At 68.7% G+C, this 43,967-nt stretch carries 39 protein-coding genes and 1 pseudogene; 35 read left to right on the top strand and 5 right to left on the bottom strand.

The window, feature by feature from the left end; all coding sequences use genetic code 11:
- From AVS7_RS17915 to AVS7_RS17810, 22 genes are all read left to right on the top strand, one after another.
- Window positions 1-786: flagellin (locus AVS7_RS17915; RefSeq protein WP_020229454.1), on the top strand; the 786-nt coding region annotated here is incomplete at its 5' end.
- A 107-nt stretch (window positions 787-893) separates the two neighbouring features.
- Window positions 894-4,523: a glycosyltransferase gene (locus AVS7_RS17910; protein WP_144425142.1), complete on the top strand. Its 3,630-nt coding sequence runs from the start codon at window positions 894-896 to the stop codon at window positions 4,521-4,523.
- A 24-nt stretch (window positions 4,524-4,547) separates the two neighbouring features.
- Window positions 4,548-5,321 carry a glucose-1-phosphate cytidylyltransferase gene (gene rfbF / locus AVS7_RS17905; protein WP_020229452.1) on the top strand — a complete coding sequence of 258 codons (774 nt, stop codon included), beginning with the start codon at window positions 4,548-4,550 and terminating at the stop codon, window positions 5,319-5,321.
- Complete coding sequence (rfbG, locus tag AVS7_RS17900; protein WP_020229451.1) at window positions 5,306-6,394, top strand: CDP-glucose 4,6-dehydratase; 1,089 nt, start codon at window positions 5,306-5,308, stop codon at window positions 6,392-6,394. Before rfbF ends, rfbG begins: the two co-directional genes overlap by 16 nt.
- A 61-nt stretch (window positions 6,395-6,455) precedes the next feature.
- The gene (gene rfbH, locus AVS7_RS17895; protein ID WP_020229450.1) at window positions 6,456-7,775 is read left to right on the top strand and encodes a lipopolysaccharide biosynthesis protein RfbH; all 1,320 of its coding nucleotides are present in this window, start codon (window positions 6,456-6,458) and stop codon (window positions 7,773-7,775) included.
- A 10-nt stretch (window positions 7,776-7,785) separates the two neighbouring features.
- Entirely contained in the window at window positions 7,786-8,895 is a 1,110-nt protein-coding gene (locus AVS7_RS17890; protein ID WP_020229449.1) for an N-acetylneuraminate synthase family protein, read from the top strand.
- Between the two features lies 1 nt (window position 8,896).
- Window positions 8,897-10,732, top strand: a complete 1,836-nt coding sequence (locus tag AVS7_RS17885; protein WP_020229448.1) for a thiamine pyrophosphate-binding protein — start codon at window positions 8,897-8,899, stop codon at window positions 10,730-10,732.
- Window positions 10,719-11,483 carry a phytanoyl-CoA dioxygenase family protein gene (locus tag AVS7_RS17880; RefSeq protein ID WP_159402791.1) on the top strand — a complete coding sequence of 255 codons (765 nt, stop codon included), beginning with the start codon at window positions 10,719-10,721 and terminating at the stop codon, window positions 11,481-11,483. The genes AVS7_RS17885 and AVS7_RS17880 overlap by 14 nt, the downstream gene beginning before the upstream one ends.
- Entirely contained in the window at window positions 11,480-12,283 is an 804-nt protein-coding gene (locus AVS7_RS17875) for a TylF/MycF/NovP-related O-methyltransferase (protein ID WP_020229446.1), read from the top strand. Before AVS7_RS17880 ends, AVS7_RS17875 begins: the two co-directional genes overlap by 4 nt.
- Window positions 12,280-13,233, top strand: a complete 954-nt coding sequence (locus tag AVS7_RS17870; protein ID WP_020229445.1) for an NAD(P)-dependent oxidoreductase — start codon at window positions 12,280-12,282, stop codon at window positions 13,231-13,233. Before AVS7_RS17875 ends, AVS7_RS17870 begins: the two co-directional genes overlap by 4 nt.
- Window positions 13,230-14,099 carry a bifunctional 2-polyprenyl-6-hydroxyphenol methylase/3-demethylubiquinol 3-O-methyltransferase UbiG gene (locus tag AVS7_RS17865; protein WP_020229444.1) on the top strand — a complete coding sequence of 290 codons (870 nt, stop codon included), beginning with the start codon at window positions 13,230-13,232 and terminating at the stop codon, window positions 14,097-14,099. The genes AVS7_RS17870 and AVS7_RS17865 overlap by 4 nt, the downstream gene beginning before the upstream one ends.
- Window positions 14,096-14,743 (top strand): HAD family hydrolase, encoded by a 648-nt coding sequence (locus tag AVS7_RS17860; RefSeq protein ID WP_020229443.1) that lies wholly within the window; start codon window positions 14,096-14,098, stop codon window positions 14,741-14,743. Before AVS7_RS17865 ends, AVS7_RS17860 begins: the two co-directional genes overlap by 4 nt.
- Window positions 14,740-18,111 carry a hypothetical protein gene (locus AVS7_RS17855; protein ID WP_020229442.1) on the top strand — a complete coding sequence of 1,124 codons (3,372 nt, stop codon included), beginning with the start codon at window positions 14,740-14,742 and terminating at the stop codon, window positions 18,109-18,111. Before AVS7_RS17860 ends, AVS7_RS17855 begins: the two co-directional genes overlap by 4 nt.
- Window positions 18,112-18,245: 134 nt before the next feature.
- The gene (gene motA, locus AVS7_RS17850) at window positions 18,246-19,106 is read left to right on the top strand and encodes a flagellar motor stator protein MotA (RefSeq protein WP_020229441.1); all 861 of its coding nucleotides are present in this window, start codon (window positions 18,246-18,248) and stop codon (window positions 19,104-19,106) included.
- Complete coding sequence (gene motB / locus AVS7_RS17845) at window positions 19,107-20,045, top strand: flagellar motor protein MotB (protein ID WP_020229440.1); 939 nt, start codon at window positions 19,107-19,109, stop codon at window positions 20,043-20,045.
- Between the two features lie 64 nt (window positions 20,046-20,109).
- Window positions 20,110-20,496 (top strand): chemotaxis response regulator CheY, encoded by a 387-nt coding sequence (gene cheY / locus AVS7_RS17840; RefSeq protein WP_024001779.1) that lies wholly within the window; start codon window positions 20,110-20,112, stop codon window positions 20,494-20,496.
- Between the two features lie 2 nt (window positions 20,497-20,498).
- Window positions 20,499-21,128, top strand: a complete 630-nt coding sequence (locus AVS7_RS17835; RefSeq protein WP_024001778.1) for a protein phosphatase CheZ — start codon at window positions 20,499-20,501, stop codon at window positions 21,126-21,128.
- A 155-nt stretch (window positions 21,129-21,283) separates the two neighbouring features.
- Window positions 21,284-22,444: a flagellar biosynthesis protein FlhB gene (locus AVS7_RS17830; protein ID WP_020229437.1), complete on the top strand. Its 1,161-nt coding sequence runs from the start codon at window positions 21,284-21,286 to the stop codon at window positions 22,442-22,444.
- Entirely contained in the window at window positions 22,441-24,522 is a 2,082-nt protein-coding gene (gene flhA / locus AVS7_RS17825; protein ID WP_024001777.1) for a flagellar biosynthesis protein FlhA, read from the top strand. The genes AVS7_RS17830 and flhA overlap by 4 nt, the downstream gene beginning before the upstream one ends.
- Window positions 24,519-26,057: a flagellar biosynthesis protein FlhF gene (gene flhF / locus AVS7_RS17820; protein WP_020229435.1), complete on the top strand. Its 1,539-nt coding sequence runs from the start codon at window positions 24,519-24,521 to the stop codon at window positions 26,055-26,057. Before flhA ends, flhF begins: the two co-directional genes overlap by 4 nt.
- A complete protein-coding gene (locus AVS7_RS17815; RefSeq protein WP_020229434.1) occupies window positions 26,047-26,844 on the top strand; it encodes a hypothetical protein in 798 nt (265 codons plus the stop codon). The genes flhF and AVS7_RS17815 overlap by 11 nt, the downstream gene beginning before the upstream one ends.
- A gap of 4 nt (window positions 26,845-26,848) precedes the next feature.
- Window positions 26,849-27,565 (top strand): RNA polymerase sigma factor FliA, encoded by a 717-nt coding sequence (locus AVS7_RS17810; protein WP_020229433.1) that lies wholly within the window; start codon window positions 26,849-26,851, stop codon window positions 27,563-27,565.
- A gap of 224 nt (window positions 27,566-27,789) precedes the next feature.
- On the opposite strand, the gene AVS7_RS17805 is transcribed toward AVS7_RS17810, so the two are convergent.
- The 3 genes from AVS7_RS17805 to flgA form a co-directional block, all read right to left on the bottom strand.
- Window positions 27,790-28,152 (bottom strand): hypothetical protein, encoded by a 363-nt coding sequence (locus AVS7_RS17805; protein ID WP_020229432.1) that lies wholly within the window; start codon window positions 28,150-28,152, stop codon window positions 27,790-27,792.
- Window positions 28,153-28,193: 41 nt separating this feature from the next.
- Window positions 28,194-28,514, bottom strand: coding sequence for a flagellar biosynthesis anti-sigma factor FlgM (gene flgM, locus AVS7_RS17800; RefSeq protein WP_020229431.1), 321 nt, complete (start codon window positions 28,512-28,514; stop codon window positions 28,194-28,196).
- An 82-nt stretch (window positions 28,515-28,596) separates the two neighbouring features.
- Complete coding sequence (flgA, locus tag AVS7_RS17795; protein WP_020229430.1) at window positions 28,597-29,301, bottom strand: flagellar basal body P-ring formation chaperone FlgA; 705 nt, start codon at window positions 29,299-29,301, stop codon at window positions 28,597-28,599.
- Window positions 29,302-29,477: 176 nt separating this feature from the next.
- Here flgA and flgB point away from each other — a divergent pair, with 176 nt between their 5' ends.
- The 12 genes from flgB (at window position 29,478) to AVS7_RS17735 (ending at window position 41,270) form a co-directional block, all read left to right on the top strand.
- A complete protein-coding gene (flgB, locus tag AVS7_RS17790) occupies window positions 29,478-29,894 on the top strand; it encodes a flagellar basal body rod protein FlgB (protein ID WP_020229429.1) in 417 nt (138 codons plus the stop codon).
- A 20-nt stretch (window positions 29,895-29,914) separates the two neighbouring features.
- On the top strand, window positions 29,915-30,319 hold the full coding sequence (gene flgC / locus AVS7_RS17785; RefSeq protein WP_020229428.1) for a flagellar basal body rod protein FlgC: 405 nt from the start codon (window positions 29,915-29,917) through the stop codon (window positions 30,317-30,319).
- An 18-nt stretch (window positions 30,320-30,337) separates the two neighbouring features.
- Complete coding sequence (locus AVS7_RS17780) at window positions 30,338-31,000, top strand: flagellar hook assembly protein FlgD (RefSeq protein ID WP_020229427.1); 663 nt, start codon at window positions 30,338-30,340, stop codon at window positions 30,998-31,000.
- A 34-nt stretch (window positions 31,001-31,034) separates the two neighbouring features.
- On the top strand, window positions 31,035-32,315 hold the full coding sequence (flgE, locus tag AVS7_RS17775; RefSeq protein ID WP_020229426.1) for a flagellar hook protein FlgE: 1,281 nt from the start codon (window positions 31,035-31,037) through the stop codon (window positions 32,313-32,315).
- Window positions 32,316-32,340: 25 nt separating this feature from the next.
- A complete protein-coding gene (locus AVS7_RS17770) occupies window positions 32,341-33,081 on the top strand; it encodes a flagellar basal body rod protein FlgF (protein ID WP_020229425.1) in 741 nt (246 codons plus the stop codon).
- Window positions 33,082-33,093: 12 nt separating this feature from the next.
- On the top strand, window positions 33,094-33,876 hold the full coding sequence (gene flgG, locus AVS7_RS17765; protein WP_020229424.1) for a flagellar basal-body rod protein FlgG: 783 nt from the start codon (window positions 33,094-33,096) through the stop codon (window positions 33,874-33,876).
- Window positions 33,877-33,893: 17 nt separating this feature from the next.
- Window positions 33,894-34,580, top strand: a complete 687-nt coding sequence (locus AVS7_RS17760; protein WP_020229423.1) for a flagellar basal body L-ring protein FlgH — start codon at window positions 33,894-33,896, stop codon at window positions 34,578-34,580.
- Window positions 34,581-34,721: 141 nt separating this feature from the next.
- Window positions 34,722-35,867: a flagellar basal body P-ring protein FlgI gene (locus AVS7_RS17755; RefSeq protein WP_020229422.1), complete on the top strand. Its 1,146-nt coding sequence runs from the start codon at window positions 34,722-34,724 to the stop codon at window positions 35,865-35,867.
- Window positions 35,867-36,814, top strand: coding sequence for a flagellar assembly peptidoglycan hydrolase FlgJ (flgJ, locus tag AVS7_RS17750; RefSeq protein ID WP_020229421.1), 948 nt, complete (start codon window positions 35,867-35,869; stop codon window positions 36,812-36,814). The genes AVS7_RS17755 and flgJ overlap by 1 nt, the downstream gene beginning before the upstream one ends.
- Window positions 36,815-36,825: 11 nt before the next feature.
- On the top strand, window positions 36,826-38,754 hold the full coding sequence (gene flgK, locus AVS7_RS17745) for a flagellar hook-associated protein FlgK (protein WP_020229420.1): 1,929 nt from the start codon (window positions 36,826-36,828) through the stop codon (window positions 38,752-38,754).
- A gap of 2 nt (window positions 38,755-38,756) precedes the next feature.
- Window positions 38,757-40,025 (top strand): flagellar hook-associated protein FlgL, encoded by a 1,269-nt coding sequence (gene flgL / locus AVS7_RS17740; RefSeq protein ID WP_020229419.1) that lies wholly within the window; start codon window positions 38,757-38,759, stop codon window positions 40,023-40,025.
- Between the two features lie 39 nt (window positions 40,026-40,064).
- Window positions 40,065-41,270, top strand: a complete 1,206-nt coding sequence (locus tag AVS7_RS17735; protein ID WP_020229418.1) for an HDOD domain-containing protein — start codon at window positions 40,065-40,067, stop codon at window positions 41,268-41,270.
- 49 nt (window positions 41,271-41,319) lie between these two features.
- On the opposite strand, the gene AVS7_RS17730 is transcribed toward AVS7_RS17735, so the two are convergent.
- Window positions 41,320-42,177 carry a LysR family transcriptional regulator gene (locus AVS7_RS17730; RefSeq protein ID WP_020229417.1) on the bottom strand — a complete coding sequence of 286 codons (858 nt, stop codon included), beginning with the start codon at window positions 42,175-42,177 and terminating at the stop codon, window positions 41,320-41,322.
- An 80-nt stretch (window positions 42,178-42,257) separates the two neighbouring features.
- On the opposite strand from AVS7_RS17730, the gene AVS7_RS17725 reads away from it, so the two are divergent.
- Window positions 42,258-43,715: a DUF6306 domain-containing protein gene (locus tag AVS7_RS17725; protein WP_020229416.1), complete on the top strand. Its 1,458-nt coding sequence runs from the start codon at window positions 42,258-42,260 to the stop codon at window positions 43,713-43,715.
- Window positions 43,716-43,741: 26 nt separating this feature from the next.
- On the opposite strand, the pseudogene AVS7_RS24545 reads toward AVS7_RS17725, so the two are convergent.
- Window positions 43,742-43,897 (bottom strand): annotated as a pseudogene (locus AVS7_RS24545) (PLP-dependent aminotransferase family protein); the annotation flags it as partial.
- Between the last annotated feature and the right edge of the window lie 70 nt (window positions 43,898-43,967).

Here is a 43,967-nt window from a genome sequence, read left to right as displayed (position 1 = left end):
CGCCTGTCCTCGGGCCTGCGCATCAACAGCGCCAAGGACGACGCCGCCGGCCTGGCCATCGCCGACCGCATGAATACCCAGATCCGCGGCATGAACGTCGCCATCCGCAACGCGGGCGACGCCATTTCCATGGCACAGGTGGCCGAAGGCGGCCTCTCGGCCATGAACGACATGCTGCAGCGCATGCGCGAGCTGGCGATCCAGGCGTCGAACGCGCCGAACTCCACCGGCTCCGGCGCCGTCTCCGGCGGCGACATCCAGAAGCTGAGCAACGAATACGAGCAGCTGGGCAAGGAACTCAACCGCATGCTGAGCGCCACCCAGTTCAACGGCGAGTCCATCCTGCGCACCACGACCGACTACACCTTCCAGGTAGGCGCCAACGCCGGCGCCGAGAACCAGATCACCATCGGCAGCGCGGACATCAGCCTGGACGGCGACGCCGCCTTCAGCGGCGTGGCGGCGGGCGGCGCCAGCTCCGGCCTGGTGACCAGCGCGGCCAGCGGCAACATCGCCCTCATCTCGGCGCTGGACGGCGCCCTGTCCGCCGTGAACGGCCGCCGCGCCACGCTGGGCGCGCTGCAAAGCCGTTTCGAGAACACCATCTCGTACCTGCGCACGGCAGTGGAGAACCAGTCGCAGGCCCGCAGCCGCATCATGGATGCCGACTTCGCCCAGGAGACGGCCAACCTCAGCCGCACGCAGATCCTGCAGCAGGCCGGCACCGCCATGATCGCCCAGGCCAACCAGTTGCCCCAGAATGTGCTGAGGCTGCTCCAGAGTTGATACAAGCCAAAATGGCATCCAGCGCCTGATGGATAAGCGCAAGGAGCTATCAAACCAGGAGCAATACCACCCACCGAACCGTGTTCCGCCAGGGCACGCCCCATGCCATGCATCCACCCGCATCCGCCCTGCCCTCGCCCTATTACATCCACGCGCCGCACCTGCTCACCGACGGCGCCCCGCATGCGGCGCAGTTGCACATGCTGTGCCACCAGCTCAACCGGGCGGGCTATCCGGCGTATCTGGTGGATACGGTGGCGATGCATGGCGGGTGGTGGACGCCGCTGCTCACGCCCCCGGCGATGGCCTCGCACTACCTCGCGGGGCTGACGCCGATCAGCATCCAGATGCAGGCGGGCGAACGCTCGCTGCCCGGTCTGCAGGTGCGCTTCACGCCCACCATCCAGCAGCCGGATGCGCCGGACCTGCTCACCCGGCTGGACTTCACCCTGCCCACGGGCGAGGCGCAGACCCTGGGCGCCGCGCTGCCGTGGTTCGACCCGGCGCTGCTGGCGCTGCCCTGGCAGGGCCCGCGCCCCATCGCCGCGCTGGTGTATTCGGGCCACTTCCCGAGCCGCCATTACCGGCTGCGGCCGGAACACGCGGCGCTGCAGGACATCTCCCCCTTCGCCGAGCAGCCCGTGGGCACGCACGAGCGCTGGCACCTGCTGAGCCAGGCGCAGGTGGTCTACGCCTACGCGGGCGGCAGCGTCGCCACCGAAGCGCGGCTGCTGGGCTGCCAGGTGGTCTACGTGGCCAACGACCACCAGTTGCAAACCCCGCCCCGGCACCCGATGGACACCTGGGGCACGCACCTGAACACCCTGGGCGCGCCGCTGGATGCGCGCCCCTACGGCACGCAGGCGTTCCGCGATGCGCTGGACGCGCTGGCACCGCAGGCCCCCCCGCTGCTGGCCCGCCTGATCGAGGCCACGCAGGCCGCCGCCGCCGCGCTGCCCCAGCGGCAGGCGTGGAACGCGCAGCAACTGCATTCCGTGGAGCCCTGGCTGCCCACCTCGCCGCAAAGCCGCGCCGCCCGCGCCGACGAGCTGGCCATCGACCGGATGTGCCGCGACTACGAAGCCTGGAAAGCCAAGGCCACGCCGACCGAGATCTACAGCGACATCTGCGCCGAGCTGGTGGCCAAGGGCCAGGTGCGCCCGCCCACCGTGCACATCTTCGGCCACGGGCGTCCCACCGATGCACTGGCCGACGCCATGGACGATCTGGGCAAGAGCTGGCTGCCGCCCGGCCGCGTGGTGATCCACGCCGACCTGCCCGCCCCCGGCGAACTGGGCGAGGGCATGCAGTGGGTCGGCCCCGGCGATGCCTGGCCTGCCGCGCCGCGCAAGGAGGAATGGGTGGTGCTGCTCGAAGCCGGCACCCGGCTGGAGCCCTATTCGCTGATCGAGCTGCTGGCGGCCGCCCGCCGCCACCCCGGGGCCCAGATGGTGTATGCCGCGCACGACGTGGCGCTGGCCCCCGGCCGGACGCTGCCGCAATTCACCGGCGGCGCCAACGTGGAATGGCTGCGCGGCACCAACTACCTGGGCGGAGTGGCGGCCGTGCGCGCCGCCGCCTGGCAGGACGTGCCCGGCCACGGCCGCTATGCCAGCGCCTACCGCCTGGCGCTGCGCCTGGGCGCGGCCAGCGTGCATTACGTGGACAAGGTGCTCTCCCACGCGGCCCCGCAACTGGCTGAAGGACAGGAAGAAGAAGAATTCACCGCCGCCCAGGCCGAGTTGCAACTGCTGCACCCCGGCACCACGCTGCAGGCCGGCGACCTGCTGGGCTGCTGGCGCGTGCGCTACCCCGACGACGGCGCTCCCGTCTCGCTGCTGGTGCCCACGGGCAAGCAGCAGGGCTACCTGCGCTCGCTGCTGCTGTCGTGCGTGCAGCGCGCCCCCGGCAGCATCGGCGAGGCGCTGCTGGTGGTGCAGGACGAAGACCTGCCCTCGATGGAGCAGTTCGTGCGGCAATGGCCCCACGCCGCCGAACTGCCGCTGCGCCTGATCGCCAGCGGCGGCGGCGCCTACAGCCACGCGCGCGGCATCAACCTGGGAATGGCCGCCGCCGCCCATGACCTGGTGCTGGTCTGCGACGACGACATCGAATGGATGGATGCCGAAGCCGTGCCCGAGCTGCGCCGGCTGTTCGCCGAGCGCAGCGTCGCCATCGCCGCGCCGCGCCTGGTGGTGCAGCAGGAGGACAACCCGCTCGTCGTGGCCGGACCCCACCTGGCCGGGGCCGACGGGCTGCTGCTGAACTACACCGGCGAGCGCCAGGGCGTGCCCGAGCGCGGCTGCCTGAACCGTCTGCAAATGGCGCAGGACGTGGCCGGCGTCCATGGCTCGTGCTGGATGGCGCGGCGCTCGGCCGTGCTGGCCGCCGGCGGGCTGGACGAGGTGCACACGCCGCTGTTCCAGCCCGTGGCCGACCTGGGCTACCGTCTGCAGCAGGCCGGCTGGCGGCTGGTCTGGACGCCCCACGCCAACGCCGCGCACATGGGCGGCATGACGCTGAAGGCGCTGCGGCGCGACCCGGTGCAGGCGCTGGCGCTGTCGCAGGCCGCCGTGGACGAGTCGCGCTACATGCAGACCCGCTGGGTCGGCTTCGCCGGCCAGCACCCGCTCTACAGCAAGCACCTGTCGGGCCACCGGCCCTACGCGCTCGACACCGACATGGTGAACACCTGGAGCCTGGACATCCAGGCCCGCCCGCGCGTGCTGGCGCTGCCGCTGCGCAGCGGCTCGGGCCAGTACCGCGTGATCGAGCCGCTGGACGCGGTGCAACTGCACAGCCTGGCCGAGACCTGCGTGGTCGAGCCCGAGAAGCCCGGCCAGACCACGCGCCGGGTTCTCACGCCGCTGGACGTGGCGCGCTTCCAGCCCGACCGCATCGTGGTGCAGCACTCCACCTCGGACCAGGACATCGACAACCTGCGCGCCATCCGGCGGGCGCACCCGCAGGCCTTCATCGTGCAGCTGATGGACGACCTGGCGTCGGACCTGCCCTCCTCGCACCCGTCCTACCGCAGCGGCCAGCGCGAGGGCCACACCCGCACGGTGCAGGCGCTGGCACTGAGCGACCGGCTGATCGTCTCCACCCAGCCGCTGGCCGACTACTACGCGCCCTACTGCAAGGACATCCGCCTGGTGCCCAACGCGCTGGACATGCGGCATTGGAGCGGGCTCCAGCGCCCTGCGCGCACCGGCGGGCGCATCCGCATCGGCTGGGCCGGCGCGGCCCAGCACCTGGGCGACCTGCGGCTGGTGCAGCGCGTGGTGCAGGCGCTGGCGGGCAAGGTGGACTGGGTGTTCATGGGCATGTGCCCGGACGAGCTGCGGCCCTACGTGAAGGAGTTCCACGGCTTCGTCTCGTACAAGGACTACCCGGCCAAGCTCGCCAGCCTGGACCTGGACATCGCCATCGCGCCGCTGGAGAACAACCCCTTCAACGCGTGCAAGAGCAACCTGCGGCTGCTGGAGTACGGCGCGATGGGCTGGCCGGTCGTCTGCTCGGACGTCTACCCCTACCAGACCGACGACCCGCCGGTGCTGCGCGTGCCCGACGACGACGGCGCCTGGCTCGACGCGCTGGGCCGCCTGATCGCCGATGCCGGCTTCCGGCAAACGCAGGGCCAGGCGCTGCACGACTGGCTGCAGGCCCGCTACACGCTCGAACGCCATGCCGAGGACTGGTTCCGCGCGATCTTCGCGCCGCCGGCCGGCCAATAATCGGGCCCAGCAACGAGGCAACACATGGTCAAAGCGGTCATTCTGGCGGGCGGCCTCGGCACCCGCATCAGCGAAGAAACGATGTCCCGGCCCAAGCCCATGGTGACCATCGGCGGCAAGCCCCTGCTGTGGCACATCATGAAAAGCTACTCCACCCACGGCGTGCATGACTTCGTCATCTGCTGCGGGTACATGGGCTACGTCATCAAGGAGTATTTCGCCAACTACTTCCTGCACACCTCCGACGTCACCTTCGACATCGCCCACAACCGCATGGAAATCCACGAACGCCATGCGGAGCCTTGGCGGGTCACGCTGGTCGATACGGGCGAGGAAACGCAGACCGGCGGGCGCCTCAAGCGCGTGCGCCGCTACGTCGAGGACGAGGAGCTGTTCTGCTTCACCTATGGCGACGGCGTGTCCGACATCGACATCGGCGCGCAGCTCGCCTTCCACCGCACGCACGGGCGGCTGGCCACCATCGCCGCCGTGGCGCCGCCAGGGCGCTTCGGCGCGCTGAACATCGCGGACCAATCCGTCACCGCCTTCGTGGAAAAGCCCATGGGCGACGGCGGCCTCATCAACGGCGGCTACTTCGTGCTCTCGCCCCGGGTGATCGACCTGATCGACGGCGACGCCAGCGCCTGGGAAGACCGCCCGGTGCAGCGCCTCATCGCGCAAGACCAGCTCATGGCCTGGCAGCACGACGGCTTCTGGCGGCCGATGGACACCCTGCGCGACAAGATGACGCTGGAAGACCTCTGGAGCAGCGGGCAGGCGCCATGGAAAACCTGGTGAACCCCGCGTTCTGGGCCGGCAAGCGGGTGTTCCTGACCGGGCACACCGGGTTCAAGGGCGCGTGGCTGGCGCTGTGGCTCACGGGCATGGGCGCGCAGGTCCACGGCTACGCGCTGCCGCCCGAGCACCCCGGCAGCCTGTTCGAGCGGTTGGCGCTGGGCGAGCGCATCGCCCGCTCCACCCTGGCCGACATCCGCGACAGCGCTTCGCTGCACCAAGCCCTGCAGGCGGCCGATCCGGACATCCTCTTCCACTTGGCCGCGCAGGCCCTGGTGCCCGCAGGCTACCGGCAGCCCGTGGAGACATTCGCCGTCAACGTCATGGGCACGGCCCAGGTGCTGGAATGCGCGCGCGCGTGCCGCACGCTGGCGGCCATCGTCGTCGTCACCAGCGACAAGTGCTACGAGAACCACGAGTGGCCCTGGGGCTACCGCGAAACCGACCCCATGGGCGGGCACGACCCCTATTCGGCCAGCAAGGGCGCCGCCGAGCTGGTGGCCGCCAGCTACCGCCGCAGCTTCCTCGCGGCCCAGGGCGTTGCCGTGGCCACGGCGCGCGCGGGCAACGTGATCGGCGGCGGCGACAACACCCCCTCGCGCCTCGTCCCCGATGCGCTCGCGGCCTTCGCCGCCAACACCGCACTGCACCTGCGCAACCCCGTGGCCACCCGTCCCTGGCAGCACGTGCTCGACCCGCTGCACGGCTACCTGCAGCTGGCCGAACGGCTGTGCCAGCCGCAGCACGGGCAGGCCTGGGCCGAAGGCTGGAACTTCGGCCCGCAGGCCGACGATGCATTGAGCGTCGAAACGGTCGTGGGCCTGCTCGCGCAGCACTGGCCCCGCCCGGTGCAATGGAGCGCCGACCCGCCCGGCACCTATGCCCACGAAGCCCAGCAACTGCGCCTGGACTGCAGCAAGGCGCGCCAGCGGCTGGGCTGGCGCCCGGTATGGAACGCCCGTGCCGCGCTGCAAAGAACCGTGGAGTGGCACCTGTCCCAAGCCCCGGCCCTGGACACCTGCCGTGCGCAGCTCACCGCATTCCTCCAGGATGCCGGGCAGGCCGGGAACTCCTGATTTAATAGCTGCTTGCGCTTGATGGATGGGCGCTGTGGTCCAATTTGGCTAATATCCCTCCATGGACAACGCACACATGCTGAGAGAGCAGATCGCCCGCCTGGTGGAGCAGTACGCGGGGCAGGCCCTGGCGCCCGCGCCCTTCGTGCCGGGCACGACCGCCGTCCCGCCCTCGGGCAAGCAGATCGACGCCAGCGAACTCAAGCTGATGGTGGATGCCGCGCTCGACGGCTGGCTGACCACCGGGCGCTTCAACGCGGAGTTTGAAACCCGCCTGGCCGCGTTCATCGGCGTCAAGCATCTCATCACGGTGAACTCGGGCTCGTCGGCCAACCTGGTCGCCTTCAGCACCCTGACCAGCCCGCGCCTGGGCGCGCGCGCCATCCAGCCGGGCGACGAGGTGATCGGCGTGGCCGCGGGCTTTCCCACCACCGTCAACCCCATCCTGCAGTTCGGCGCCGTGCCGGTGTTCGTGGACGTGGAACTGGGCACCTACAACATCGACGCCAGCCGCATCGAAGCGGCCATCGGTCCGAAGACGAAGGCCATCATGCTGGCCCACACCCTGGGCAACCCCTTCAACCTGGAGGCCGTCACCGCGCTGTGCAAGAAGCATGGCCTGTGGCTGGTCGAGGACTGCTGCGATGCGCTCGGCTCCACCTACCTGGGCCGCATGGTGGGCACCTTCGGCGACATCGGCACGCTGAGCTTCTACCCGGCGCACCACATCACCATGGGCGAAGGCGGCGCGGTGTTCACCAACAACGCCGAGCTGAAGGCCATCGCCGAGAGCTTCCGCGACTGGGGCCGCGACTGCTACTGCGCCCCCGGCAAGGACAACACCTGCGGCCAGCGCTTCTGCCAGAAGCTGGGCCGCCTGCCCGCGGGCTACGACCACAAGTACACCTACAGCCACCTGGGCTACAACCTCAAGATCACCGACATGCAGGCCGCCTGCGGGCTGGCGCAGCTGGACAAGGCCGACCGGTTCGTCGCGCAGCGCAGGAGGAACTTCGCCTACCTGCACGCGCAGTTGGCGGCGTGCGAGGAATTCCTCATCCTGCCCCGCGCCACGGAACATGCCGACCCGTCCTGGTTCGGCTTTCCCATCACCTTGCGCGAAGGCGCCCCGGTTTCGCGCCTCGACCTGCTGACCTACCTCGACCAGAACAAGGTGGGAACCCGCCTGCTTTTCGCCGGAAACCTGACACGCCAACCGTATATGGTCGGCAGGAACTATCGCGTGAGCGGCAGCCTGGACAACACCGACACGGTGATGAACGACACGTTCTGGATCGGGGTGCAGCCCGCGCTGACGCAGGACATGATGGACTTCGCGGCGGCCAGGATCAGAGCCTTCCTGGGCGTCGATTTCGATTAGGAGCAATGTGATGGGACCCATCAGCCAACGCGACAAGGACCTGTTCGAGAACCTGTTCGTTCTGGAACTGGCCAACAACCACTGGGGCAAGCTGGAGCGCGGCCTCAAGATCATCCGCGACCACGGGGCCGTGACCCGCTACAACAACGTCAAGGCCGCCATCAAGCTGCAGTTCCGCGACGTGGACGAGTTCATCCACCCGGATTTCAAGGGCAACACGGAGCTGCGCTACGTCAAGAAGACCGAGGACACCAAGCTCTCCAGGGCCGATTTCGCGCGGATGGTCGAGGAAATCCGCAACCTGAGCTGCATCCCCATGGCCACGCCGTTCGACGAGGCATCGGTCGACCTGTGCGTGGAGTTCGACATGCCCGTCATCAAGATCGCCAGCTCCGACATGAACGACTGGCCCTTGATCGAGAAGATCGCTTCCACGCGCCGTCCCACCATCATCTCCACCGGCGGCGCTTCGGAAAAGGACCTGGACGACATCGTCCGCTTCTTCGAGAAGCGCGACATTCCCCTGGCCATCAACCACTGCGTATCCCTCTACCCCAGCGAGGACGACGAACTGCACCTGGACCAGATCGACTACCTGAAGAGCCGCTATCCGCGCCACATCATCGGCCTGTCCACGCACGAGTACCACGACTGGCATTCGTCCATGCTGATCTCCTACGGCAAGGGCGCGCGCACCTGGGAGCGCCACATCGACATCCAGTACGAAGACGTGCCGGTGTCCAACTACTGCTCGCTGCCCGAGCAGTGCGACGCCTGGTTCAAGGCCTTCCACAAGGCCAAGGAAATGTGCGGCGGCGTCAGCACGCGCCGGCGCAACATCTCGCGCAAGGAGACCGAATACCTCAACGCCCTGGTGCGCGGCGCCTATGCGCGCCGCGACCTGACGCCCGGCTACGTCTTCGACAAGGACCAGTTCGCGAAGGACTTCTACCTCGCCATTCCGCTGCACAAGGGACAGCTCTCGTGCCGCGAGGTGATGAACGGCGAGCGGCTGCTGCAGCCCATCCAGGCCCACGAACGCCTGACCATCGACCACATCGACGGCCCTTACAGCGAAAGCCCCGCGCTCAAGAGCCTGATCCTGAACCGGGGCCTGTGAAGTGAAGCGCATTTCCGAACAGATCGCCGACTGGCTTGCCGCCCAAGGGGTGGAGCAGGTCTTCACCGTCACGGGCGGCGGCGCCATGTTCCTCAACCAGGCCCTGGGCGGGCACGGGCAACTGCGCTGCACCTTCATGCACCACGAGCAGGCCTGCGCCATGGCGGCCGAAGGCTACGCGCGCATCACCGGCAAGCCCGCCGTGGTGATGCTGACCACGGGGCCGGGCTCGGTGAACGCGCTCAACGGCGTGTATGGCGCCTTCACCGACTCGATCCCGATGATCGTCCTCTCGGGCCAGATCAAGCGCGAGACCTGCATCGACTTCCACAACGTGCCGGGCCTGCGCCAGCTCGGCGACCAGGAAGGCCCGACCATCGCCATGGCCAGCCCCGTGTGCAAGTTCGCGCGGCTGGTGCGGTCGGAGAAGGAGCTGGAAACCCTGCTGCCCCAGGCGTATGCCGAGGCCATGGGCGGACGCCCCGGGCCCGTGTGGCTGGACATTCCGCTGGACATCCAGCAGTCCACCGAGGCGATCGAAATCCCCTTGCCCCCGGCGCCCGCTACCAAGCCGCCATCGGATGCACTGCGCGCCGCCTGCCGCGCCATCATCGAGAAGCTGCGCCAATCCCACCGCCCGCTGATCCTGGGCGGCACCGGCGTGCGGCTCTCGCGCACCGAAGGGCGATTGCTGGCGCTGGTGGAGCGCCTGGGTATTCCGCTCGCGACAGCCTGGACGCACGACCTCATCGCCTCCGACCACCCGCTGTTCGCGGGCCGCCCCGGCACCATCGGCACCCGCGCGGGCAACTTCTGCCTGCAGGCCGCCGACTGCGTGCTGGTGCTGGGCTCGCGCCTCAACATCCGCCAGACCAGCTACAACTGGGACGCCTTCGCCAAAAACGCGTGGCTGGCGCAGGTGGACATCGACGAGGCCGAGCTGCGCAAGCCCACGCTGCGGCCCGACCTGGGCGTGGAGGCAGACCTGAACGACTTTCTGGACGTGCTGGAGGACGAACTTGCGCGCACCGAACTGCCCAGCTATCAAACCTGGGCCACGTGGTGCCGGCAGACCGGCCAGCGCTACGACGCAGCGGCAGAGCACCAGCAGCAGCCCGGCGCCCCGCTGAACCCCTACGTCATGGTCAGCCGCATCTTCACTCGCATGCGGCCCGACGACATCGTGGTCTGCGGCAACGCATCGGCCTGCATCCTGCCCTTTCAGGTGGGCGCGCTGCAAACGGGCCAGCGCCTCTTCAGCAACTCCGGCTCGGCCTCGATGGGCTACGACCTGCCCGCCGCCCTAGGCGCGGTCACGGCAGCGGGTGGCGCGCGGCGCGTGATCTGCTTCGCAGGCGACGGCAGCCTGCAGATGAACATCCAGGAGCTTCAAACGCTCAAGACCACCGGGCTGGACGTGATCGTCATCGTGCTCAACAACCGGGGCTACCTGTCGATCTGGCAGACACACGAGAACTTCTTCGGCCGCGTGATCGGCGCCACGCCCGAATCGGGCGTGGACTTCCCCGACTTCACCGCCGTGGCCCGCGCCTACGGCCTGCGCGCCGAAAGCATCGCCACCGAGGCCGACCTGCCCCGGCTCGACGCGCTGCTGCAGGGCGGCGGCCCGCTGCTGATCGACCTGCACGTCGATCCCCGGCAGGAGTTCGCGCCGCGCATCAAGTCGCGCGTGGACGAACAGGGCAAGTTCGTCACGCCCGAGCTGGACGACATGCACCCCTTCCTCGACCCGGCCACGCTGCAGCAGATCCGCAGCGAAGCGCTGGCGATCCGTGCCAACCCAGTTGAAGATCGGAGGCAACGTGGAGTGTTTTGACACAGAGGGCTATGCCCTTGCCAGGAAGGCGTTCCCATCGTCAGAAATCCAGGCAATACACGACGAGCTGCTGCGTATGGGAAACACCCTGGACGCATCAGGATGCTTTCAGGATCTGGATTCCTTGTGGAACCACCACAAACAGAACGACAGGAACAAGGCATCCGCCATCTACAACGGCTTCAAATACCTTGCATCCATCCAGCGGCTTGCCTCGTCAGGGGCCATGCACCAGCATCTGCGCAACTTGTGCGGCATCCAGTTTCCAGCGCTGGTTGACATCAACTGCCGGATTGACTCCCAGGGTGAAGAAAAGTATCTGTTCGGTTGGCATCAGGACTACTGGTTCTCGGTCTGCTCCCCTCGTGCCGTCGTCGTCTGGTTACCCGTCACCCCGCTGATTCCGTCCACCGGGGGGTTGCAACTCATAGGCAACGCTCATATGGGCGGCCGCATCTTTAAGACGAAACCCGGCGGCCAATACCAGTCCTATGCGGATGCAGTGCTGCTTGACGAAGACCTGCCTCCCTCACCCATCATCAGCATCAATGAGATGGATCAGGGAGATGCCCTGTTCTTTAGATTCGACGTCCTGCACAAGTCCATTCCGATCCAATCCGAAGACCGATCCAGATTCACAGTTCAACTGCGGTTCGCGGACTATGCAGATACGGACTTCATCAATGCGAAGTACCGGCCCGGCACGGTCAACTCCCAGGTCGTCGATTACATCAACAAGGAAAACCCATGAGTATTTGGAACTCAACCAAATTCGACGCTCCGCTGGAACAGATGTTCGGCGTTCATTCCGAGAAGGACAAAACCTACTGGGACAATTTCGACGCTATCCAGCAGCGCTATCCGCACTCGGACCTGCACAAACTGACGCACTGGCCCGCCTACACGAAACGCATCCTGATGACCCGTTATCTGGCTCACTACGAGTTGTTCAAGATGACGCAGGAACTCCCTGGCAGCATCGTGGAGCTTGGGGTTTCAAGAGGTGTTTCCTTCTTCTCTTTCCACAAGTTCCTGGAAATTTTTTGCCCCACGGATACCTCCAAGAAAGTCTATGGCTTCGACTCCTTTGAAGGCCTGTCCGACTTCACGCAGGAAGACGGCGTTTCGCAGTCCGATCTCGCCAGCGACAAGAAGGTCGGCGGATGGTCGGCCGAGAACGTGGAAGGTGAAATATTCGAGCTGTGCGCGCTCGCCAATCAGGACAACATCCTGGCGCGGGAGCGCTCGCGGCTGATCAAGGGCCGCGTCCAGGACACATTGAAGCCATTCCTGGATCAGACGCCAGGCTTGAGGATCAACCTGCTCCATTTCGACCTGGACCTGTACGAGCCGACCTATTACACGCTCAATATGCTCTGGGATCTGGTGGTGCCGGGTGGCGTCATCGTCTTCGATGAATACGGCCTGCCCCCATGGGGCGGAGAAGCTACCGCCTTCGACCAGTTCCGCGCCGAACGCAAGCTGGACGTCAAGCTTCGCAAGTTCAACTGGTGCCTGACGCCAACTGCCTATTGCATCAAGGATCAATGAAGCTGCTGCTGACTGGAGGTACCGGATTCTTCGGCAAGGCGCTCCTGCGGCACTGGCAAGCCGCCAGCGCTGCGCCGCGCGTCACCGTGCTCAGCCGCGACCCCGAGGGCTTCCTGGCGCGGCACCCTGAATTCGCCGCGCTGCCCTGGCTGCGCTTTCACGCGGGCGACATCCTCGACCCCGCCAGCCTGCCCGCCACCGCATCGTTCACGCACCTGCTGCACGCGGCGGCCGATTCCACGCTGGGGCCCCGGCTGACGCCCTTGCAGCGCTACACGCAGATCGTCGATGGCACCCGCCACCTGCTGGACTACGCGGTCGCCCACGGCATCCCGCGCTTCCTGCTCGCCAGCTCCGGCGGCGTCTATGGCGCGCAGCCGCAGGACATGTCCCATATGCCCGAGGATTACCACGGCATGCCCGACCCGCTGGACGCGCAGAGCGCCTACGGCGTCGCCAAGCGCTGCGCCGAGCACCTGTGCGCGCTGTACGCGCAGCAGCACGGCCTGCAGACCGTGGCGGCGCGCTGCTTCGCTTTCGTGGGGCGCGACCTGCCACTGGATGTCCATTTCGCCATCGGCAACTTCATCCGCGAAGCGCTCGCCCGGCCCAGGATCACGGTGAACGGCGACGGCACGCCCGTTCGCTCCTACATGGACCAGCGCGACCTGGCCCGCTGGCTGGAGGCGCTGCTGCAGCGCGGGCGCGCGGGCCAGGCCTACAACGTCGGATCGGACGCGGCCCTGACCATCGCCGGGCTGGCGCACCAGGTGCGCGACCTGCTCGCGCCGGGCAAGCCCGTCCACATCGCCGCGCAGGATACGGGCGGCCCGCGCAGCCGCTACGTGCCCTGCATCGCCAAGGCGCGCGCCGAGCTGGGCCTGGACCTGCGCCACACGCTGCAGGACGCGGTGCTGGAGACGGCGCGCCATGCGGAGGCCGCGCGATGAAGGTGTTGCAACTGGCCGACGCCTGCATCTGCTGCGGCGGGCGCGATCTGGCGTCGTCGCCCGCCGTGCTCATGCCCTTCGTCGCCAGCCGCGCGCTGGGCCAGGCGCCGCTGGAGATCACGGCGGACTGGGGCCTGCGCGACCTGCGGCCCGGCATGGCCTACACCCTGTGCCATTCGCTGCAATGCGGCGACTGCGGCGCGCCGTTCCTGGACTTGCGCTTCACGCCCGCGCAGATGGCGGCGCTCTACGAAGGCTATCGCGGCCCGGCGTATACGCAGCAACGCGACCGTTTCGAGCCCGGCTACGCGGCCACGGTGGCGCGGGACTACACGCGCCGCCACACCTACATCGCCGAGGTGGAGGCCTGGCTCGCGCCCCGCCTGCCCGCACGGCCGCGGGTGCTGGACTGGGGCGGCGGCGACGGCAGCAACACGCCTTTCCTGGGCCGCGCGCGGGTGCGGGTGCACGACATCTCCGGCGCCGCGCTGGCCGAAGGCGCCGAACGCGCCGCCCTTCACGCCGCGCCAGATCACGACCTGCTGGTGTGCATGCAGGTGCTGGAGCACGTGGCCGATCCCCTGGCCGTGCTGCAGGAGCTGCTGCCCCTGATGGCCCCGCACACGCTGCTGTACCTGGAGGTGCCGCACGAGGCGCTGGTGCGCCAGCACCCGCCCGGCACCGACCTGGCGCCACACAAGCGCCACTGGCACGAGCACGTCAACTTCTTCACTCCCGCCGCCCTGCACCGGCTCGCGGCACGCGCCGGGCTGCGCGTGGCGGACACCCTGTTCCTGCCCATCGACAACGGCGCCCGCCAGGGCGAGGTCATGGGCATGCTGCTCACCAAAGAAAACCAACCATGACCGTGCGCGACATCGTCTTCGACCTGGACGGAACCCTCATCGACTCCGCGCCATCCATCCTGGCCTCCATGCAGGCGGCGTTCGACGCGGCGGGCATCGCGCCCGGCGCGCCGCTCACGCCCGCGCTCATCGGCCCGCCGCTGGCGCAGACGCTGCGCTCGCTGCTGCCCGATGCCCAGGCGCACGCGCTGCCAGAGCTCGTCGAAGGGTTCAAGCGCCACTACGACGACGCCGGCTACCGCGCATCGCGCGTCTACCCCGGCGTGCCCGAGATGCTGGCCGCGCTGGGCCGCATGCCGCTGCGCCTGCACATCGCCACCAACAAGCGCATCGCGCCCACGCGCCGCATCGTCGAGCACCTGGGCTGGGGCGGGTTCTTCACCGGCGTCTACGCGCTGGACTTCTACACCCCGGCCCTGGCGCACAAGACGGCCATGCTGCAGCGCCTGCGCGCATCATTGGCCGACCCCGCCCCCATCTACGTGGGCGACCGCGCGGAAGACGCCGAGGCCGCCCAGGCCAGCGGCATGCCGTTCCTGTGGGCGCCCTGGGGCTATGGCGGGGATAGCGTGGAGGTGCCTGCAGACCGCGTGCTGCGCTCCCCCCAGCATCTGGCGCAATGTCGCCTGGAGGCGATGCAATGAGCCGCCCGCTCCACGCCCCACCCCAGCGGCCTTACTACATCGAGGCCCCGGCGTACCGCCGCACGTCGGCGGGCATCCGCGTCATGCACCTGCTGTGCCACCTGCTCAACCGCAGCGGCCACGACGCCTGGCTGTACCCCACGGCCGCGACCAATCCGCTGTGGCACACGCCCATTCTCACGCCCCAGATCGCGCAGCAGCATGCGCAGGCGGGGCGCCAGCCGATCACGGTGTACCCGGAGGTGATCCCCGGCAACCCGCGCAATGGCGGTTCGGTGGTGCGTTACCTGCTGAACCGGCCGGGGCTGATCGGGGGCGATGCGGAGTTCCCCGCCTCCGACCTGGTGTTCGCCTACACACGGCATCTGCTGCCCGCCGGGGAGAACCCGGAACACGTGCTGTTCATGCCGCCCATCGACAGCTCGATCTTTCACAACCAGGGCAACCCGCACGAAGGGCAGCGCCAGGGCTGGCTGATGTACCCGGGGCGGCACGCCGCCGCGCTGGAGGAGCACCAGGAGCTGGCCGCGCGGTGCACCCTCATCACCAGCACCTGGCCCGCCTCGCCGCAGGAGATGGCCGAGCTGTTCCGCCGCAGCGAGCGGGTCTATTGCTTCGAGTCCACCTCCATCGGGACGGAAGCCATCCTGTGCGGCTGCCCGGCCATCGTCCTGCCCTCGCCTCTGTTCAATGGCACGCCGCTGGGCATCGAGGAGCTGGGAACGCATGGGCTGGCATTCGACGACACACCACAGGCCCTCCAGGACGCCATCGCCGGAATTCCCATCGCCCAGGAAAAGTACGCGGCCGCGGAAAGCCGCTTCTGGGACCAGCTGGAGGTTTTCATCCGCGACACCCAGGCCATGCCCTACACGCCCGTGGCTGCCTCGCGCCCGGAGCAAAGCATCGCGCAAAAGAATGCGCCCATCCAGCACTGGCTGGACCAGCGCCAGCCCGGCGAAGCCCAGTCCCGGCTGATCGCCCAGCGCCTCGAGGAACACGCGCCCTCCGCACCGCGCATCGACTTCATCGTCCTGCCGGGCACGGACCCCTCGGCCGCGCGCGCCACCTTGCACAGCCTGAAGGCCCAAGGCTATCCCCACGTGGGGATCCACATCGCTCCCAGCACGGACGTGGATGTGCTCAACGCACTGGCCGCGCAAAGTGCGGCCCAGTGGCTGTGCTTCGTGCAGGCCGGCACGAAGCTCACGCCGGCGGGCATCACGCACCTGGCCCTGGAGCTGATGGATGCGCCCGGCTGCCGCGCAGCCTGCGCGGACGAAATCGTCCACGAGCCCACAGGCGAGATCAGTACCCTGCTGCGGCCGGACTTCAACCTGGACATGCTCCTGTCCTGGCCCGCCGGCATGGCGCGGCACTGGTTCTTCCGGCGCGACGCGTTCCTGGAGGCCGGCGGTTTCGACGCCGCCTTTGCCGGCGCGCGCGAGTTCGAGCTGCTGCTGCGCCTGATCGAGACGGGAGGCCTGGCCGGGCTGGGCCATGTGCACGAGCCCCTGTTCATCGCCGCCCCCCCGCCGCTTGCCAACAACGCGCACGAAGTGGCCGCCATCGAAAGGCACCTGCGCACCCGCGGCTACGAGCAGGCGGTCGTGGACACCCGCCTGCCCGGCCGCTACCGCCTGCTGTACGGGCACGCGGCGGAGCCCCTGGTGTCCATCGTCGTGGCCCAGGACCAGCCGGCCCTGGCGGAGCGCTGCGTGCGCTCCATCCGCGAGAAGACCGGCTACCCGAACTACGAAATCGTGCGGACGCCCAGCGAGGCGCGCGGCGACTACCTGGTGCTGCTCGGCGATGGCGTCACCGTCCTGCAGGAGGGCTGGATCGACGCGCTGCTCAACCATGCGCTGCGCCCCGAGGTGGGCGTCGTGGGCGCCAAGCTGCTGCGCGCGGACGGCACCGTCCAGCACGCGGGCGTGGTGCTGGGGCTGCGCGGCCCGGCAGAGCATCCTTTCATGGGCGCCGATGTGAACGATCCGGGCTACATGCAGCGGCTGCAGATCGACCAGAACTATAGCGCCGTGACCGGAGCCTGCCTCATGGTGCGCCGCTCCCTCTACGAGCAGGTGGGCGGGCTGGACACGCAGGACCTTGCGGGGGGCTACGGCGACGTGGACCTGTGCCTGAAGATAGGAAAGACAGGGCACCTGGTCGTCTGGACGCCGCACGCGGTGCTGCTGAACGAGGCGGGCACGGCCCCGCAGCACAGCGCCGCCATCGTGTCCGCGCAGGACGCCATGTACCGCAAATGGCTGCCCGAGATCGCGCGCGACCCGGCCTACAACCAGAACCTGTCCCTGCTGGGCCAGGGCTTCGAGCTGGAGACGGCGCAGGACCTGAATTGGAACCCGCTGCCCTGGCGGCCGCTGCCGACGGTGCTGGCCCTGGCGGCCGACGGGCAGGGCAGCGGCCACTACCGCGTCATCCACCCCGCGGTGGCGCTGTCCGCGGCGGGGCTGGCGGACGTGCGCCTGAGCCAGCGCCACTGGCTGCCCGCGGAGATGGAGCGCCTGCGGCCCGACGCCTGGATCCTGCAAAGCCAGGTGCGCGAGCCGCAGATCGCCATGCTGCGCCGCCAGGCGCAGTTCACGCAGGCGTTCAAGGTGGCGGAGCTGGACGACTACCTGCCCGGCTTGCCGGCGGCGCACGCCCACCGCCCCGACCTGCCCCAGGACGTGCTGGGCGCGCTGCGGCGCTCCGTGGCGCTGGCCGACCGGCTGGTGGTGCCCACCGCGGCGCTGGCCGAAGCCTTCACAGGCCTGCATCCCGACACCCGGGTGCTGCCCACCCGCCTGCCGCCCGTCTGGTGGCGCGGGCTGGGCGGACAGCGCCGCGCAGGCCGGCGCCCACGCATCGGCTGGGCAGGCAAGGCCGTCCACGCAGAGGATCTGGCGCAGATCGCCGAGGTGGTGCAGACGCTGGCCGGCGAGGTGGAATGGGTGTTCCTGGGCGCCTGCCCCGCGCCGCTGCGGCCCTTCGTGCACGAGCTGCACGACGCCGTCTCCATCGACCAGTACCCGCGCAAGCTCTCCGGCCTGAACCTCGACCTGGCCGTGGCGCCTTTGGCGCCGGGCGTGTTCAATGAATGCAAGGGCAACCAGCGCCTGCTGGAATACGGCGCCTGCGGCGTTCCCGTGGTGTGCAGCGACCTGGCGCCCTACCGGGGCACGCTGCCGGTCACGCGGGTGTCCAACCGCTTCGACGACTGGATGGAGGCCATCCGCGCCCACACCAGCGACCTGGACGCCAGCGCCCGCCTGGGCGACCGCCTGCGCGATGCCGTGCTGGCGGACTGGATGCTGGAAGGGCGGGCGCTCTCGGAATGGGTGGACGCCTGGACTCCCTCATGAAAACAGGCCCTGGCGCTTATCCATCAAGCGCAAGAAGCTATCCTTATGATAGTAAATCACCCCTGAAAAGGCGCGCTTTGCCGGCGCTGATCGTTCCTTAGGCGTTTGAAAGACTCTGACACAATCCGCGCACCATGTTCGTCATCCTCGGCTACCTCATCACCTTCGGCTGCGTCTTCGGCGTGTTCGTGGCGCACGGCGGCAACATCCATGTGCTGCTGGAGGCGCTGCCGTTCGAGATGATCACCATCGGCGGCGCGGCGCTGGGCTCGTTCATCGTCACCAACCAGCCCAAGGTGCTCAAGGCCACGATGGCGGCGCTGCCGCAGGTGCTCAAGGGCAACAAGTACACCAAGGCGCGCTACATGGAGCTGATGGCCATGCTCTACGAGATTCTGCAGAAGGCGCGCAAGGAAGGGCTGATGGCCATCGAGAAGGACGTGGACGCGCCCCAGGAATCGGAGATCTTCAAGAAATTCCCCGCGGTGGGCAGCGACCCGCACGTGATCGAGTTCACCACGGACTACCTGCGCATGATGGTCTCGGGCAACCTCAACGCCCACGAGATCGAGGCGCTGATGGACAACGAGATCGAGACCCACCACCAGGAGGCCCACGCCCCCGTGGCCGCCCTCACGCGGCTGGCCGGCGCGCTGCCGGCCTTCGGTATCGTGGCGGCCGTGCTGGGCGTGGTGAACACCATGGGCTCGGTGGGGCAGCCGCCGGCGGTGCTGGGCGGCATGATCGCGTCGGCGCTGGTGGGCACGTTCCTGGGCATCCTGCTGGCCTATGGCGCGGTGGAGCCGCTGGCCGGCCTGCTGGAGCAGAAGGCCACGGACGCTGCCAAGGAATACGAGTGCATCAAGTCCACCCTGCTGGCGAGCATGCAGGGCTACAACCCGGCCACGGCCATCGAGTTCGGCCGCAAGGTGCTGTTCTCGGGCGACCGGCCAGGCTTCGCCGAGCTGGAAGCCCACGTGAAGGGCAAGAAGTAAATGGCGGAGAAGAAGCTCCAGCCGATCATCATCAAGCGCGGCAAGAAGCGCCCCCACGCTGCGCACGGCGGCGCCTGGAAGATCGCCTACGCCGACTTCGTGACGGCCATGATGGCCTTCTTCCTGCTCATGTGGCTGCTGGGCTCCACCGCCAAGGGCGAGCTGCAGGGCATCGCGTCCTACTTCGCCTCGCCGCTGAAGGTGGCGATGCAGGGCGGCGACGGCGCGGGCAACAGCTCCAGCATCATCCCGGGCGGCGGCAACGACCTGTCGAAGGTGCACGGCCAGGTGCGGCGTTCCGACGCCGACGCTTCGACCAGCATGCGCACGAGCATCGAGAACGCGCGCGCCGAGCGCGCCCGGCAGGACGCGCAACGCATCAAGGCGCTGCAGGCCAAGATCGACGCGATGATCACCGAGAACACGCGCCTGAACGAGTTCCGCTCGCAGATCCGGCTGGACCTGACGCCCGACGGCCTGCAGATCCAGATCGTGGACGACCAGAACCGGCCCATGTTCGACAGCGGCAGCGCCCTGGTCAAGCCCTACATGCGCGACATCCTGCGCGAGATCGGCGCGGCGCTGGGCGGCGTGGAAAACCGCATCAGCCTGGCCGGCCACACCGATGCCGTACCCTACGGCAACGGTGACCGGGGCTACAGCAACTGGGAGCTGTCGGCCGACCGCGCCAACGCCTCGCGCCGCGAGCTGGTCTCCGCCGGCATGCCCGACGCCAAGCTCGGCCGCGTGGTGGGCCTGGCGGCCAGCGATCTGCTGGAGCCGGACAATCCGCGCGCCGCGGTGAACCGGCGCATTACCATCACCGTACTCACGCACGAGGCCGAGGAGCGGCTCATAGGCAAGCGCAATGTTGCATTCCCCTTGCCGCCGCCCCCGGCTGAAAAGCAGGACAATCCCGCATCCGCAGACCCCCAGTAACACCTTGTCACGTTGCCGGGGGGCCATGACAATAGCCCCGTAATTTCGACCGAAAGGGTCCCTTGTGTCTTCCGCCCTTCGTTTTCTGATCGTTGACGACTTTTCCACCATGCGGCGCATCGTCCGCAACCTGCTCAAGGAAAGCGGCTTCGCCGATGCCGACGAGGCCGAGGACGGCGTGGCCGCGCTGAACAAGCTGCGCAACGGCCGCTTCGACTTCGTGGTCACCGACATCAACATGCCGAACATGAACGGCTTCCAGCTGCTCAGCGAGATCAAGAAAGACGACAAGCTCAAGCACCTGCCCGTGCTCATGGTGACGGCCGAGGCGCGCAAGGAAGACATCGTGATGGCCGCCCAGAACGGCGCGGCCGGCTACATCGTCAAGCCCTTCACCAAGGCCACGCTCGAAGAGAAGGTGACCCTGATCCTCAAGAAAATGGGGCTGTGACCATGGAGGCAGCGGATTCCCCCGCGCCGCCCGCCAATGCGGACGACGTTCACCTGAAGATCGGCCAGCTCACACGCCAGCTCCACAGCGCGCTGACCGAGCTGGGCTATGCGGACCAGCTGCGCGGCACCATGGGCGAGCTGCCGGACGCGCAAAGCAGGCTGTCCTACATCGCCCGGCTGACGGGCGAGGCGGCCGAGAAGGTGCTCAGCCGCGTGGAGCAGGCCAAGGCCCAGCACGACTACATCGCCAGCGAGACGCGCCGCGTGGTCACCTCGCTCGTGGCCGACCCGGTGGCGGCCGTGGCCAAGGGCGAGATCTACAACTTCCTCACCGACGTGGAGCGCGTGACCAAGGAGGCCGACACGCACCTCACCGAGATCATGATGGCGCAGGACTTCCACGACCTGACCGGCCAGGTGATCGCGCGCGTGGTGAACCTGGCCTCCACGATCGAGCAGCAGCTCGTGCAGTTGCTGATCCAGACCGCTCCGCCCCACACGGCGCCCCCGGCCGCGCCCGAGCCACGCCGCGAGCACCTGCAGGGCCCGGTGGTGGACCCCGAGGCCACGGCCGACGTCGTGACCAGCCAGTCGCAGGTGGACGACCTGCTGGCCAGCCTGGGTTTTTAATGAAATTGGCCTCCAGCGCTTATCCAGAAAGCGCTGGCAGCTATTCAAACAATAGCATCTGCTGCCAGCCGAATAGAGGGGCCACCACCCCTTTATTCGGGCTTTAGCTTTCCCCCCCGCTCCCGACAATGGCGTGACCCGCAAGTCACGCCACCATGAGCTCGAGCCAAGACAAGAACCTCCCCGCCACCGCGCGCAAGCTCCAGAAGGCGCGCGATGACGGCCAGACCGCCCGCTCGCGGGACTTGTCGCACCTGGCCATCCTGGGCGTGGGCGCGGTGGCCCTGCTGGTGCTGGCGCCCTCCCTGATCGACTACCTGGAGCGCGGTCTGCGCCAGAACCTGGTATTCGACGCCGCCACCGTCCGTGCCCCGGGCCACATGCTGGAACGCCTCAAGGCCCTGGCGACGGTCGGCGTGCTCGCCAGCGCCGCGTTCGCCTCCCTGACCGCCGGTGCCGCCCTGATCGGCGCCTTGGGCGCGGGCGGCTGGGTCTTCAGCCTCAAGCCCATCTCGCCGCAGTTCAACCGGCTCAACCCGATCCAGGGCGTGGCCAACCTGTTTTCCAAGCAGCAGCTCACCAACGTGGCCAAGATGGTGCTGATGACGGCGGTGCTCACCTTCGTCGCCTGGAAGTTCATGGGCCACAGCACCGAGAAGATGGCCCTGCTGGTGCTGCAGCCCTCGCCGCTGTCGCTGCGCCACGCAGGCGAGTGGGTCGTCTCGGGCGTGAGCCTGCTGCTGCTCGTGGTGTTCCTGTTCGCGCTGGTGGACGTGCCGCTGCAGTCCGTTCTCTTCAAGTCGCGCCTGAAGATGTCGCACGAGGAAGTGAAGAACGAGCACAAGGAGGCCGACGGCAACCCCCAGATCAAGAGCAAGATCCGCCAGAAGCAGCGCGAGATCGCCGACCGCGCCAGCATCGCCGCCGTGCCCAAGGCCGACTTCGTGGTGATGAATCCCACCCACTACGCCGTGGCGCTGCGCTACGACGAGGCCGCCATGGGCGCGCCGCAGGTCGTCTCCAAGGGCACGGACCTGCTCGCCTTCCGCATCCGCGAGGTGGCGCAGCAGCACGGCGTGCCGGTGCTGCAGTCGCCCATGCTGGCACGGGCCCTGTACGCCCACGCCGAGCTGGAGCAACCCATCCCCGCCCAGCTCTACACCGCCGTGGCGCAGGTGCTGGCCTACGTCTACCGACTCAAGGCTGCGCTGCGCGGTGCAGGCCCCATGCCCGGCGCGCAGCCCGACCCGCAGGTGCCGCCCGAACTCGATCCGCACTCGCCCCAGGCGCAACGCGCCCGCCGAGGTAACGCATGACCCCGTCGATGAACTCCGTCCGGCAATGGGCCGGCGACAACCGCTCGGCCCTGCAGGGCCTGTCGGCCCCGCTGCTCGTGGTGGCCATCCTGGCGCTGATGGTGCTGCCCATCCCGCCGTGGATGCTTGACACCTTCTTCACGCTCAACATCGCCGTGGCGCTGATGGTGATGATGGTGGCGGCCTACATGGTCAAGCCGCTCGACTTCGCCGCCTTCCCCTCGGTGCTGCTGCTGACCACGCTGATGCGCCTGTCGCTCAACGTGGCCTCGACCCGCGTGGTGCTGCTCGAAGGCCACACCGGCCCGGGCGCGGCGGGCGCGGTGATCGAGGCCTTCGGCCACTTCCTGATCGGCGGCAACTTCGCCGTGGGCTTGATCGTGTTCGCCATCCTCGTGGTGATCAACTTCGTGGTGGTGACCAAGGGCGCCGAGCGCATCGCCGAGGTCTCGGCCCGCTTCACCCTGGACGCCATGCCCGGCAAGCAGATGGCGGTGGACGCCGACCTGAATGCCGGCCTGATCGACGACAAGGAGGCCAAGCGCCGCCGTGCCGAGGTCCAGGAGGAGGCCAACTTCTTCGGCTCCATGGACGGCGCGAGCAAGTTCGTGCGCGGCGACGCCATTGCCGGCATCCTGATCCTGGTCATCAACATCATCGGCGGCTTCGCCATCGGCATGCTGCAGCACGGCCTGTCGGCCAGCGACGCGGCCAACAGCTACATCCTGCTGGCGGTGGGCGACGCGCTGGTGGCGCAGATCCCGGGCCTGCTGATCTCCGTGGCCGCGGCCATGGTCATCTCGCGCGTGGGCAAGGAAGAGGACATGGGCCGCCAGATCGTGCAGCAGCTCTTCATGTCGCCGCGCGTGCTGGGCGTGACGGCGGGCATCCTGATCCTGCTGGGCCTCATCCCCGGCATGCCGCACGCCGTGTTCCTGGTCATGGGCAGTGGCATCGGCTACGGCGCCTGGGTGCTGATGCAGCGCCAGAACCGCCCCCCGCCCGTGGAGGAAGCCCCCGGGCCCGTCGCCGACGGCGAAGCGAGCTGGGACGATCTGCAGCCTGTGGACCTGCTGGGCCTGGAACTGGGCTACCGCCTGATCGCGCTGGTGGACAAGAACCGCCAGGGCGACCTGCTCACGCGCATCAAGGGCGTGCGCCGCAAGTTCGCGCAGGAGGTGGGCTTCCTGCCGCCGGCCGTGCACGTGCGCGACAACCTCGAACTCAAGCCCAGCGCCTACCGCATCACGCTGCGCGGCGTGGTGGTGGGCGAGGGCGAGGCCTTCCCCGGCATGTTCCTGGCCATCAATCCCGGCGGCATCAGCACGCCGCTGATCGGTACACCCACGACCGATCCGGCCTTCGGCCTGCCCGCGCACTGGATCGACGCAGGGCAGAAGGAAGCCGCGCAAATGGCGGGCTTTACCGTCGTTGATCCGGAAACCGTGATGGCGACCCATTTGTCACACTTGATGCAAGTACAGGCCTCCAAGCTCCTGAGCCGCACCGAGACGCAGCAGCTCGTGGAGCACGTGGCCCGCCTGGCCCCCAAGTTGATCGAAGAAGTCGTGCCCAAGATGGTCTCCATCACCACATTCCAGAAGGTGCTGCAGTTGCTGCTGGAGGAGTCCGTCCACATCCGCGACATCCGCACCATCATCGAAACGCTGGCCGAGCACGCCGGCAGCACGCAGGATCCGGTGGAACTGGCGCGGCGCGTGCGCATCGCCCTCTCGCCCGCCATCGTGCAGCAGATCTACGGCCCCACGCGCGAGCTCAGCGTGATCGCCATCGAACCCGGCCTGGAGCGCCTCCTGATGCAGGCCCTGGGCAATGCCGGCGGCCCGGCGCTGGACCCCGGCGTGGCCGACCTGCTCACCCACAAGGCCGCCGAAGTCGCCATGAAGCAGGAGGAGCTGGGCATGCCCGCCTGCCTGCTCGTGCCCGACCAGATCCGCGGCGCCATCGCGCGCCTGGTGCGCCGCGTGGCGCCCCGCCTGCAGGTGCTCGCGCACAGCGAGATCCCTGAAACCCACACCATCCGCATCGGCCCGATCCTCAAAGGTGCAACGTCATGAACATCAAACGCTTCCACGCTCCCACGTCGCGGGAGGCCCTGGCCAAGGCGCGCATGGCTTTTGGTGAAGGCACGCTCATCCTGTCCAACCGCCCCACGGCCGGCGGCGTCGAGGTGGTGGCCACGGCGGAGGAAACCCTGTCCACGCTGGAGCCGGCCGCCGCCCCGCCGGTTGCGCTTGCCGGCAGCCGCCTGCAGGAGCGCGCCGACGACCTGGCCGCCAGCCCCGTGCGCCTGCAGCAGGCCCGCGCGGAACCGCGCGCCGATACAGCCCGCACCGCCGTCGCCAAGGACACCGAGCAGCTCGCCATGAGCACCCTGTCGTTCCAAGACTATGTGCGCGAGCGCATGCTGCGCCGCCGCCATGAGGCGCTGAACGGCGACGCGCCGGCCCTGCCGCTGCCCGAGCGCGCCACCGAGCGCGTGCCCCTGCGCCCCTCCACACTGCCCGCCAGCGCGCCCGTGGCGCGCCACAACCCGCTGCGCCCCATGCACGCCGACCTGGGCGCCGAGCAGCTCACGCCCGCAGCACCGCGCCGCCCGGCGCCGGCCGCCGCCGCGCCCACGCTGGCCGCGGGCACCAGCCAGCAGAACCTGATGAAGGAACTGCAGGCCATGAAGGACCTGATCGAGGACCGCTTCAACACCCTGGCTTGGCTCGGCCAGGCACGGCAGAACCCGATCCAGTCCAACCTGATGCTCAAGCTCATCCGCGCGGGGTATTCGCCCGCGCTGGCGCGCGCCGTGCTGGAACACCTGCCCGAGCACCTGCCCGCACCGGACGCCGTGCGCTGGCTCATGGAAGTGCTGGAACGCAACCTCAAGACCGATGCGCACGCGCTGCCGCTGTACGAGGAAGGCGGCATCTACGCCATGGTAGGCGCCACCGGCGTGGGCAAGACCACCACCACCGCCAAGCTGGCCGCGCTGTGCGCGCGCGTGCACGGCCCGCAGAGCGTGGGCCTGATCACGCTGGACACCTACCGCGTGGGCGCCCACGAACAGCTGCGCTCCTACGGCCGCATGCTGGGCGTGGTGGCCCACCTGGCCCATGACCGCGCGGCGCTGCAGGACCTGCTGGGGCTGCTGTCGTCCAAGAAGATGGTGCTCATCGACACCACGGGCATCGCCCCGCGCGATCCGCGCAAGCGCGACCTGCTCGACGTGCTCGACCTGCCCGGCGTGAACCGCCTGCTGGTGCTCAATGCCAGCGCCCACGGCGACACACTGGACGACGTGCTCACCGGCTTCAAGACCACGGGCTCGCAACAGGCCATCCTGTCCAAGGTGGACGAAGCCGTGAAGCTCGGCCCCGCCATCGACGCGCTGATCCGCCACCAGATGGTGCTGCGCGGCGTGACCAATGGCCAGCGCGTGCCCGAGGACTGGGAAGCCGCCGATGCGCACAAGCTTGTGGGCACCTCCATGCGCACCAGCGTGAAATCGGCTTTCGATCCCAAGGCGGCGGAGCTCAACTTCTTCTTCTCGCCCGCGACCGCCACCGCGGACGAGCAGGGGCTGGCCGATGTTGCTTGACACCGGATTCCACCAGGGCGCCGGCCTGCACGGTTACACGCCGCAGCGCGACCTGCGCCTGCTGCCCGTGCTCAGCCATCCCGCCCCTTCCATCGCGCTGGAAACCCTGTGGCAGGTGTGCTCCAGCCTGCAGCGCCTGGGCTACCCGGTGGTCGTGCTCGACGGCACCGCGCACGAAAGCGCCGGCGCGCCCGGCCTGCTGCACCTGCTGGCGTCCACGGCCGCCGCGGCGGCGATGGATGCCGGTGCCACGTCCTCCTCGCTGCCCGTGGTGCCCGCCGCACTGGGCCTGCAGCGGCTGGCGCAGCAGGAAGGCCTTGCGCACGACGCGCTGCAGTGCCTGCTGCCGCTGTTCCGCGCCTACGCAGCCGTGGTGCTGTTCGCTCCGCCGGAGCTGGCCGCGCCCTTGCTGCGCGGCAGCGCCAGCGTTCCGCTGGTCCTCACCGGGCCCGGCGCGCAGGGCATGGTGCGTGGCTACCTGCAGCTCAAGCACATGGCGCTGCACGCGGGCGTGCGCTGCGCCGTGGCCTCCATCCAGCCCCCGGGCACCCCCGTGCGCGCACAGCAGACGCAGGAAGCCCTGGTCGCGCTGCAGCGCAACGCCGAGCGCCTGCTGGGCATGCAGGTGCACACCACCACGGTCTGGGCCGCGCGGCCGCAGGACGTTCAGCGCCTGGCCTTGCAACTGCTGGAAAACGCATGCACGATTGACGCTACCATGCCGATGATGCTGCCCGCGCACAGCCTCGCCGCTTCCAGCGCACCCTTGATGGACCGGAGCCACTGACCCGATGTACACCGCGAAAGGCCAGCTCGACCGGGACGCGCTGTTCCACCAGCACGTGCCCTTGGTGCGGCGCATCGCCCACCACATGATCGCCAAGCTCCCGCCCAACGTGGAGCTGGATGACCTCATCCAGGTCGGCATGATCGGCCTGAACGACGCGCTCTCGCGCTACGAGGTCACGCAGGGCGTGCAGTTCGAGACCTTCGCCACCCAACGCATCCGCGGTGCCATGCTCGACGAGCTGCGCGAGGGCGACTGGATGAGCCGCAGCTCACGCAAGAGCCAGAAGGAGATCGAGCACGCACTGCACCGCCTGGAGCAAAAGCTCGGGCGCAGCCCGATCGAATCCGAGATCGCCGCGGAGCTGGGCATGAGCCTGGCGGACTACCAGTCCCTGCTTTCCAAAGTGCGGGGCACGCAGCTCGTGTACCTGGAGGACTTCCACCACGGCGACGATGACGACGAAGGCTTCCTCGACCGCCACGTGGCCGACGAGGGCGCCGACCCCATGTCCATGCTGCGCGACCAGCGCCTGAAGTCCTCGCTGGTCGCTGCCATCCAGGCCCTGCCCGAGCGTGAGCAGTACATCATGGGCATGTACTACGAGCACGACATGAACCTCAAGGAAATCGCCGCCGTGCTGGGCGTGACCGAGTCGCGCGTGTGCCAGCTGCACAGCCAGGCCATCGCGCGCCTGCGCACCAAGATGCGCGGGCATTAGAGGGCATCCCCCTGAGCGGCTGCGCCGCCTCCCCCTTCTCTCGTAGCGCTGCGCGCTACGGGAAGGGGGACGACGCCAGCGGCCTGGCGGAGCCAGCTCCGCGGCGTCCGCTGGCATGGCCTGCTCCGCGGCCTTCGGATGAATGGAGCGAGGCTGGATTTCTAGTCAAATTGGCCTCCAGCACTTACCAGTCAAGCGCAAGCAGCTCTCTTTTCAATAGCAAATCAACCCGGGGCGCGGTAGATGCGTGCGCCCGGGGCGGGGGGGGCGCTGCCGGCTTTGCCGTAGGTCACGCCCTGCACGGGCGGCAGCAGCGATGCGGCCTGCCGCTCGGTGAGCGCCAGCACGCGTGCAAGCTGCTCGCGCAGCAGGCCCAGCCGGGTGCCGATGGCCTGGATGCGGGCGGCCGTGCCCTCGGGCCATGTGCCCTGCCCGCCGGAACGCTCCAGGGCCTGCGACAACGCAAAGGCCGCCTCGCGCAAGCGCTGGGCGGCCTTTTCCAGGGTCAGGGGATCGGTGGCCATCAGGGCAGTCTCCACGTCCTGGAGCTGCGCTTCGATGGCGGAGAGGGGGGTGCCTATGGACATGGGGCGAGTCTATGGCCGTTCGCCCCGGCATGCGCGGAAGGTCAGCCGCGGGAGCGCAGCAGGGTTTCGGAGGCGTTGGCCAGCAGCTTGTCGGCGACCGCCTCGGCGTCCACCTTGAACGTACCCTTTTCGATGGCGGACTTGACAGCCTTGACCTTGCCGGCGTCGAAATCGGAGGCGCCACGCGCCACGTCCATGCTGCGCGCTGCCTGCGACAGGGTCACGGGTACGCCCGCGGCCGCCGTGCGCGGCGCGTCCTTGGCCGCGTCCTGGGCTGCGGGCGCAGGTGCCTTGGCCTGCTGCTTTGCAGCGGCCGCCTGCGTCAGCGCATTGGCAGTATCCGGGTTGTGTCCTATCTTCATCGCACTCTCCACCACCCCTGTCAGTGTGGGGCCAGTAGCCATGTTTTCGGCCGGTGCGCGGCGGACTTGAGGGTTTTGTTGGCTACAAGGTGGCCTCTACCGTCCCATCATCCGACACAATACCTGCGATCACCCGCCCATTCGCCATGCGGATGCGCACATTCTGGCCCACGGCACCAGCGCTCATGGCCTGGCCGGAAGATGTTACCGAATACCCCGGTCCCTGCACCACGACCCGCACGGAAGTGCCGGCTCTGAAGACCTCGGGGGGACGGACCATGTTCTGGCGCAACGCCTGCCCGGCCACCAGGTGGCGCGCCGCCACCTGGCCCACCCAGGCCTGGGGATTGGCCACGACGGGGGCCGTCTCGGCCGCCCAGTCCACCTCGGCCTCCACCGCGTCCTGCTCGGTCAGCACCGCGCCGGAGGCCACGTTGCCCGCCAGCACCCAGGCGGGGCCGAATGCCTTGACGGTGATGGGCAGGAACACGTTCCAGCGCGTGGCCCCGTCCATGCAGCGCAGGCCCAGGCGGGTGCGGCCCCACAGGCGCGCGCCGGTGGGCAGGTAGGGCTCGACATGGTTGCACGGCGCCAGGCGCAGGCGCGGATCGAGGGCGCCCACGCTGACCTCCATGCGCAGCGGCAGCGTGGCGGACTGGGCCTGCAGCACGTCGTTCAGCCAGCGCTGGCCGACAGAACCCAGGTCGTCCTGGGCCAGTGCCGGGCCCGCGAGCGCCATGCAGCCCAGGGCCGCGGCCAGCGAACGGATGAAGGGGAAGGAAGGCATGGCGTTTCTCCAAAAGGCAGGCCCCGGGGGCGCTTTTCCACACCGGCCACTGTAGGCCGCCGCCGCCCCCCCGAAAGCACCGAACAGCCGCCCGATCACCGCGTTCTTCGCGCTTTAGAAAACCGGGGCGGATTCCACAATCGCTCCACCGAATCCCTTCACCGCCCGAGGCCCCCATGCTCGACAAGATGACCCAGCGACTGGACTTCCACGGCAACGCGCTGCTGCTGCGTTCCGAGCGCCAGCGCGCCATCGCGAGCAACATCGCCAACGCGGACACGCCCGGCTACGTGGCGCGCGACTTCAAGTTCGCCGACGCCATGCGTGCCGCCAGCGAGGCCCAGGCGCCCGGCGCGATGCGCCAGCAGAGCGTGAGCGACCCGCGCCACATCCCGCTGCCCGCCGCCGGCAGCGGCACGTCGGACAGTGCGCTGGGCTACAGCCTGCAGACCCAGCCCAGCCTGGACCGCAATACCGTGGACATGGACCGCGAGCGCGCCGCCTTCGTGGACAACGCCGTGCGCTATGAGGCCACGCTGCGCTTCATCAACGGCGGCGCCAAGACCATGCTGAGCGCCATCCAGGGCCAGTAAGCCGATAAGGAGCCAACGCCATGTCGATGTTCTCGATCTTCAACGTCTCGGGCAGCGCGATCAGCGCGCAGTCGCAGCGCCTGAACGTCGTGGCCAGCAACCTGGCCAACGTGGACGCCGTGGCCGGCCCCGACGGCCAGGCCTACAAGGCGCGCCAGGTGGTGTTCCAGACCACGCCCATGGGCGCGGACAGCTCGGCCGGGGTGCGCGTGTCGACCATCCAGGAAAGCGACGTGCCTGGCCGCCGCGTGCACGACCCGGCCAACCCCATGGCCGACGCCGAGGGCTACGTCACCCACTCCAACGTGAACGCGGTGGAGGAGATGGTCAACATGATCTCCGCCTCGCGCTCGTACCAGAACAACGTCGAGGTCATGAACACGGCCAAGACGCTGCTGCTCAAGACCCTGCAGATGGGCCAGTAACCGTCCGGAGACACCGCCATGTTCATGAGCCCCATCGATACCAGCACACTCGACGCCGGTGCCGCCACCACGTCCAAGACGGGCGACAACAACGATCCCGCCGCAATGCAGGACCGGTTCCTGAAGCTGCTCGTGGCACAGCTGACCAACCAGGATCCGATGAATCCTCTGGACAACGCCCAGATGACGACGCAGATGGCCCAGATCAACACGGTGACGGGCCTGCAAACGCTGAATCTGACCATGCAGACCATGGCCGAGCAATTCGCCACGATGCAGACACTGCAAGGCATCACCATGATCGGCCGTTCGGTGCTCTCGGAAGGCAATCAGATGAGCATGGAAGACGCCAAGGGGAAAGGCTACTTCGACCTCGCCAATGCCGCCACCAGCGTCAAGGTGGAAGTGGTCACACCAGGCGGCGTGGTCGTGGACACCGTGGAACTGGGAGCGCTGGACAAGGGCCGCGGCGAATTCGAATGGGATGCCAGCAAATACACCGCAGGCAACGCCGCCGACCTGCGCTTCCGCGTCGTCGCATCGAACAAGGAAGGGGCGGTCACCGCCACGCCGCTGATGCAGTCGAAGGTGGTGGCCACCGGCACCAACGCCGGCGCATTGACCCTGACGCTGGAAAACGGAGAAACCGTCAACTACGCCAACATCCGCGGCGTGGTCTAACCCCACGCACTTCAATACGCACCAGGAGAAAACCATGGGTTTCCAACAGGGCCTCTCCGGCCTCAATGCATCGGCCAGGAACCTCGATGTGATCGGCCATAACATCGCCAACGCCAACACCACGGGGTTCAAGTCATCGCGTTCCGAGTTCGCCGCCATGATCGCCGCATCCATCGGCGCTTCGGGCGGCAGCAGCGCCGGCATTGGCGTGGAAACGGCAGCGATCGCGCAGCAGTTCAGCCAGGGCAACATCAGCGTCACGGGCAACAGCCTGGACGTAGCGATCAATGGCAATGGCTTCTTCACGCTGCAGATGCCTGACGGCTCGCGCGCCTACACCCGGGCAGGCAATTTCAAGCTGGACGCGAACACGGGCGACATCATCACCAACGATGGGGCCCGCGTGCTGGGCTACCCCACCAATCCTCTGACGGGCCAGCGCACCTCCAGCACGGCAGGGCCGCTGACACTGCCCACCGGCGCGCCCATCCCAGCGAAACAAACCACGGAAATCAATGCCGCCTTCAATCTGGACGCGCGCGCGCCGGATGCCGCGGGCGACCCGGCCGCCACCCCGCCCATCCCCGCCACACCGCGCTCCACCTATGGCACGTCGATCAATGTCTACGACAGCCAGGGCGTAGCCAAGCCTCTGAACCTGTATTTCGAGAAGAACGGCGCCAACACCTGGGACGTCTATACAGAGCTGGACGACCCCAGCGCCACGCCGCCCGTGGTCGCCACCCCCATCGGCCAGATCACCTTCGACAACAACGGCAACATCATCGGTCCCGCTGCGACGCCGCCAGCAACGGGGTTCACGATGGACCTGACCATCAGCCCCTCGCCACCCAATCCCAACGGCCTCCCCGACTTCCAGGTGGAGCTGAAGCTGGACGGCATGACGCAGTTCGGCTCCAAGTTCGCGCCTTCCGAACTCACGCAGGACGGCTACAGCTCGGGACAGCTCACCGGGATCAACATCGGCGACGACGGCCTGGTCCTTGCGCGCTATTCCAATGGCGTGACGCGTGCCGAAGGGCAGATTGCGCTGGCGAGCTTCCGCAACAGCCAGGGCCTGGAGCCCGTGGGGGGCAACAACTGGGTGGAGACCAGCGCATCGGGCCAGCCGATGCTGGGCTCCCCCACCGACGGCAACTTCGGCAAGCTGCGCTCGGGCGCACTGGAAGATTCCAACGTGGACCTCACGGCCGAGCTCGTGAACATGATGACTGCACAGCGCGCCTACCAGGCCAATGCGCAGACCATCAAGACACAGGACCAAGTGATGTCCACCCTCGTCAACCTGCGCTGACGCTGCCTGACCTGGAGACCACGCCATGGACCGCATCATCTACACCTCCATGACCGGCGCCAGCGCCGCTGCACACCGGCAGGCGGTGCTGTCCAACAACCTGGCGAACGTCTCCACCAATGGCTTCCGCGCGGAAATGTCCAACTTCCGCTCGGTGCCGCTGCAAGGCGACGGCTCCAGCACGCGCGTGTTCGCGCTGGAAGCCACCTCCGGTCATGTGGACACGCCCGGTCCCGTGCAGCGCACCGGCCGCCCGCTCGACGGTATGGCCCTGGGGAACGCCTGGTTCGCCGTGCAGGGCCTGGACGGCACCGAGGCCTATACGCGCAACGGCGCCTTCACCGTCACGGCCGAGGGCCAGCTCGTCACGCACAACGGCCTGACGGTGCTCTCCGACGGCGGCGCTCCCATCGAGGTGCCTCAGGGCGCCGAGGCCATGCTGGGCAGCGACGGCACCATCACTGCGCGCGTGCCAGGCCAGGTGCCGCAGGCCATCGGGCGCATCAAGCTCGCCACGCCCATGGCCGAAGACCCGCTGCAGCGCGGCAACGACGGGCTGTTCCGCACCGCCTCGGGCGAGCCCATCCCCAACGACGCCAATGCGCGCCTGGCCTCGGGTGCGCTGGAAGGCTCCAACGTGAATGCCGTCGAATGCATGGTGGGCATGATCGCCGCCGCGCGCCAGTTCGAGCAGCAGATGCGCCTGCTGCAAACCGCCGAGAACGACGACAAGGCCGCCGCCCGGCTGCTCAGCACCAACGGCTAAAGGAAGAACGCCATGATCAATTCCCTGTGGATCGCCAAGACCGGCATGACCGCCCAGCAGACGCAGCTGGACGTGATCTCCCACAACCTCGCCAACGTCTCCACCTCGGGCTTCAAGCGCAACAACGCCGTGTTCGAGGACCTGATCTACCAGAACCTGCGCCAGGTCGGCGCGCAGACCACCGAGCAGAACCAGCTTCCCACCGGTCTGCACCTGGGCCTGGGCGTGAACGTGGTGGCCACCAGCCGCAACTTCACGCAGGGTCCGCTGCAGCAGTCGGGCAACAGCCTGGACGTGGCCATCAACGGCAACGGCTTCTTCGAAATCCAGCTGCCCGACGGCACCATCGGCTACACGCGCGACGGCTCGTTCAAGCTCGACGCGCAGGGGCGCATGGTCACGTCCAGCGGCCTGCCAGTGGCCAACGGCATCACCGTGCCGCCCAACGCCACCAAGGTGAGCATCGGCGAGGACGGCGTCGTCAGCGCTACCGTGCCGGGCAACCCCCAGCCGCAGCAGATCGGCCAGCTCGCCATGTCCAGCTTCGTCAACAACGCCGGCCTGGAGCCCGTGGGGCAGAACATGTACAAGGAATCGGCCGCCTCGGGCCCGCCGCAGCAGGGCCAGCCGGGCACCAATGGGCTGGGCATCATGCGCCAGGGCTTCCTGGAGTCGTCCAACGTCAATGTGGTCGAGGAGCTGGTCACCATGATCCAGACCCAGCGCGCCTACGAGATGAACTCCAAGGCCATCCAGACCTCGGACCAGATGCTGGCCAAGCTGTCGCAGCTGTGAAAGATAGGAAGGACGCCATGATGCCCCCCGCCCTGCGCCTGCTCGCAGCCTCCGCCCTGGCCATGCTTGCCACGGGCTGCGCCACGCTCAATCCGCCGCCGCCCGTGGACTTGCTGCCCACCGCGCCCCCGCCCGTGGCCACCATGCCACGCCCTGCCGGGCCTGCCACTGGCAGCCTGTTCCATGCGGCAAGCTACCGCCCTGCATTCGAGGACCGGCGCGCCCGCATGGTGGGCGATATCGTCACCATCCAGATCGTGGAGCAGGTAACGGCCAAGCAGAACTCCAGCTCCAGCATCGACCGCAGCTCCGACACGTCGGCCGGCATCTCCGCCTTCCCCTTCGTGGGTGCGGGCAAGCTGGGCAAGCTCAACCTGGGCGCGTCCAGCAGCAACGCCTTTGCAGGCAAGGGCGGCACCGAAAGCAACAACACCTTCACCGGCTCCATCTCCACCACCGTTATCGAGGTCCTGCCCAACGGCCACCTGCTGGTGGCGGGAGAAAAGCAGATCGGCGTGAACGAGAACGTGGATGTGCTGCGCTTCTCCGGCACGGTGGACCCACGCGCGCTGCACCCGGGCAGCGTGATCGCCTCCACCCAGGTCGCCAACGCGCGCGTGCAGTCGCGCGGGCGCGGTGCGCAGAGCGAGGCGCAGGCCATGGGCTGGCTGTCGCGGGCCTTCAATTCCGTCGCCCCGTTCTAGCCATCAAAAACCATAGCTTCCAGCGCTTGCCTGTCAAGCGCTGGAAGCGTTTTTCATTGAAATCCGTGTTCCGCGAATAGGCGGCTTTTCGGGCGGCTTTTCGGTGATTCGCCTGGCGCGTGGCAGCCCACAATCATTGCCATGACCACCTTTGCCCTGCTCCCTTCATCGGCTGCTCTGCGCACGCTGCGGCGGCTGGCGGCGTTCGGGGCGCTCGCGCTCGCTGCGGCGCTGCCGGCGCATGCGCTGCGCATCAAGGAAGTGGCCGCCGTGCAGGGCGTGCGCAGCAACCAGCTCACGGGCTACGGGCTCGTGGTGGGGCTGGACGGCACCGGCGACCAGACCACGCAGATGCCGATCACCACGCAGGCCATGCAGAACTACCTGCTGCAGATGGGCATCAGCCTGCCGCCGGGCACCACGCCGCCGCAGCTCAAGAACGTGGCCACGGTGATCGTGACCGCGCAGCTGCCCGCCTTCGCCCAGCCGGGCCAGATGATCGACGTGAGCGTGTCCTCCATGGGCAACGCCAAGTCGCTCAAGGGCGGCACGCTGATCGCCACGCCGCTGCGCGGCGCCGACGGCGAGATCTACGCCCTGGCCCAGGGCAACGTCGTCGTGGGTGGCGCCGGCGCATCGGCCGGCGGCAGCAAGGTGCAGATCAACCACCTGAGCGCGGGCCGCGTGCCCGACGGCGCGCAGGTCGAGCGCTCCGTGCCCACGCCGCTGCACGACGGCGACACCATCAACCTGGGCCTGAACGCCTCCGACTTCCAGACCGCGCGCAAGGTGGCCAATGCCATCAACGGCCGCCTGGGCGGCGGCACGGCCACCGCGCTGGACGGGCGCACCGTGCAGGTGCGCGCGCCGCAGGAACCCGGCGCGCGCGTGAACTTCATCGCCGAGCTGGAAGAGCTGCAGCTGCCCGACACCACGCCGGCCGCCAAGGTGGTGATCAACGCGCGCACCGGCTCCATCGTGCTCAACCAGGCGGTGACGCTGGGCCCCTGCGCCATCGCGCACGGCAACCTGGCCATCACCATCAGCAGCACGCCCGTCATCAGCCAGCCCGCGCCGCTGTCGCAGGGCCAGACCGTGGTGGCGCAAAAGAGCGACATTGAGGTCAAGCAGGACGGCGGCAAGGTGATCGAGATGCCCGCCTCGCCCCAATTGGCCGACGTGGTGCGCGCGCTCAACACCCTGGGCGCCACGCCGCAGGACCTGCTGGCCATCCTGCAGGCCATCAAGGCCGCTGGCGCGCTGAACGCGGAGCTGGAGGTGATCTGATGACCTTCGACCTGTCCACCAGCGGCGCCGCGTCCGCGCGCTCGGCGATGAACCAGGCGCTGGCCGTGGACGGGCGCTCGCTCAACGCGCTCAAGCTGCAGGCCACGCAAGGCGATGCGCAGGCCGCCAAGGACGCGACGAAGGAAGCCGCCAAGCAGCTCGAATCGCTGTTCATGCGCGAGCTGATCAAGAGCATGCGCGAGGCCACCATGAAGTCCGGCCTGCTCGACGGCGCCGAAGGCAACCTGGCCAACGACCTGTTCGACCAGCAGCTCTCGGTGCAGATGTCGGGCCTGCCGGGCGGGCTGTCCGAGGCCATCCAGCGCCAGCTCTCCCGCCAGTTCGGCGGCGACGGCGAGGCCACGCTGGTGCCCGGCTCCACGCTGAGCCTGGACGCCACGCTGCGCAAGCCGGCGCGCGCCGACAATGCGCAGGCGCCATCGCCCAAGGGCCGCGACAACTTCGTGCAGCACCACCGCAGCGCCGCCGAGCGCGTGGCGCGCGAGAGCGGCATTCCCGCCAGCTTCATGCTGGGCCAGGCCGGGCACGAAACGGGCTGGGGCAAGGGCGAGATCCGCAACAAGGACGGCAGCAATTCGTTCAACCTGTTCGGCATCAAGGCCGGCAAGGGCTGGACGGGCAAGGTGGCCGAGGTGACCACCACCGAATACATCAACGGCGCGGCGCGCAAGGTCACGGCCAAGTTCCGCGCCTACGGCTCCTACGAGGAATCGTTCAAGGACTACGCCCGCCTGATCACCGAAAGCCCGCGCTACGAAAAGGCGCGCGCCAAGACCCATTCGGCCCTGGCCTACGCCGCCGAGCTGCAGAAGGCCGGCTACGCCACCGACCCGCAATACGCCGCCAAGCTCAGCCGCGCCATCCAGAGCACGCAGGCCGTGGCGCGCAACCCCGTCGTGGCCCAGGCGCCCGGCACCCAGGTCTGAAGCACTGAACCATGAGCCTCCTCAACGTCGGCGCTCGCGCCCTCCTCGCCAACCAGGTGGCCCTGCAGACCACGGGCCACAACATCGCCAACGTGAGCGTGGCCGGCTACTCGCGCCAGAGCGTGGTCATGGAGACCGTGCAGGGTCAGTTCACCGGCGGCGGCTACATCGGCAAGGGCGTGAACGTGGCCACCATCCTGCGCAACCACAACGAGCTGCTCACCCGCCAGGCCGCGGCGGCGCAGGCCATGCAGGCGGGCGACACGACGCGCGCCGAGCGCCTCACGCAGATGCAGGACGTGTTCAGCGGCGGCAGCAGCGGGCTGGGCGCGGCCATCACCGACATGATGAACTCGCTGGGCGACGTGATCGCCTCGCCCACCGACATCTCGGCGCGCACCGTCACGCTCACCCGCATGGACGAGATGGCCGCGCGCATGCGCTCGTCGGCCGAGCGGCTGCGCGACATCGAGCAATCGGTGACCGAGCAGCTCAAGACCGATGTGGACCACATCAACAGCATCGCCAAGAGCATTGCAGAGGTGAACGAGCAGATCGCGCGCGTCAAAGGCAACGGCCAGAGTCCCAACGACCTGCTGGACAAGCGCGACCAGCTCATCCGCGAACTCAACCAGTACGTGCAGACCACGCAGATTCCCGCCGACGATGGCACCATGGGCATCTTCGTGGGTGGCAGCCAGGCGCTGGTGCTGGGCAGCACGGCCTCGTCGCTGTCGGTCAGCGAATCCGCGCAGTTTCCGGGCAGCCAGCAGATGGCGATCTACTTCAACCGCGCCGGAAGCGCTCCGGTGGAACTGAACGAGGGCATGCTCGGCGGCGGCGAGGTTTCGGGCCTGCTGCGCTTCGCCAACAACGATCTGGCGGAAGGCCGCAACCTGCTCGGCCGCATGGCCCAGGCCATCGCCATCACCATGAACTCCCAGCAGAACCTGGGCCTCACGCTCGACGGCACCATGGGCAAGGACCTGTTCTCCGTCCCCATGAGCGCCACAGGCTATTCCAGCGGAGCGGCGGCAGGAACGGTCACATTCACCGATGCCACGCGCTTCGCCGCCTCCGACTATGAGGTGCGCTTCACCACTCCGCCCGCAGGCCAGGTGGTGCGCCTGTCGGACGGCAAATCCACGGCATTCACGAGCCTGGCCGATCCGGCGCTGCAAGACATCGACGGCCTCTCGTTCAACCTCACGACGGCGGGTGCCACGGGTGAGCGCATACTGTTCAAGCCCTTCGCCAACGCAGCAGCCAACATGCAGATGCTGGTCTACTCGCCGCGCGACCTGGCGGCAGCCAATCCCATCAACGCGGCCATGGGCACGTCCAACACAGGCACGCTGCAACTGGCAAGCCTGAAAGCCACGGACAGCAGCTTCACCCCGCCCCCCATCCCGGGCGGCGTGACGCTGGCCTTCAATGCCGGCTCGCCGCCGACTTTCACCGTGTCCGGCTCGACCACGCCGCCATCGGGAACGACACTGCCCTATACCCCCGGCGAGCCCATCGAGATCGACGGCTGGTCCATCACCCTGCAGGGCACGCCCAAGAACGGCGACACGGTCACCATCGGCAACGCACTGGACCCGCAGTACGGCGACATGTACACGCGCAACGCCGGCAACGCCACGGCGCTCAAGGACCTGCGCGACGTGAAGATGTTCGACGAATCCACGATGGCCGATGGCTACGCCGGCCTCATGGCCCAGGTGGGCACGCGCACGCAGAGCGCCATGTATGCCGCCAAGCTCTCCGACTCCATCGCCAGCAACCTGGAAGCCGACCGCACCGCCGTCTCCGGCGTGAACCTGGACGAGGAAGCCGCCAAGCTGATCCAGTACCAGCAGGCCTACCAGGCTTCTGCCAAGATGCTGCAGATCGCGCAGACCATTTTCGACAACCTCATCTCCACGATGGGACGCTGACCATGACCAGCACCTTCTACCGCGTGAGCACGGCCAACATGTACGACAGCGCCGTGCGCAACCTGCAGACACGGCAGTCAACCCTGTCGGGACTGCAGGAGAACATGACCTCGGGCAAGCGGGTGGTGCGCGCGAGCGACGACCCCGTGGCCGCCGCGCAGGCCGAGCGCGCGCTCACACGCATCAGCCGCATCCAGGCCGAGCAGCGCGCGCTGGACACGCAGCGCAACTCCGTCGCGCAGGCCGAAGCCACGCTGGGCGACGCCGTGGACCTGGTGCAGCAGATCCGCGGACTGGTGGTGGGCGCGGGCAATGGCTCCTTCAAGAGCCCCGAAGACCAGAAGATCCAGGCCAACCAGATCCAGAGCCTGCGCGACCAGCTCACCGAGGTCGTCAACCGCAAGGACACCAACGGCCAGCCGCTGCTGGGCGCGCTGGGCAGTGCGCTCAAGCCCTTCCTGGGGCCGTTGCTGTCCTCGCCCGACTACACCTTCAACGGCCTGCCCGGCCAGGCCGGCAGCACCGGCACCGACATCGCCAGCATCCTGGACGGCCATGCGGCCTTCATGTTCGACCCGGTGCGCGACGGTGTCTACCAGGCGACCATCTCGCCGCGCGGCGCGGGCAGCACGCTCACCACCAGCGCCGTGTCCACGTCCAATCGCGACCTGCTCGACGGCGCGAGCTACGCGCTGCAGGTCGATTCCTTCACCGTGGACCCGGTCAACGGCACCACGGTGACCTATACGCTCACCAAGACCGACAGGAACGGCGTGGTCACCACCACCCCCGGCCTGTCCGCCGGCCCGGCGGTGAACGGCCAGCCCGTCCCCATCCAGATCCAGGAAGGCGGCCAGACGGTCATGGCCTTCGATCTCAAGGGCTCGCCCGCCGTGGGCGACACCGTAGGCCTCACGCCCAGCACCAGCCTCATGGGCACCATCGACAGCGCCATCCGCGGCATCGGCGAGTCGACGAACAAGACCGACGCCACGCAGGCCGTCGAACAAGCGCTCGCCAACATCGACGCGGGGCTCGAGCGCGTGCTGCAGGTGCGCAGCTACGCGGGCGAGCTGCTCAACCGCGCCGACCGCATCAGCGACGACCAGGGCCAGCGCTCCGTGCAGCTGGAGGCCGACCGCTCGCGCGCCGAGGACCTGGACATGCTCAAGGGCATCTCCGACTTCCAGAACGCCCACACGGGCTACCAGGCGGCCCTGCAGTCCTACGCGCAGGTGCAGCGGCTCTCGCTGTTCGATTTCATGCGTTGATGGCACTGACAGCGCTGCCGCTTCGTTGACAATCCCGCCATGGTCCAATCCGTTCTTGGCAGCCTCGTCCTGGGCTACCGCCCCCTCTGGAACGCCGCCCGCAGGCTGGCCGGCGTGCAGCTCTACGTGCAAAGCGAAGGCGCGGCGCTGGTGGATGCGCCGCACCTGCTGCGCACCCTGCAGGAGCTGTGGACGGCCAGCTCCCCGCCGCTGCTGCTGTCGCCGCGCTCGCAGGCGCTGCTGGGCGAGCTGCTGGAGCATGCACCGCGCGGCACGCCCTGGATCGAAGTGCCCGGCGCCTGGCTGGCCGACCCCGGCCTGCGCGCCCGCGCGCAGCAGGCGCATGCGCGCGGGCTGCGCCTGGTCTGGAGCGGCGCGCTGGACCACCTGCCCGACACCGACACCGCGCGCCTGTTCGACAACAGCCTGCTGCACCTGTCCAGCACCGACGCGGTGCTGGCCCTGCAAGCCGCCCGCGCGGCCCAGGGCAGCCCGCTGATCGCGGGGCAGCTCTACGACAACGTGGCCAGCCGTGCGCTGCTGGCGCACTGCCTGGACGGCAGCGGCGCGCTGGCCGTGGCCGGCTGGCCGCTGGAGGACGTGCTGCACAGCCTGCGCCACCAGCCGCTGCAGCCGGCGCACGACGTGGTGTTCGCGCTCATGAAGGCCATCGACGAGGAGCAGTCCATCGACAGCTTCGAGCAGCACCTGGGCGAAGACCCGCTGCTGGCCTACCGTTTCCTGGTCTACACCAACTCCGCCGCGCTGGGCCTGCGCACGGGCGTGGATTCGCTGCGGCGCGGCCTGGTCATGATGGGCTACGGCTCGCTCTCGCGCTGGCTGTCGGACCAGCTGCCCCACGCCGCCACCGAACCCGACCTGCGCCCCATCCGCGAATCCATGGTGTTGCGCGCGCGCCTGACCGAGCGCCTCATGGACGCGGGCGTGGGCAAGGACCTGCGCCGCGAGGTCTACCTGAGCGGCCTGTTCTCCCAGCTCGACGAGTTGCTGCGCGAACCGCTGGGCGCCATCCTGCGCCGCCTGCCGCTGTCCGAGCGCATCTACGATGCCGTGGTGCTGCGCACCGGCCCCTACGCGCCCAGCCTGGAGATGGCCTGCGCGCTGGAGAGCGACGACGCGGCCGCCATCCGCCAGCTCTGCGAGACGCACGAGCTGGGACTGGAGCACGTCAACCGCTCGCTGCTGCGCGTGCTGAGCGAGCTGGCAGTGGAACGGCCGCACTGATTTTCCAAGCCTTTTCGGCCTCCAGCGCTTGCTGGTAAAGCGCGAGCAGCTATTCTTTTTGAACAGCTGCCTGCCCCGCCAGCATGCGCAGCCCCTCGCGCGCGCGGGCCAGCACCTCGCCGCCATGCGCCGCCGCGTAGACCACGCAGGCCGCGTGCGAGAACTGCGGCGCACCACGCACCGGAAACAGCGCCCCGCGCGCGATGTGCGGCGCCACGATGGCCGCGCGGAAATAGCCCGCTCCGCCCACGCCCAGCAGGTAGCCCAGCGCCAGCGGCCCGAGCGACACCGACACCGGCGCGTTCGACAGTTCCGCGAACGCGGCCTGGTGGCTGGCCGCGAAGCTCGGCCCCCAGTCCACGTAGAGGTAGCGCCGCGGGTCCAGGCCGCCATCGGGCGCGGTGGTCACCATGACCAGCTTTTCCTCCAGCAGCAGCTCGCACACCAGCCCCGGGCGCGGCGGCGGGTTGTAGAGCACGGCGAGGTCCAGCGTGCCGTCCTCCACGCGCTCCAGCAGGCGCTCGCGCGGCTCCACGTCGGCGCGCAGCGCCACCTCGGGGCAGACGTGGTGCATCCACACCAGCCAGTCGGACAGCAGCGGCTGCCAGATGCTGGGCTCCGCCCCCACGCCGATGCCGTGCGCGCGCCCCGGCGGCAGCGCCACCTGCTGGCGCGCGCGCTCCCAGCCCTGCACCAGGCCCGTGGCGTGGCGCACGAAGCGCTCGCCCGCGGGCGTGAGCCGCACCCCGGCCTTGTTGCGCACGAAGAGCGGCCGGCCCAGGTGCTGCTCCAGCGAACGCACGCGCGCGCTCACCGCCGTCTGCGTCAGGTGCAGCCGCTCGGCCGCCGCGGCGAAGCTGCCGCAGTCGGCAATGGCCAGGAAGGTGCGCGCCAAGTCGATGTCCATGCGATGAATGCAAAACTTTTGCAGGCAAATCCCATGATATTTCGTTTGCCTGCACTGAATGGCCGCCGCATCATGGCCGCATGCACGACAACAGCCCCCCCGCCACGCCCCTGTGCCGCCTGCTCGGCTGCCGCCACCCGCTGCTGCTCGCGGGCATGGGCGGTGTGTCGCGCGCCGAGCTGGTCGCCGCCGTCAGCGAGGCCGGCGCCTTCGGCTTCCTGGGCATGGTGCGCGAGCCGCAGGCCCTGATCGAGCGCGAAGTGGCCCAGGTGCGCGCGCGCACCCCAGCCCCCTTCGGCGTGAACCTGATCCCCGCCGCCACGCCCGCGCCGCTGCTGCGGGGGCAGATCGACCTGTGCATCGCCCTGCGCGTGCCTGTCGTCGGCCTGTTCTGGGACGTGGACGCGGGCGTGGTCGCGCGGCTGCGCGCGGCGGGCATCACCGTGGTGCACCAGGTGGGCACGGTGCAGGACGCGCTGCAGGCGCAGGAGGCGGGCGCGCAGGCGCTCATCGCCCAGGGCGTGGAAGCGGGCGGCCACGTGCGCGGCCGCCTGCCGCTGGCCGAGCTGCTGGCCCAGGTGCTCGCGGTAGCCAGCGTGCCCGTGGCCGCCGCCGGCGGACTGGCCGACGGGCGCGGCGTGGCGCGCGTGCTGGCCCAGGGCGCGCAGGCCGCCGTGCTGGGCACGGCCCTGATCGCCACGCACGAGTCCTTCGCCCACGACTTCCACAAGCAGCGCCTGGTGGCCGCCCAGGCGGGCGACACGGTGCTGACGGAGGATTTCCACATCCACTGGCCGCCCCACGCCGCCGTGCGCGTGCTGGCCAGCAGCGTGACGCGGCGCGAACGCGGCGACCCTTTCACCGGCGCACGCACCGTGGTCGGCGACGAGGAGGGCCGGCCCATCTACCTGTTCAGCACCGATTCGCCGCTGCGCTCCATGACCGGCGACTTCGAGGCCATGGCGCTCTACGCCGGGCAGGGCGTGGGCCAGGTCCAGGCCGTGGAGCCCGCCGCCGGCACCGTGCGCCGCATCCTGGCCGAGGCGGCCGCGCACGCACGGCTGCTGGACGATGCGCCGGTGGCGGTGGCCTCGCCCGTCTGCTACGCCGCCGATGCCGAGCGCGAGCGCAACGCCCCGGTCATCGCACGCCTGGACGAGCTGCTGGAGGCCGAGCGCGCCGGCGCCCGCGTCACGCTGCGCAGCAGCGCCGAGGCGCAGGACCCGGCGCTGCGCGCGCTGATCGACGCCATCCACCGCGACGAGGTGCGCTGGTGCGGCCTGCTGATGCAGGCCATCCGCACGCTGCAGGGCACGCCCAGCGCGCGCACCGGCGACTTCTACGGCAAGGCCATGGCCGTGGCCGACCTGCGCGAGCGCATGGCCTTCCTCAACCGGGGCCAGGGCTGGGTGGCGCGCAAGCTGCGCGAGCTGCTGCCGCTGGTGGAAGACGATGGCATCCGCGCCGGGCTGCAGGAGATGCTGCGCTCGCACGAGGAGAACCTGGACAAGGTGAACGCGCAGCTACGGAAAGAGTAGCTTCTCGCGCTTGATGGACAAGCGCTTCAGCCCGTTTTGACCACTTTTTTCCAGGTGCGCCAGAACGCCGGCTCCTGCGTGTTGCCGAAGTTGATGCGCATGAGCGTGCAGGGCTGGCGCGTGGCGTGGAACAGCGCGCCGGGGGCGATCAGGTAGCCCTCGTCCAGCATGCGGTGGGCTAGTGTGGTGTCTCAAAAGTAAGCATCAAATAATGGTACTCGCTGCCCGCGCCACAGATGCCAAGATGGTGTC

The sequence above is a fragment of the Acidovorax sp. MR-S7 genome (assembly GCF_000400995.2).
Lineage (GTDB): Bacteria > Pseudomonadota > Gammaproteobacteria > Burkholderiales > Burkholderiaceae_C > MR-S7.
The sequence above is the reverse complement of the archived record's forward strand: the minus strand, read 5'-3'. Positions and strand labels throughout refer to the sequence as shown.

Bases quoted from the DNA above. Each gene is read 5' to 3' on its own strand.
- rfbF (WP_020229452.1), top strand. From the start codon at position 4,548: ATGGTCAAAGCGGTCATTCTGGCGGGCGGCCTCGGCACCCGCATCAGC.
- rfbG (WP_020229451.1), top strand. From the start codon at position 5,306: ATGGAAAACCTGGTGAACCCCGCGTTCTGGGCCGGCAAGCGGGTGTTC.
- flhF (WP_020229435.1), top strand. From the start codon at position 24,519: ATGAACATCAAACGCTTCCACGCTCCCACGTCGCGGGAGGCCCTGGCC.
- AVS7_RS17890 (WP_020229449.1), top strand. From the start codon at position 7,786: ATGGGACCCATCAGCCAACGCGACAAGGACCTGTTCGAGAACCTGTTC.
- AVS7_RS17805 (WP_020229432.1), bottom strand. From the start codon at position 28,152: ATGTCCATAGGCACCCCCCTCTCCGCCATCGAAGCGCAGCTCCAGGAC.
- flhA (WP_024001777.1), top strand. From the start codon at position 22,441: ATGACCCCGTCGATGAACTCCGTCCGGCAATGGGCCGGCGACAACCGC.
- flgK (WP_020229420.1), top strand. From the start codon at position 36,826: ATGAGCCTCCTCAACGTCGGCGCTCGCGCCCTCCTCGCCAACCAGGTG.
- flgB (WP_020229429.1), top strand. From the start codon at position 29,478: ATGCTCGACAAGATGACCCAGCGACTGGACTTCCACGGCAACGCGCTG.
- AVS7_RS17855 (WP_020229442.1), top strand. From the start codon at position 14,740: ATGAGCCGCCCGCTCCACGCCCCACCCCAGCGGCCTTACTACATCGAG.
- AVS7_RS17815 (WP_020229434.1), top strand. From the start codon at position 26,047: ATGTTGCTTGACACCGGATTCCACCAGGGCGCCGGCCTGCACGGTTAC.
- flgM (WP_020229431.1), bottom strand. From the start codon at position 28,514: ATGAAGATAGGACACAACCCGGATACTGCCAATGCGCTGACGCAGGCG.
- motA (WP_020229441.1), top strand. From the start codon at position 18,246: ATGTTCGTCATCCTCGGCTACCTCATCACCTTCGGCTGCGTCTTCGGC.
- flgA (WP_020229430.1), bottom strand. From the start codon at position 29,301: ATGCCTTCCTTCCCCTTCATCCGTTCGCTGGCCGCGGCCCTGGGCTGC.
- AVS7_RS17875 (WP_020229446.1), top strand. From the start codon at position 11,480: ATGAGTATTTGGAACTCAACCAAATTCGACGCTCCGCTGGAACAGATG.
- rfbH (WP_020229450.1), top strand. From the start codon at position 6,456: ATGGACAACGCACACATGCTGAGAGAGCAGATCGCCCGCCTGGTGGAG.
- flgJ (WP_020229421.1), top strand. From the start codon at position 35,867: ATGACCTTCGACCTGTCCACCAGCGGCGCCGCGTCCGCGCGCTCGGCG.
- AVS7_RS17830 (WP_020229437.1), top strand. From the start codon at position 21,284: ATGAGCTCGAGCCAAGACAAGAACCTCCCCGCCACCGCGCGCAAGCTC.
- AVS7_RS17865 (WP_020229444.1), top strand. From the start codon at position 13,230: ATGAAGGTGTTGCAACTGGCCGACGCCTGCATCTGCTGCGGCGGGCGC.
- flgG (WP_020229424.1), top strand. From the start codon at position 33,094: ATGATCAATTCCCTGTGGATCGCCAAGACCGGCATGACCGCCCAGCAG.
- AVS7_RS17735 (WP_020229418.1), top strand. From the start codon at position 40,065: ATGGTCCAATCCGTTCTTGGCAGCCTCGTCCTGGGCTACCGCCCCCTC.
- AVS7_RS17870 (WP_020229445.1), top strand. From the start codon at position 12,280: ATGAAGCTGCTGCTGACTGGAGGTACCGGATTCTTCGGCAAGGCGCTC.
- AVS7_RS17730 (WP_020229417.1), bottom strand. From the start codon at position 42,177: ATGGACATCGACTTGGCGCGCACCTTCCTGGCCATTGCCGACTGCGGC.
- AVS7_RS17760 (WP_020229423.1), top strand. From the start codon at position 33,894: ATGATGCCCCCCGCCCTGCGCCTGCTCGCAGCCTCCGCCCTGGCCATG.
- flgC (WP_020229428.1), top strand. From the start codon at position 29,915: ATGTCGATGTTCTCGATCTTCAACGTCTCGGGCAGCGCGATCAGCGCG.
- flgL (WP_020229419.1), top strand. From the start codon at position 38,757: ATGACCAGCACCTTCTACCGCGTGAGCACGGCCAACATGTACGACAGC.
- AVS7_RS17780 (WP_020229427.1), top strand. From the start codon at position 30,338: ATGTTCATGAGCCCCATCGATACCAGCACACTCGACGCCGGTGCCGCC.
- AVS7_RS17835 (WP_024001778.1), top strand. From the start codon at position 20,499: ATGGAGGCAGCGGATTCCCCCGCGCCGCCCGCCAATGCGGACGACGTT.
- AVS7_RS17810 (WP_020229433.1), top strand. From the start codon at position 26,849: ATGTACACCGCGAAAGGCCAGCTCGACCGGGACGCGCTGTTCCACCAG.
- AVS7_RS17860 (WP_020229443.1), top strand. From the start codon at position 14,096: ATGACCGTGCGCGACATCGTCTTCGACCTGGACGGAACCCTCATCGAC.
- AVS7_RS17910 (WP_144425142.1), top strand. From the start codon at position 894: ATGCATCCACCCGCATCCGCCCTGCCCTCGCCCTATTACATCCACGCG.
- AVS7_RS17770 (WP_020229425.1), top strand. From the start codon at position 32,341: ATGGACCGCATCATCTACACCTCCATGACCGGCGCCAGCGCCGCTGCA.
- AVS7_RS17755 (WP_020229422.1), top strand. From the start codon at position 34,722: ATGACCACCTTTGCCCTGCTCCCTTCATCGGCTGCTCTGCGCACGCTG.
- flgE (WP_020229426.1), top strand. From the start codon at position 31,035: ATGGGTTTCCAACAGGGCCTCTCCGGCCTCAATGCATCGGCCAGGAAC.
- AVS7_RS17725 (WP_020229416.1), top strand. From the start codon at position 42,258: ATGCACGACAACAGCCCCCCCGCCACGCCCCTGTGCCGCCTGCTCGGC.
- motB (WP_020229440.1), top strand. From the start codon at position 19,107: ATGGCGGAGAAGAAGCTCCAGCCGATCATCATCAAGCGCGGCAAGAAG.